The sequence below is a fragment of the Zunongwangia mangrovi genome, assembly GCF_900112105.1.
GTDB lineage: Bacteria > Bacteroidota > Bacteroidia > Flavobacteriales > Flavobacteriaceae > Zunongwangia > Zunongwangia mangrovi.
In genome coordinates this window covers 805,315-862,985 of the sequence record NZ_FOKV01000001.1, presented here as the reverse complement: position 1 = coordinate 862,985, position 57,671 = coordinate 805,315, and the positions used below count along the sequence as shown (strand labels likewise).

Here is a 57,671-nt window from a genome sequence, read left to right as displayed (position 1 = left end):
AAACTTTATTAATTAAAATAGAAACGGCATTACCGCCAAAACCAACAGCATTTATCAGAATTTTCTGTAATCGCGCAGGTTTTTTACTAATATCGGAAAAAGGAACTGAAATAAACTCCTGATGTTTCAGCATTAACAGAGCTAATTCCAGATTCAGGATTCCCGATGTTGCAAACGTATGTCCAATTTTCCACTTATTGGAAGTCATTGCCGGTAAATTTTCACCAAAAACGGCTTTTATCGCGTTCACTTCGCCAAGATCACCTTTTATCGTACCCGGTGCATGCATTACAACCGCATCAATTTCAGCAGGATCCAGATCTCCAATGGCCATTTTCATTGAATTTTGCATACATTTTCCGTCTTCAGAAATTGATACACTATGCTTTAATTTTTCTGCGGAATAACCGATTCCGGTAATTTTTGCTAATGCTTTTTCTGAAGCTGAAGTTTCTAAACACAACAATCCTGCACCTTCTCCTAAAACCATCGAATTTCGGGTTTTATCAAGATTCAATGCCTGGCAGGGATATTTTAGATCTTCTGAAGCATAGGTTTTAATCGCTTTCATCTGGGCGATCGTAAAGGGTGTAAGCGCTGCTTCACTTCCGCCGGCGATAAATTTATCGGCCAAACCAGACTGTAACCAGGCTACCGCATTTAAAACCGAATGCAAACCGGTAGAACAGGTCACGCTATGCGAAAAATGAACTCCGTTATTCTCTAGATCCTGCCCAACCCAGGAAGAAATATTGCCCAAAGTGGTTGAAGGAGAAGCCTGCGTGGATGCCTGCCGATTTTCGATAAATTCAGCATGAAATTTTTCAAACAATCCAGTGGCACCACGAGAACTCCCAATATTGATTCCTATATTTTTTTCATTTTCCCAACCAGGTCTTTTTATTGCCAGTCGAGAGGTGTAAATTGCAAATAACACCGAAAGATCGAGCCTGCGATAATTTGCAGATTCGCTTCTTAAATTGTCGATTTCTACACGTAATTTTTCTGGCAAAAAAGCAGCAAAAGCTTCTTCACCTTCAAAATCATGCTTTTGTATTAAATGATGATCGCTTTTATAAGCCTCCCAAATCGCCTTAGGATCTTCTCCCAAAGGAGAAACCGAAGCCATGGAAGTTATATAAATTGGATTTTTCATGTTTACGGTTTACGGTTTACGGTTTACGGTTTACGAATTTAAAAGGCAAAAGCTTGATGAAACTGATTGTAAGAAAAGTTTTTAATTTATTTTTTCATTAACACATCTTCAAATCATCAAATTAACTCATCAAGATATTTATTTTCTAAATTCTAGCAGCAAAGCGGTCTAGAGTCTAACTTCAATTTTAGAATTTATCAAACACGTCTTCGATCGTATTATAGATCTTCTGCATTTCTTCATCTGAAGTTATAAAAGGAGCGGTGATATAAATAGTATTTCCAAGCGGACGAAGATAGACGCCATTCTCCATAAAATAACTAAAAAGCTGATTCCGAATATTTCCGTAGCGCTCCATTTTCACATTTAGATCGAATGCAAAAATGATCCCTAAATGTCTAATATTGGTCACTTTTGGATGATCTTTTATTTTCTCTGCAAAAGCCTGATGTAAATTCTCGATTCGCTTAATATTGCTTTGCATCTCTTCTGAAACCAGCAATTCTACTCCGGCTAAAGCAGCAGCGCAGGCTAATGGATTCGCGCTATACGTGTGCCCGTGAAAAAGCCCTTTAGCAATCTCATCTGAATAAAAAGCATCGTAGATCTTTTGCGAACAACTGGTTAAGCCCATTGGCAACAATCCGGCAGTTAGTGCCTTCGACATGCAAACAATATCTGGTTTGGTTTCGATATAATCTGAAGCAAAATATTTTCCGGTTTTTCCAAAGCCCGTCATCACCTCGTCTGCCACGCAAACAATATCATGTTCTTTACAAACTTTCAAGATTTCATTTAGTCCATCGGCATCGTGCATTTTCATCGCAGCAGCCCCCTGAACTAAAGGTTCGTAAATAAATCCGGCGATATTATTCTCTTTGATCACTTGTTTTAGCTGCTCTAAAACTTCCTGATTATTATCGCCTTTTGGCACCGGAATTCGTTTAACGGCAATAAAATGATCCTCGAAAGCGCCATTATAAACTGATAACCCCGAAACAGACATCGCTCCAAAAGTATCGCCATGAAAACCTTCCTCAAAAGCCAGCATCACTTTGCGATCGTTCCTCAAATTGTGGTGATACTGCAAAGCCATTTTTATTCCGATCTCCGTAGCCGTAGAACCATTATCGTTAAAGAACATTTTTTGCTGCCCTTCAGGTAAGATCTTCATTAAAGCTTCAGAAAGTTCTACTGCAGGTTTGTGGGTAAATCCGCTGAAAACAACCTGATCTAAATTCTTCATTTGTGTGGCTACACGATCTGTAATAAACTCATTACAATGCCCGTAAACGCAAGTGTACCAGGAAGAAATTCCGTCGATATATTCCTTGCCGTTTTCGTCGTAAAGCTTTACGCCATTCGCTTTAACAATCCCCAGAGCATCGCTTGCAATTTTGTGTTGCGTAAGCGGGTGCCATAAATGTTTTTTATCTCTTTCAGCTAAACTTAAATTCTCTTGCATTCTTTACTTTTTCAGATTCTCACGAAATTTATCTGCGTATTTTTTAATCACTTCCACAGTAAATTCTTCCTCTTCTTCTACTCGACCAATCACCGGCACGCCACTCATTTTCTCGATAATATCTTCAGTGGTTTTTGTCTCATTTCCGCTGTAAATAATTCCGAAGCAATCTAAACCGCGACTACGCAAAGCTTCAATGCTTAATAATGTATGGTTAATGCTTCCCAGATAATGACGTGAAACCAGAATAACTTTATCGTTCGAATCAATTAAATCGGCAATAGTTTCAGAATCGCTTATTGGAACAAGCAAACCACCGGCACCTTCTACAACCAGATCATTATCGGTTTCTGGCCGAATTATAGTTTTTGAAGAAACTTGTACTCCATCAATTTCTGCAGCTGCATGCGGACTCATAGGCGTCTTCAAAGCAAAGGCATTTTTATGGAATTTGGTCTTTTTATTACTAATTAAACGCTCCACTTTATGCGTATCTGAATTATCCAGATCACCCGCCTGAATTGGCTTCCAGTAATCGGCTTCCAAAGCTTCGGTCACAATTGCCGAGATCATGGTTTTACCAACTTCAGTATCGATACCAGTGATAAAATAAGATTGTTTCATTTTAAATTAAATTTGTGTTAGGGCTACTTTTAAAATATTCACAAGCTCTTTTATTTCTTCTTCGGAATTAAAACTATGCAGGCAAAAACGAAGTCTTTCTTTTCCCTTGGGAACCGTGGGTGAAAGAATTGGTTTTACCAGATATTGATTTTGTTGAAATTTTGAAGCAATTTTTTTTACCACATTGTTTCCCGGAATTATCGCACATTGAATAGCCGACTCACTTTCGATAAAATAATGGTCGATTTTGGCCAATTTTAATTCCCTTTTAAAACATCGAATTTTGGCTTTTAGTAGCTCTAAAACTGAATTATCACGAGCTAATTGATTAAAAACCACTAATACTGTCGCAATTGCATGCGGCGGCAATCCCGTAGTATAAATAAAACTGCGCGCGAAGTTGAAAAGATAGGTTTTAAGTGCTGAGTTTCCCAAAATCACCGCTCCGTGTGCACCAATGGCCTTCCCAAATGTATGAATACGGGCAAAAACTTTGTTTTGTAGTTCAAGCTCACAAACTAAACCTTCTCCATGCTGGCCAAAAACGCCTGTGCTATGTGCTTCATCGACGATGAGAAAGAAATTATTTTCTTCGGAAAAATTAGCTAGTTCCTGCAAAGGAGCAAGATCACCATCCATCGAAAAGACAGCTTCTGTAACTATATAAACTGATGTATTTTCTAAAATTTCCTGTCTTGAAATTTTATGCTGTAAATCACCAATATCGTTATGCTGAAATTTATAAGCTTTGGCATTGCTCATTGAAATTCCGTCTCGAATACTGGCATGAATCAATTCATCATAAAAAATAAGATCGCCTTTTTGCGGCACTGAAGAAAAGAAACCAATATTGGCATCGTAACCCGAATTAAAAAGCAAAGCCGCTTCAGCCTGATGAAATTCGGCTAAAAAATCTTCAGTGATTTCGTATAATTTGTGATTTCCGGAGATGAGTCGGCTGCCGGTTGCGCCATTTTGCTTCAGCTTATACTGTTCGCAAAGCTTTTGAGCTTCAGTAAAAATCGGTTCAGAATTTGCAAATCCGAGGTAATCATTAGAGTAAAAATCGACACCTTCCGCAGCAATTTTTAATTCCCTTAAAGAATTATCCTGCGATCGTTTATCTAGGCTTTTTTGAAGCTTGGAAGGGAATCTATTCATGCAGGCAAAATTACAAGTTTACCTGAATATGCCCTTACAGATTGACGAAAATCGAGTTTTTAAGCGGAAAGTTATGATTATTCTAAAAGCACTAAACTCTAAATAAAAGAACTAAGAGCAAGCCAAAGAGACATTCTTTGGAAACAAATCTTTTATTTCGCGTCAAGCCTCGGGATATTACATCCATTGGTGGTGCCAATAAACGAATCACATTTTGGTGTGATCTACATTATCCTCTGGAGTATCGTCGATCTCACTTTTAAGTACGTGAGAGTTTCTTTGATATTTCCCTCTTAGATCGTCCATTTTAGATTGATCCCAAAGCTTATTCCCGATAAAATAAGAAGCTCTACCAATTAAATGAGCTCCCACCGGAGCAGTTAAGAACAAGAAAAGTACAATTACAAAAGTTCTGGAAGTCGTACTAAGATCGTAAAAATAAAATGCCACGCCCCCCAATAGCAAACCTACACCTAATGTTGCTGCTTTAGTGTTTACAGATATTCGTAAATAAGTATCTGGCATACGTATAAGACCAACTGCCGCCAGCAAAACGAATAAGGTTCCTAATGTGATTACAACTCCTATAAAAATGTTCATTTCTTCTTGCTTCTTCGTTCTAAATAATAACTAAGGGCTACGGTACTTAAAAATGCAATAAGTGCCAAAATCATCCCTGTATCTAACAATGTAGAGCTACCAGAAGTAATGGTATAAACACCAATAATCCCAATACCGGTAGTGATCAAAAGGTCTAATGCAACGATTCGATCTGCAATACTTGGCCCCTTAAAGAATCTTATTAGAATAAGAATTACAGAAAAGGCCAAAACTGGCAGGATTACTATTCTACAATATTCTACTAAAGTCATTATTTTAAAATCTCTAAAATTCGTTTTTCAAAACCGTTTTTGATTCCGGCAATGAATTTTTCTTTATCTTTTATATACATCGCGTGTACATAAAGCACCTTCTTATCGTTAGACACATCTAAACTTAATGTTCCAGGGGTTAACGTGATTAAATTTGCCAAAAGGGTAATCCCAACGTCACTTTGCACCGTTAATGGAACTTTTACGATTCCAGGTGTCATATTTAGTTTTGGCGTCATTACTTCCCAGGCCACCTCTAAATTTGCTTTTACCAGCTCTTTTACAAAATATAGTACAAAAAATATAAGTTTAGGAACAATAGTAAAATACTTTGCTTTTCTGGATCCTTTAGTGATCACCATTAAGATCACGTAACTTAGTACAAAGCCAAATAAATAGTTAGAGAAATGAAAATCTCCTGTGAGCACCACCCACACAAATGTTAGAAGAATATTAGATACAAACCTGTTTTTCATTTTCCCTCGCTTAACTATTGTTTAAAACTGTATCGATATACTGCTCACTATTCATCAACTCATTCGCGATCCTTGAAGACAACAATTGAATATGCTCGGCTCCAAAACCTATGTATAATGATATTAAACTTAAAAATACAATAGGAAGAATAAACTGTGTTTTCTTTGCTTTACTAATATCACTAAAATATTCGAATTTTGGTTTCTCAGGAATTTCTTTTGCGTCTTTCCAGAATACTTCTGCCCATAATTTTGCAATGATCACCAATGTGATAAAACTGGCAAAAACAATGGCCGCCACCGTCCAATAATTTTCGGTTGCAAAACCTTCACCGATCAAAGATATTTTTGGCCAGAAACCTGATAGGGGCGGAATTCCAACTAAAGAAAATAATGGGATAAAAATCAACAAACTCAGATTAGGATAGTTCGCGTAGAAACCTCCTAAAGCTCGCATACTGTTGGATGACTTTATTTTGAATATAATCCCGCTTACCATGAATAAATTGGTTTTTACCATGATATCATGAATCAGGTAAAAGATCACTCCGCTAATAGCAATTTCAGTAAACATTCCTAAACCGGCGATCATATAACCAATGTGACAGATAATTAAATAGGAAAAGACCTTTCGAACATTATTTTGAACCAATGCACCAACACCTCCACTAAAAATAGTTAGGATTGCCAGCACCATTAGTATCTCTCCCAGAAAAACATCTCCCACAAAAATTAACGTAAATACTCGAATTAAAGCGTAAACACCAACCTTTGTTAGTAATCCTCCAAAGATTGCAGAAACTGCTGCCGGAGGCGTATGATAGGATGCTGGAAGCCAGAAATACAATGGAAATATCGATGCCTTTGTACCAAATCCAATTAGGAATAAAATAGCCGCAACTTCTACTAATCCTCGATTTTCTACCGCAGCTACTTTACCTGCAAGATCGGCCATGTTCAAAGAACCCGTTAAACCGTACAATACTGCAATAGCGGTTAAGAAAATTGTTGAAGCTAAAATGTTCAGCGTAAAATATTTCACAGCTCCTTCTAACTGCGCCTTTTCACCACCAATAGTGATCAATACAAACGAACTAATAATGATGATCTCAAACCAAACATAAAGGTTGAATAAGTCTCCTGTCAAGAATGCCCCGGTTAAACCAAGCAGTAAAAAGTGAAATATCGGGAAATACCCAAAACGCAATCGATCTTTTATGACTGAACCGGCTGAAAATATCGAAACCGCCAGCCCAGAAAGCGCTGTTAAAAGCACCAAGGTAACCGCCAAGGTATCTGCTACAAAAACGATCCCAAAAGGCGCATCCCAACTACCGGCATTTACTTTTTGAGTTCCGTTTTCCCAAACGTAGTAGAACACATAGCTGGAAAGTAGTACAGCAATAATACTTCCGGTAATGCTTATCACTTTTTGAGCATTAATCTTATTCCAAAAAAACATCAACACGATGCTTAGGAATAGTTGAAATAATAATGGATATATGATTAATTGTTGCATCATGAATCTTCGTCGGTTGCGTTCATTTCGTCCAGATCGTCTGTTCTTACTACCTTATGCGCTCTTTTCACAAGAATGATGGCAAAAGATTGCAATCCAAAACTAATTACAATAGCAGTTAATATAAGCGCCTGCGGAACAGGATCTGCATATGCTTCTAAAAAAACTTTAGAATTTTCAGGAATAATAGGGGGTAGACCTTTTGTAATCCTTCCTAATAAAAAGATCAAAAGGTTAGCTCCGTTTCCTAATAAAATTATTCCGATAATGAGTTTTACCAAACTACGACGTAGAATCATATAGATCCCAGACGCATATAGTAAACCTACTAAAATAGCTAATAATATCTCCATAATTTAAGGCGCTTCAGAAATTGTAAAAATGATCGTTAGCGTTACCCCTACCACAACAAGATATACACCCATATCAAAAAATAATGCAGAACCAACACTGCCCAGTACAGGAACATGACCATGATACCATAATCCAGTCATAAAGGGATCGCCCGCAAAAATTATAGGTGATAAACCACTAAAGAACGATAAAGCCAATCCTGCAGGCATTAAAAAGCCCGGATGGAATCTCAAAAGTGATTTTGTGTTTTTTAATCCGTTTGCAAAAGAATGCAACACGAAAGCAATGGCAGCAATTAATCCACCAACAAACCCGCCTCCCGGAAGGTAGTGCCCTCTTAAAAGAATAAAAATGGAGAACAGTAATAATACCGGTAAAAGGTAATTAGATGCTGTTCTTAATATTATGGTTTTCATAAACTCTTTATTACTGAACTCTATCTGTTCTTTTTAATCTTAATTTCAATAATCCAAATACTCCAATAGCGGCAATGGTTAATACTGAAATCTCTATCATTGTATCTGCCCCTCTAAAATCTACTAATATCACATTCACCACATTTTTACCATGAGCCATGATATACGAATTTTCTGCGTAGAAATCACCAATCTCGGTATTTACAGGTTCAGAAAGCACTTCTAAGGCTAAAACAGCGATAAGTCCGCCGAACATTAAAGACAAAATACCATCTCGAATACGCATTTTATGATCCTGGATCTTAAGATATCTTGGTAAACGATATAACACCAATACAAATAAGATCACTGTTAAGGTATCGATAGAAAACTGCGTCATCGCCAGATCTGGCGCACTATAAAATACAAATACAAGACAGATCGTTAAACCTACCACACCCATTGCTACAACGGCAGACAAACGACTACTTGTAAATACCGTGAATAATATAGCAATACACATAATGATAAATACTACCAACTCGTAAAAACTCACATTAGATAGTATAGAAGGATCGATATTGAATTTCGTATTGCCAATCATCGTGTAACCAACCATCCCAATTAGGAAAAAGATGATAATAAACACATAATTTCTTAAATAACCATTCTGAAAAACTCGGGTCCAAAATGAAGAAAGATAAGTAAATCCAACATTAAATTTCTCCATTAAACTTTTAGGACTAGCAGATTCTAACTTTCCTACGGCGGTTTCTAATTTAGCTGAAGGTTTCAATAAGAAATAAAGTGTAGTCCCTACAGCTATAGTTACTAAACTTAAAATAAACACCGTATTAAATCCATGCCATAAGGCCAAATGAATTTCACCAGCTTCTCCGCCTAAAGCTGAAACTACGGGTTTTATCAAAGAGCCTTCTATGATAAAAGGCATTACCCCGAAAATCAAACTTAATACCGCTAAAAGTATTGGTGGCACCCACATGAATGGACCGGGCATTTTTGTATCTTTTAAATTCTCTGGTAAACTTCCCTGAAATGGTTTTATACCAGCCACGAATCCTGCCCAAAGCAATAATATTTTTGTGATCACAATCCCAACAACCAATATTGTCGCAATGATCGGTGCATGCATAGTTGCTTCATAAGTTAATTCTTTTCCTAAAAAACCTATGGTTGGCGGAATACCTGCACTAGAAATTGCAGCAATGATCGCTGCAATACCTACCGGCATTAAAACCTTACGCAAACCAGAAAGTGCAGTTACATCACGCGTTCCCGTTTGATGATCTATGATTCCTGTAGTTAAGAAAAGTGTTGCTTTATAAAGTGCGTGAACTATTATAAAAACAGCGGCTGCGGTAAATGACTCTGTAGTTCCCATACCAATTAGGAACATTAGAATCCCTAAAGCCGATATTGTTGAATACGCAAGCACTCCTTTAAGATCTGTCCTAAAAAGGGAATGAAATGCCGAATAAAGCATCGTAACCGCTCCAACAACAATTAGAGTTGTATTCCAGATTTCTTCGCCTCCAAGAACCGGGGTAAAACGCATTACCAAATAAATCCCGGCTTTTACCATGGTTGCAGAGTGCAAATAAGTAGAAACTGGTGTTGGCGCCTTCATCGCGCCCGGCAACCAAAAATGAAATGGAAACTGAGCAGATTTAGTAAAGGCCGCACCAAAAAGTAAGATCACTGCAACAGTATAATATTCGTGACCTTTTATTAATTCAGGAGACATATTTAGCATTTCAGCAATACTAAAAGTTCCTGTTATATTTCCTAAAACAATAACTCCTGCTAACAGGAACATTCCGCCTAAACCTGTAATTCCAAGCGCAGTTAAAGCAGATTTTCTCGAAGCTTCCTGGGTATTATTAAAACCGATCAAGAAGAACGAACTAATACTGGTTAATTCCCAAAATGTAAATAAACTTATCACATTATCAGAAAGCACCAATCCTAGCATCGCTGCCATAAACACACTTAAATAACCATAAAAACGATCTAAATATTTATGGTGGTGCAAATAAGCCGATGTGTAAGCAAAAACCAGGAAACCAATCCCGGTAATCATAAGGCAGAATAAAAGTGAAAGTCCGTCTAAAGTAAATCCAAGATTCACCCCAAAAGAAGGTACCCAGTTATAACTTTCTTTCACTATGTTTCCTTCCATGATTTCTGGAATGAACTGAAGAAAGTAAACGAACAGTCCCAAAGGGATCAGCGACGATAAAACAGCAAACTTCCCTTTAAAAAACTTTCCTGCGAAAACTAAGAGTATTGCAAATAAAAATCCTAAAAGTATTGCTGATATCATAATTGACTAAAAATCCGTTCCTCGCAAATATAATAGTTATTATTTAAGTTCTATGCGAATTATAAGCGTTAAATATAAGGAGTTCTGCGGACTTTGCAATTTCTTAATGTTTCTTAGTGAGATATAGTTGTTTAGAAGTCTTCTTAATAAGATAGTAAAAAATAATCTTTTCAAAAATTATCGAAAAACAATAATTTTAATTAATATTGTTATCGATAAACGATAATTATTTCTACTATGCGACCACCAATTCTTCTTAAAACCATTCTGGATATTTGCTTTATTTTTTCAGCCTTTTCCCTAGTTGTTTTTCTCATAAGTCTTATAATCACTTTCTCTACGGAAACAGATCTTTCATTTGTTTCTATTGAAAAACCACCCGAGGATCTTAATAATTTCGCCTTATGGGGATTAATACTAATTGAAGTAATAAAAACTTGTGCTTTCGTCTATGGTCTTTACGTGCTACGCAAATTAATTAGAAGTTTCTTCGGAAATAAACTTTACACAAAATTGCAAATAACTGCTTTAAACCTTAGCGGAAGATTGATCTGCCTATCTGTAATTCTTGGTGCTGTTTCTGAATTTTTAAAAAAAATGATCGTGGATAGTCGTATCGAATTAAACTTTGGTTTTGAGTTTTCCTTCAGCTCTTTTTGGATCATTCTTGCCTTCGGTATATTCCTAATCTTCCTAAGCAAAGTCTTTGCGAACGCACGCCAATTAAAACAAGAAAACGAACTAACCATATAAAATCGATCATTATGAAATGGCATCTTAGCATTCTTAAACTTATAAGCATAGTACTAATTATCGTATTAATCTTATCAGCTGCAATAAATATATTCGGCGCAATACAACAATTTGAATTTTTCAACGATCTAGCCAATTCCTTTTATTTTAAAAGCTACTTCCCAAAAAGGAGTTTCGAATATTCTTTAACCGGCCAAATTATTTTCTATGCCATAAATGCTTTACTATTTCTTTACCTCGCTTACGGCCTAAGAAGTGCTCCAAAATTAATTAGTGAGACATCAAAAGAGAATTTATTTTACCAGCATCAGGCAATAGAAATAAGAAAGATTTCTAGCGCTATCATTGTTTACGCAAAACTTAAATTTTTACTCATATTATGCGTTGGCGCATTCTTTCTAATTGCTCCATTTAATATTATAGGTTTTATTCCCTCATTTTTGATATTATACATTTTAGGTAAGGTTTTGATTCTTTTCAGTAAAATTGTAGAAAAGGGTGAATTGATCAAACAAGAAAACGAACTTACGATCTAAACGATGGGGATAATCATAAATTTAGATAAGATTCTGGAGCGTGAAGGCATGAAAAGCAATGAACTCGCCGAAAAAATTGGTATTACCACCGCCAACCTTTCTATTTTAAAAACCGGAAAAGCAAAAGCTATAAGATTCTCTACTTTAGAAGCGATTTGCGAAATTTTGAATTGCCAGCCAGGCGATATTCTTGAATATTTGGATGAAAAGTAAACGACCTCGGGTAATTTTACCCTTTGGCGGTGCCAATAAATAATTAACTTTAACACTAAAATATACCTCATGCGATTACTCCTAATTTTTCTTTTCGTTAGCACGATAAGTTTTGCTCAGCAAAATAAATACAGTATTTCATTCGAAAATGCGGTTCATCACGAAGCTAAGATCAACATTGAATTTCCAAAAATAGCAACCGATACGTTTACGGTAAGAATGAGCAGATCCTCTCCCGGTCGTTATGCCATCCACGAATTTGCTAAAAATGTTTACGGCTTTAGAGCTACCGACGGCAATGGAAAAGAATTAAAAGTTACACGACCAAATCCATATTCCTGGGCAGTCACTGGCCACAACGGAATTGTAAATATCGAGTACACGTTATTTGCGAATCGCGGCGATGGGACTTACGCACAGATCGATCCCACTCATGCGCATTTAAATATGCCGGCGACATTTATGTTTGCTGAAGATTTACAAGAAAGACCTATAGAAATCACTTACCAAACTGAAGCTATGCCCAACTGGAAAGTTGCAACCCAGTTAAAGCATATTGAAGGAAACACCTTTACGGCTCCAAATCTTCAGTACTTTATGGATAGCCCAACCGAGATTAGTGATTTCATAATGAAAAGTTTTGAAATTGATGGTAAGAATGTACGTTTCGTTTTACACGATCCAAGCAGCGACGAACTATTTAGTGAGTATTTCGAAAAAGTAAAAAAGATCGTAGAACAAGAAATGAAAGTTTATGGTGAATTACCCGATTTCGACTATGGCGAATACACCTTTTTAGCCTGCTATATCCCAAATGCATCTGGAGACGGAATGGAACATCGTAACAGTACAATTTTAACCGATATTGAAACACTGGCTAATGGTGGCATGAAAGGCAATATTGGAACTGTTTCACATGAATTTTTTCACGCCTGGAATGTAGAAAGAATACGCCCACAATCTTTAGAACCTTTCGACTTCACCAAAGCAAATATTAGTGGCGCCCTTTGGTTTGCTGAAGGTTTTACAAGTTATTATACCAATTTGATTTTATGCCGAGCAGGAATTATTTCAGCTGAAGATTATATAAACGGACTTAATGGAAGTTTCAACTATGTTTGGACATCGCCGGCGCTACAATATTTCAACCCAATTGAAATGAGCTACCAGGCACCTTTTGTAGATGCGGCAACTTCGTTAGATCCTGTAAATAGGGAAAACACATTCATTTCTTATTATTCCTACGGAAGTGTTCTTGGTTTAGCCTTAGATCTTGAATTACGAGATAAAGATCTTAATCTTGATGATTTTATGAAACTGGTTTGGGAAACCTACGGTAAACCTGAAAAGCCATACAAAGTTGAAGACATCGAAAAATTATTGAAACAATATGCCGGTGATGAGTTTGGAGAAGAATTCTTCAGTAAATATATCTACAATAGTAATATGCCAAACTATGAGCCGATATTAGCGAAAATGGGAGTACATTTTTCAAAAAAGGATCAGGAAGCATTTCTAGATATTTCTGTTGAAAACAGTGAAAACGGACTAGTAATGACCAATAATCCCAAAATAGGCACTTCAGCATATAAAATTGGTCTGGATAAAGGTGCAAAGATCATTTCAATCAATAATACACCGGTAAAAACTGCCGAAGAATTCGATAATATCACTTCAGCATTAAAACCGGGAGAAAAAATCAGTGTGAAATTCAGCAATTATGGTGAAGAAAAGACCTCAGAAGTAGCTGTAGGTAAAAATCCTTCCTACGAAATAAAAATCGACCCCGAAGCGAAGAAAAAAGCGCTTAAAAATCGCGAAAACTGGCTTTCAAGGAAGTAGAGTTTAAGACTTACAGTTTACGGTTAATAGTTCTCTGTAATCTTTAAAAATAGAAATAAAAAAAGCCTGTTGCGAAAACAACAGGCTTTTTTATATAATTTCAGAATTATGTTAGTCGGCTAAAATGATCGCTTTATTATCTTTCATTTCCAACACTCCACCTTTAATTGGGTAGAATAATTCTTTTCCTTCTTGTTTAAAATCTGAAGATAACTTTGAAGTTACATCAGTACTTGAAGCAGCAAGATTAATCTTTACCGTACCATCTGTTAAAGTAGAAACGATTGGCGCGTGATTATTAAGCATCTGAAACTCACCATCCATTCCAGGAACTTTAACCGCATCGATCTCGGCTTGAAAAACAACTGCTTCTGGAGTTACGATTTCTAAATACATAGTTTTTAGTATTGAGTACTGAGTAGTTAGTAGTTAGTTCTAGATCAACAACCACTAATAGCTCTATACTATTATGATTCAGCTAGCATTTTCTCTCCAGCTTCGATAGCTTCTTCGATGGTTCCTTTAAGGTTAAAAGCTGCTTCTGGAAGATGATCTAACTCACCATCCATAATCATATTAAATCCTTTAATTGTGTCTTTAATATCTACAAGCACACCTTTAAGACCCGTAAACTGCTCTGCTACGTGGAATGGCTGAGAAAGGAAACGTTGCACACGTCTTGCACGTGACACCGCAAGTTTATCTTCTTCAGAAAGTTCTTCCATACCAAGAATCGCAATAATATCCTGTAATTCTTTATAACGCTGTAATAACTCTTTTACTCGTTGTGCACAATTGTAATGATCTTTTCCTAAGATCTCTGGAGTAAGAATTCTTGAAGTAGAATCCAGAGGATCTACCGCAGGATAAATACCTAGCTCGGCAATCTTACGAGAAAGTACAGTTGTTGCATCTAAGTGAGCGAAAGTTGTCGCTGGTGCAGGGTCGGTAAGGTCATCCGCAGGAACGTAAACCGCCTGTACAGATGTAATCGAACCATTTTTAGTTGAAGTAATTCTTTCCTGCATCGCACCCATCTCTGTTGCAAGAGTTGGCTGATAACCTACCGCCGATGGCATACGACCAAGAAGTGCAGACACCTCTGAACCAGCCTGAGTAAAACGGAAAATGTTATCTACGAAGAAAAGAACATCTTTACCTTGTCCTTCTCCTGCACCATCACGGAAGTATTCTGCGATTGTAAGACCAGATAAGGCTACACGAGCACGCGCTCCTGGTGGCTCATTCATCTGTCCAAATACGAAAGTAGCTTTAGAATCTCTCATTACTTTCTTATCTACTTTTTGAAGATCCCATCCACCGTCTTCCATAGAGTGCATAAAATCATCACCGTATTTGATAATACCAGATTCAAGCATTTCTCTAAGAAGGTCATTACCTTCACGAGTACGCTCACCTACACCGGCAAATACAGAAAGACCACCATGACCTTTCGCGATATTGTTAATTAATTCCTGAATAAGTACAGTTTTACCAACACCAGCACCACCAAATAATCCAATCTTACCACCTTTTGCATAAGGCTCGATAAGATCGATTACTTTAATACCAGTAAATAAAACTTCGGTAGAAACAGATAAGTCTTCGAATTTTGGAGCTTCACGGTGAATTGGCAATCCAGCTTCACCAGCTTTTGGTAGATTTCCTAATCCATCGATAGCGTCTCCAACTACGTTGAATAGACGCCCGTAAATATCACTTCCAATTGGCATCTGGATAGGAGCTCCGGTAGCTACAACTTCTACACCACGGCTTAACCCATCTGTAGAATCCATAGAAATAGCTCTAACAGTATCTTCTCCAATATGAGTTTGTACCTCTAAAACTAAAATAGAACCATCTTCTCTTTTAATCTCCAAAGAATCGTAGATCTTTGGTAATTCGTTATCTGAGTCGAAGGAAACATCAACTACAGGGCCAATAACCTGGGCAACTTTACCTGTTACTTTAGACATTATTAATTTCTTTAATGTTTTTTATTTAAATCTACCTACAACCTACCTAACTGATTTATAAATCTATAAATGAAAATAGGCCACAAATTTGGCTGCAAAGATAGTTTTTTCTTTATAATTTCATACTTCCAAAGAAATAACTTTTTTTATAGCCTAAAAAGTTAAGTCTTACGCAGTAAAAGTACTTAAAAAATAAGAATTATTATCCTGTACTTACCTTATTCTACGGTTACTGATTTTGCAAGATTTCGGGGTTGATCTACATTTTTGCCTAACATGACTGCAATATGATAAGACAGTAATTGTAACGGAATCGTAGTTAACAAAGGTGTAAAAGACTCGATAGTTTCAGGAATTTCGATCACGTGATCTGCAAGTTCCTTAACCTCGGTATCACCTTCTGTTACTACGCTTATAATTTTTCCTTTTCTGGATTTTATTTCCTGAATATTACTTACCACTTTTTCGTAGTGTCCTTTTCGAACAGCGATAACCACAACCGGCATTTCTTCATCAATCAATGCTATCGGCCCGTGTTTCATCTCTGCTGCCGGATAACCTTCAGCATGAATATAAGAGATCTCTTTGAGTTTAAGTGCGCCTTCTAAAGCTACCGGAAAATTATAACCTCTTCCTAAATAGATACAATTTCTTGTGTTTTTATAGGTTTCGGCAATCTCTTTTATCACTTTATCTGATTGCAGTAGCTTTTCTACTTTCTGCGGAATGGCTTCCAGCGCCTGTAAATGCAATCTAAAATCTGAAGCAGAAATGGTTCCTTTATATTTACCAAGTTTTAAGGCCATTAAGGTTAAAACGGTGATCTGCGTAGTAAATGCTTTTGTTGAAGCCACACCAATTTCTGGCCCGGCATGTGTATAAGCACCAGCCATAGTTTCTCTAGAGATCGAAGATCCTACCACATTACAAACCCCAAAAACAAAAGCTCCTTTTTCTTTGGCTAATTTTATGGCAGCCATGGTATCTGCTGTTTCTCCACTCTGGGAGATAGCGATTACCACGTCGTTTTCTGTAATTACAGGATTTCGATATCTAAATTCTGAAGCATATTCCACCTCTACCGGAATACGCGCCATATCTTCAAAGATATATTCAGCTACCAAACCTGCATGCCATGACGTTCCACAACCCACAATAAGAATACGGTTGGCTTTTGATATTCTATCAAGATTATCGTCTACACCAGCCATTTTTATGATGCCTTTATCAGCAAGTAATCTACCTCTATAGGTATCGCGAATTGCATTAGGCTGCTCGTAAATTTCTTTGAGCATAAAGTGTTCGTAACCTCCTTTTTCGATCTGCTCTAAATTCAGTTGTAATTCCTGAACGTAGGCATCAACTTCAGAATCATTAAGGATCTTGCGAACTTTTACTTCTTTACCGTGTCTTACTACAGCCATTTCACCATCTTCAAGATAGATCGCATTATTGGTATAGGCGATAAAAGGGGAAGCATCTGAAGCTATAAAGTATTCATTATCACCAATACCTATTGCCAAAGGACTTCCTAATCTGGCAACAACAATTTCGTCTGGCTTCCTTTTATCAAAAACAGCAATAGCATAAGCTCCTACTGTTTGATTTAAAGCGATCTGTACTGCTTTACCAAGCTTCACACCTTCATTCTCAATTACATCTTCTATAAGATTTACAAGAACTTCAGTATCGGTATCACTTTGAAAGGTATATCCACGCTTTTTTAATTCTTTTCGCAACGAATCGTAATTCTCGATGATCCCATTATGAATGATCGCCAAATTACCAGAATTCGATAAATGTGGATGTGAATTTGTATCGTTTGGCTGACCGTGAGTTGCCCAACGGGTATGACCTATTCCTATAGAACCATTTGAAGTAATAGATTCCTGGACTTTCTTTTCTAGATCAACAACTTTTCCTTTAGTTTTGCAAACTTTTAAAGCTTCACCATCATAAAGTGCTATTCCTGCACTATCATAACCGCGATACTCCAAACGTTGTAAACCTTTAATAACAACATCGTAAGCATCTCTATGCCCAATGTATCCTACTATTCCGCACATATTAAGATTTGGGTTACAGGTCTGTATCTGTATAGTAGACCCTTAGCTTAAGTCGTCTATTCTCGTTTGAAGATTCAGAACCGTAAAACACCGCACCCTCTGGAGTGATTGTTGAGGCAGCAGGTGCTACTTCTACATCATCCTCTCCAGAAATTTCTGGCGTACTTTCTCTTACCGCAACAGTAGTAGTTTGTTGAATATTTGAAGTTACCGAAACACCCAATCTTACATCTGTAGAATCATTTTCTATAAGATTAATCACATGCTGAGTTAATCTTAACGTGTATTTGGTTTCTCCAGTTTCCTCATCTGTTTCCGGCAACGAAGAAAAAATTGTTCTAGAATTCAAAGGATCATTTTGATTATTACTAGGATCAAGACTATAATCGATCAAGACCGCATTATTACTAAGATCGTAAAGATAAAGACGTGAAGGAGCGTTCGCACCATTCATTAAATCTGTATTCAGATAAAGTTCAAGATTTGCTTCATTGATCAAAATATTTTGAGATCTAAGATCTGCAAGGTCTTCTTGATCAAATAATTCAACTACTCCAAGCGTACCTTCACCGCCATCAAGATAAAGGTTTTCTGAGCCATTGGCAATGTTTTGCTGAATTTGCTCTGGATATTCTCCTTCGAATGTATTTACGATGTTAGCTCCAAAATCGATTCCTAAACTATCTACGAAAGTTTCTTCTACCGTTTCTCCATCATCATCTGTAGTTTCCTGAAGATAAGAGTAATAAATATTTATACCGGCATCGGCTCCTGTAAAATTAAATAAAGCCATACTACCTTCGTTAGCAATAGGCTCTGCCTTAAACATTAAACCTCTAAAATAATCGTAGAAATTGCTGGCACTAGAAAGTTCTGCACTTCCTTCCATATCTACGATCTTTTGCTGAAAATAGTCTCTATTTAAATGAACTTTTAAAGCTGGAGCGCTGTAAGTTGTATCTGCTTCTCCTTCGTCGTTTTCACCTATAAAACGAATTCTATCTGCTGAAGGAACAAAATTCTCGTTCACATATATAGAATCTTCAGTAAGAAACTGTTCGAAAAGCGATTGCTGATCTGAATAATATCGCTGGGCTCTCTCAAAATCTTCTGAAGGATCCAGATCGTTAAGAAAATATCGAGATTCTCTAATACTCAATCGAAAACCACCATCACCATAAACAGAATCTAACTCGAATATTGGATCACCATTATCATCTACATCTTCTCTACTAAAATAAGGTAAGTTTAAAACCACACTATCCAAAATAGCCCCTTCTGGAAACTCTGGCGAGGTAGTTCCTAAACGCAACTGCGATAACACACTTGCAGACTTCTTTCCAAAAACCGGGTGATTATAAACTCCCAAAAGTTTTGGATTTGGTGTATTGGTTTGGATAGATTTTAAGTCTACGGTATATGCATTGATATCGTATTCTCTTAATTGCACCCCCGATGGATTCTCTATAATCTCTCCTCCAATATTGCTAAAATCATCATCACAAGATGCTAAAAGAAAAATAACAACAAATACTGTTGTTATTTTTAAAATCCCTCTGTATAAATTCATGTAAATAAGAATTACTATTCCGCTAATACTTTTGTAGTATAAAAATCTTGATATGCCTGTGAGAATTCTTCTCTTGTTTTATACGGAAGTAATGGTTTATTGATTTTCTTTAAATAATCCAGTAAACCTTCTGGTAGATTATCACTACCAACAATTACAGCGTCTGAATTATCTGCAGCCGTTTTGGCTAAATTCACAAAACTTGGTTCTTTAAGATGCTTAAGATCTCTTTTTTCCATTCCGTCAAACAAGACTTTATCTCTCATCTCTTCATTTAACGTCCCTTCAAAGTTTTCATTGTAAATAGAAGTCACAATTTTTGCATCTTTGAAAAGTGGCTCATTTCCGTAGAAATGTCTTAAATATAATGGCAGCATATAAGCCAACCAACCATGAACGTGAATTACATCTGGAGACCAGTTTAATTTTTTAACTGTTTCGATAACACCTTTTGCGAAAAAGATGGCTCGTTCGTCATTGTCATCAAAAAGATTACCATCCTCATCAGATAAAGTTGCCTTTCTTTTAAAGTAATCTTCATTATCAATAAAGTAAACCTGCATTCTTTCTTTTGGGATAGAAGCAACTTTTATGATTAATGGCATATCTAAATCATTAATCACCATATTCATCCCAGAAAGCCGAATAACCTCATGTAGTTGGTGGCGTCGTTCATTTATATTACCAAATCTTGGCATAAAAATTCGAATTTGCCCTCCAATGTTATTCACCATTTTTGCGGCTTCAAAAGATGTGGATGATATTTCGGTTTCAGGTAAGTAAGGTATAACTTCAGACGAGACGTACAATATCCTCTTATCTTTCATATAATTTTTCTTTAAAGTGCGGTTGCGAACAAAAAACACGCAAAATTACAAAATTTTATGCAGATTGCCAGAGATATATTAAGTTTGCACGCTGTTAATTTTAAATTACGATGCAGGTTTTTAAAGAAAAAGAACTTTTAGATCAACGCTTATCACAGGTAAAGCTTGCCGGTAAAACCATTGGTTTGGTTCCAACTATGGGCGCTTTACACGATGGGCATTTATACCTTGTAAAAGAAGCACTTAAATCCTGCGACCAGGTTGTTGTAAGTATATTTGTGAACCCAACACAATTTGATAATCCAGACGATCTGGAAAAGTATCCCAGGAATCTCGAAAAAGACATTAATTTAATTAAGAATATTTCTGAAGGAATTATTGTTTTTACTCCAAATGCTAATGAATTATACGGTGATTTGATCGCTTCAGAACATTTTGATTTCGACGGACTCGACATCGTAATGGAAGGAAAACACAGAACCGGACATTTTGACGGTGTAGGAACAGTAGTGAAACTATTATTTAAGGTTGTACAACCTAATAAAGCTTTCTTTGGTGAAAAAGATTACCAGCAATTACAAATTATAAGAAAGCTCACCGAAATAGAGAGTATTCCTGTTGAAATCGTTGGCTGCCCTATCCTAAGAGAAGAATCCGGTCTTGCAAGGAGTAGCCGTAACGAACGACTTAATGATTTGCAACGCGAAAAAGCAGCCTTTATCTTTGAAACGCTAAAAGAAACGAAAACGCTTTTTGGCACAAAAAGTGCAAATTATATTAATGAATGGGTAGAACAACAATTTAAGAATTATCCGTTCTTAGAACTGGAATATTTTGAAATATCCGATGCTAAAACTTTAAAGAAATTAACTGAAAAAAGAGAGGGAGAACAGTATCGTGCCTTTATCGCTGCTTATGCCGGTGACATTAGGCTTATCGACAACCTTGCTCTCAATAATTAAAAATCATGCAAGTTCACGTAGTAAAATCTAAAATTCATCGTGTTAAAGTAACTGGTGCCGATCTAAATTATATTGGTAGTATCACCATCGACGAAGATTTGATGGACGCCGCCAACATAATCGAAGGCGAAAAAGTACAGATCGTTAATAACAATAACGGCGAGCGCCTAGAAACTTACGCTATCCCTGGGCCAAGAAATTCTGGTGAGATCACTTTAAATGGTGCTGCCGCTAGAAAAGTAGCTAAGGGGGATGTTCTTATCTTAATTTGTTACGCCCTAATGGATTTCGAAGAAGCTAAAAGTTTTAAACCTGCAATCGTTTTTCCTAACGAAGAAAACAATTTGCTTAACTAAAATTTGCCTGTTTGAATCCTAAACTTAAAAAGATACTAAAAACTATAATCCCCCTTTTATTGGGGATTTTTTTAATCTGGTATAGTTATAACAGTGCAACTCCTGCTGAAAGAGCAGAACTTATTAGAAACATTAAAAAAGCTGATCCATTTTGGGTTGGCTTTTCTTTGATTTTAGGCACACTTTCTCACCTTTCCCGTGCTTATAGATGGAAATTCATGTTAGAACCTTTAGGTTACAGACCGAAGTTCAGAAACAGCTTTATGGCGGTAATGGCTGGATATTTGGCAAACTTGGGAATTCCAAGATCTGGTGAATTTCTTAGAGCAGCAACCTTAAAAACCTACGAAGATATTCCTATTGAAAAAGGCTTTGGAACCATAATTTCTGAAAGGTTAGCCGACCTAATTATCCTTTTAAGTATTATTTCACTAGCAGTTATACTTCAAACTGAAAATGTACTTACCTATTTTGCTGAAAATAACATCAATCCAGTTTTTACCATTGGTGCTTTTGTAATTTTAGTTATTTTAGGAACACTTACCTTAATTCTAATTAAAAAATCAAAAATTCCATTTCTTAAAAAGATCAAAGACTTTGCAAAAGGCTTGCTTGAAGGAATGCGAAGCATTTTGAAAATGCGACAAAAATGGGCATTTATCTTTCATACAATCTTCATTTGGGCAATGTATGTAATGATGTTCTACGTAGCCACCTTTGCTATTCCCGAAACCAGTGATGTAGGTTTTGGCGCAATTTTAGCCGCATTCGTGGTAGGCTCCTTTGCCATCTCTGTTACCAATGGCGGTATTGGTGTTTATCCTATTGCAATTGGCGGCGTCTTAACACTTTTTAGTATTTCAAGGCAAGGAGGCGAAGCTTTTGGCTGGGTAGTTTGGGCTTCACAAACGCTCTTAAACCTCGCTCTTGGCGGACTTTCATTTATTTTCCTTCCAATCCTTAACAGAAGGAAATAATTATCTATATTGATCGTCGCTAAATAAACACCTATGATTAAAAAACTACTTTTAGCGGTGGTATTTATCTGTCCATGGATAATTTCTGCCCAAACCACCTATGAGACGATCTCATCTGAAAAGTTAGGTACTAGCAGGGAAATAAAAATTCAGCTACCAAGAAATTACGAAAAAAACACAGAAAAGCTTTACCCCGTAATGCTCGTATTAGACGGTGATTATCTATTTGAACCTGTTGCAGGAATGGTAGATTATTACTCGTACTGGGAAGACGCTCCAGAAATGATCGTTGTTGGGGTGAACCAGAACCGTAGCCGTGAAGCCGACTCACACTACGACGAGAACCGTTATTTACCTAGCGAAGAAGGTGCTGATTTTTTTGAATTCTTAGGGATGGAATTAATGCAGAGCATCGCTAATAAATATCGCGTAGCTCCATTTCATGTAATTGTTGGTCATGACCTTACCGCCAACTTTATGAACTTTTATCTTTTAAAAGACAATCCAATTTTTGATGCTTATATTAATCTAAGTCCAGATTATTCACCAAAAATGAACGTTCGACTGGGTGAAGTTTTTGAAAGAACAGAAAAAAAACTATGGTATTACCTTGCTACAGCTTCTGATGATATCCCGCAGTTGCAAGAATCTATAAATGCATTCGATGCCCAGATCAAAGATTTAAACAACACGCAATTAAACTATAAGTTTGATAATTTTGAAAACGCCACGCATTACTCACTGGTAGGAAAAGCAATTCCTTCAGCCATCGATAATATTTTTGAAATTTATCGTCCAATCTCGCAAAAAGAATATCAAACTAAATTGCTTCAAACCAGTATAAGCCTTTCAGAATATTTAGAGGATAAATACAACACCATCGACGAACTTTTTGGTCTTCAGAAACAAATAAGATTAAACGACTTTCTCGCCATCAACCAGGCAATCGAAAAAACAAGACGTTGGGAAGACTTTTTAGGCCTAAGTGACTTGGCAGCAAAACATTATCCAAACACTATGCTGGCCACGTACTTTGAAGCCAGATGGGCAGAGGAGACTGGTAGCCCCGAAAAAGCGATTAAAACTTATAAAAAAGCCTACGGGCAAGAGGCAATTTCGTTTTTAGATATCGATTTTATGCTCGAAAGAGCTAACGAAATTAAGAAAGAACACGGCCTTTAATTATCTTTGCGGCTATGGCGAAGGTAAAAACAGCATATTATTGCCAAAATTGTGGCGCGCAGTATTCTAAATGGCAGGGACGTTGTAATGCCTGCGGAGACTGGAATACAATAGTTGAAGAAATTGTTGAAAAACCAGACAAAAAAGACTGGAAATCTTCAGCAAAAACCGAAGCAAAACGTGCTGCTAAACCTTTGCGCTTAAATGAAATTGAAACCGCTCCACAATACCGCTGGAAGACCGGAAATAACGAATTAGATCGTGTTTTAGGAGGCGGACTCGTGCCCGGCTCCTTAACACTTCTTGGCGGTGAACCGGGTATTGGAAAAAGTACACTTCTACTTCAAATTTCGTTAAGTTTCCCTTACAAAGTTTTATACGTTTCAGGAGAGGAAAGCCAGCAGCAGATAAAAATGCGCGCAGAGCGTATAGACCCAAATTCGACAAACTGTTATATCCTTACGGAAACCAAAACGCAAAATATCTTTAGGCAAATTGAAGAAGTTTCTCCGGAAGTTGTCATTATCGATTCTATTCAAACGCTGCATAGCGATTATATTGAAAGCGCTCCCGGAAGTATTTCTCAAATTCGTGAAACTACATCTGAATTAATAAAGTTCGCTAAGGAAAGTAATGTTCCTGTAATTTTAATTGGTCACATCACCAAAGAAGGAAGTATTGCCGGGCCTAAGGTTTTAGAGCATATGGTAGATACCGTGCTTCAATTCGAAGGTGATCGCAATCATGTATACCGAATTCTTCGTTCCCACAAAAACCGTTTTGGTAGCACTCACGAACTGGGGATTTACGAAATGCAGGGCAGCGGTTTGCGCGAAGTAAGCAATCCTTCAGAAATATTAATTAGCAAAAACGACGAAGATCTAAGTGGTACCGCGATCGCCAGTACTTTAGAAGGCATGCGCCCGTTAATGATCGAAATTCAGGCGCTAGTAAGCACCGCCGTTTATGGTACTCCGCAGCGATCTGCAACCGGTTATAATGTAAAGCGACTCAATATGCTTTTAGCAGTTCTAGAGAAGCGAGCAGGCTTTAAATTGGGCGCAAAAGATGTTTTTTTAAATATTACCGGCGGAATTAGCGTAGACGATACCGCCATCGATCTTGCCGTTGTTGCCGCAATTTTATCGTCTAACGAAGATATAGCGATCGAGAAAGATATTTGTTTTGCTGCTGAAGTTGGTTTGGCCGGAGAAATTAGACCGGTAACCAGAGTAGATCAAAGAATTTTAGAAGGCGAAAAACTTGGTTTCGCAAAGATCGTGATCTCTAAACAAAGTAAACTTCCAAAAACTTCTTATTCTATTGAAGTGATCAAAGTTTCTAAGATCGAAGATGTTGTGAGTCAACTTTTCGCATAAGTATGGCATAGTTACTGCTTCTATTCAACTAAAAATTGAAAAACTTGAAGCAGTACTTATTTTATATATTTCTAGCCCTAATTTTTGCGTCCTGTTCTCGCTTAAATAAAGCAACAGATTTTATTACAAATCCAACTGCAAAGGAGGTTTATAAGCGCGATTTTAATATTTCAGACGAGTTATATTCACTTTGGGAACAACAGCACGAAACAGGACTTCAGGATAGTTTAAAAATAGAACTTCCTTTTGCCGAAAATGGGCATTTTTTGCCCAAATCTTTTCCCATCTACGCTTACGAAATGAATTTGAATATCGGAGAGATCTTTAATTTTGAAATCTTTACCGATTCTATAAACGACCTCGTTTTTATCGATTTTTACCGAATAACGGGCGATAGCATTAAAAGTTTCGACAAAATCGAAAGTGCTGAAATCGATCAAAAAATATTTCAATATGAAATTAAAGAATCTGGGGATTATAAAATTGTAATTCAGCCGGCGATAGAAACGCAAACTGACTTTGTGTTGAAATTCGATAAAAAACCGGCTTATTTTTTTCCGGTAGCCGGAGGACAAAACAGCAACATCCAAAGTTATTGGGGAGCTACCAGAGATGGCGGTGCTCGTAGCCACGAAGGCATCGATATTTTTGCCAAGCGCGGTACACCCGTACTCGCCGCAACTAATGGTCGCATTGGTTTTACCGGCGAAAAAGGTCTTGGCGGAAAACAGGTTTGGTTACGCGACACCAAAAGAGGTCAATCTTTATATTACGCGCATTTAGATAGCATTGCTAAAACTTCTGGGAGTGTAAAAACAGGAGATACTTTAGGTTTTGTAGGCAATACCGGGAATGCAAGAACTACCCCGCCTCACTTACATTTTGGGATCTATAAACACGGCGCTATAAATCCGCTTCACTTTGTAAAACAAGCTGAAGAATTTAAACCGGAAATCTCAAAATTCGATAAAAAATCGACTAATTTGATCACTAAAAGCAGTATTGCAAATCTTCGGGACAAACCAACAACTTCAAGATCACAGATCTTAGGACAGGCAAAAAACAAAGATACGCTTCAGCTTTTAGGGAAAACCGGTGATTGGTACCACGTTCGACCTAAAAACAAAAGCGCATCGTTTATTCATGAAAGTTTGGTGGCTCCGATGTAAATTAACTTGTAGCTGTTAGCAATCAGCCTTCAGCCAATTACTAATTTAAGGTGCCGGATTTGGATATTTTTCGTGTACTTTTTCGATATCTTCTAAAACCTCATCAGAAAGTTCAAGATCGATACTCGCAATATTTTCTTTTAGCTGTTCCATTTTTGTAGCACCAATAATATTACTGGTTACAAAAGGCTGCTGGTTTACAAAAGCCAGTGCCATTTGCGTCATCGATAATTCATGCTTTACCGCAACTTCTTTATACGCTTTGGTAGCTTCTACTGCGATTTCTCCGGAATATCTTTTATACTGCGGAAATAAACTTAGGCGCGTATTATCTACAATTCCGTTTAAGTGCTTTCCTGAAAGCGTTCCCATTCCTAGCGGAGAATAAGGCAATAAACCAACATTTTGGCGATGAAGAACTTCAGTAATTCCTATTTCATCTTTTCGATTCAACAAACTATATGGATTTTGAACCGTGATCATTTTTGGCAGATCATGAAGCCTGCTTTCTTCCAAAAACCTGCTTAAGCCATAAGCCGTTTCATTCGATAATCCAACGTGACGAACCTTCCCGGATTTCACTAACTCCTGGAGATTTTCTAAAACGCTTTTAAAATTATCCTGCCACTCTTCATCTTCCTGATGTTTGTAACCACGTTTTCCAAAGAAATTAGTATTTCGATCTGGCCAATGGAGCTGATAGAGATCCAAATAATCTGTATTTAATCGCTTCAAACTTTTATCGATCGCATCGTTAATTGCTTCTTTACCAAAGCCCATATTTTCCCGAACATGAGAAACCATTTCTGCCGGGCCGGCAACTTTAGATGCCAAAACGATATCTTCTCGCTTCTTTGATTTCTTTAACCAGCTTCCGATAATTTTCTCTGTGCTTCCCTGCGTTTCCGGTCGTGCCGGCACCGAATACATTTCAGCTGTGTCCAGAAAATTCACTCCCTGATCTAGCGCATATTCAATTTGCTCGTGAGCTTCAGCTTCAGTATTTTGTTCTCCCCAGGTCATTGTGCCCAGGCAGATCTTACTCACTTTAATATCGGTATTTGGTAAAGTAGTGTACTTCATAGATTTTATTTCAGAAAAAATGATCGTCAAAAACGACGAATTTCGAACAAATATTAAAAAAGAAATGCCCTTCTGAAAACTTCAAAAGGACATTTGAATATTATTAACTTTACTTAGAAAATTTTCTTCCGTAGAAAAAATTAGTCGACTTCGTTTAAAAGCTTGGTCACCTCATCTAATTTTGGTGTTAGGATCACTTCGATTCTTCGGTTCTTAGCTTTTCCTTCCGCAGTATCATTGCTAGCGACAGGCGCATATTCTCCACGACCGGCAGCGGTTAAGTTTTGCGGATCGATATTGTTGTTATTTCTAAGAATCTGCACGATAGCAGTGGCTCTTTTGGTTGAAAGATCCCAGTTATCTTTTAGCGGCCCGTTGCCGCCATAAGGAACATTATCTGTATGACCTTCAATCAATACGCTAATATCTGGATTTTGCGCCAGTACATTTCCCAATTGATTTACCGCCTGGCGACCATCTGCATTTACTGCCCAGCTACCAGAGTTGAAAAGCAATTTATTTTCCATAGAAACATATACTTTTCCATCACGTTGTTCTACGGTAAGCCCTTTACCTTCAAAATCTGTTAAAGCTTTTGAGATAGCGTCTTTTAAGGCATTCATTTTGGCGTCTTTGGCCGCAATTAAACCTTCTAACTCGTTCACACGTTTAGAGCGAGCTGCAAGATCTTTCTCTAGTTTTTCTAATCGCGCCTGCTCGGCTGCAAGGGCTTTCTCTTTTTCCTCAAGCTGCGCTAACAAGTCACGATTTTGGCGAGAATTCTCTGCAATTGCTGCGGAAGAATTTTTCTCTAACGCATCGTACGAACTTTTTAAATTGTCGTAATTAGATTGCAAACTGGCAAGATCACTTTTAAGCTTATCCCTTTCAGCAGTAAGACTTTCGTGCTCAGATTTCAACTCTGCAAGTTCTTCATCTACACCTTTTAATCTTTCTAATTCTGAATTTAGCTCACGATTTTCTCGCTTTAGATCGGCGTGCCGACTTTCAAGATCTTTATACACTTTTGAAGAAACACAGGAAGTAAGCATTAAAACACTTCCAGAAATAGCTAATATGGTTTTTCTCATTTTTTTAAAATTAATTTATTCAAGCTCTACTAATATAGGACAATGGTCGCTATGATGGGCTTCTGGTAATATAACGGCACGTTTTAATTTTTCTTGTAATGGCGAAGCAACTAAATTATAATCGATTCTCCATCCCTTATTATTTGCTCTGGCATTTGCCCTATAACTCCACCACGAATATTGATCTGGCTCATCGTTAAAATATCTAAAGCTGTCTATAAAACCGCTTTTCATAAAATTATCGATCCATTCGCGCTCTACCGGTAAAAATCCTGAAACATTTTTTAGTCTCACAGGATCGTGAATATCTATGGCTTCGTGACAAATATTATAATCGCCGCAAATCACGAGATTCGGAACAACATTTTTCAGTTTATCGATGTACTCCTGAAAATCTGCCATATACTTCAGCTTAAACTCTAACCGATCGATATTTGTTCCTGAAGGCAAATACAAACTCATTACTGAAACTCCGTCAAAATCGGCACGGATATTTCGGCCTTCAAAATCCATATAATCGATTCCGGTGCCATATTCGATATGATTTGGCTCGGTTTTACTTAAGATTGCAACTCCGCTATAACCTTTCTTTTGCGCCGGATACCAGTATTGGTAAGGATAACCAGCTTCGGTAAATTCATCTAAATTCAATTGATCTGGATTTGCTTTTATCTCCTGAATACAAATCACATCTGGATTCGCCTGTTGTATCCAATCTAAAAAGCCTTTTCTTACTGCTGCTCGTATTCCGTTTACGTTATAGGAAATTATCTTCATTTTTATCGATTTTGGGCAAAAATAAGGTGTTTAATTTTTAAAGCAAGATCCTATGATCTAACATCTCTATTTAACAATAAAACGTTTCACTTTTCCTACCTGCCTTGTACCGATCCTTACCAGATAAACACCACATGCTGCGTAAGACATATCTAGATCGTAGATATAAGCATCACCACTGTTTTCAACTTTATTTTCCAGCATTTTTTGTCCTAATACATTGTGTACGGTGATTCGTAATGTTTCGTCAAAACTAGTTTCCAGCACCACTCGGTAATGCCCATTAAATTCGTCCAAAACCTTCAATTCGGCTTCATTCAGAATAAAATCTTCAATATCCAGCTCGCTATCAATAATATTTACTGAATAATCGTGCGTAGTTCCATAAGCCATCACATCGCACGGACTATTTAGATCGCCCTCATATCGCACATCCCCAGCCCTAATTCTTAGCAAATGTTGCCCTAATGGAGCATTTTCTGGCAAGGTAAAATCGAAAGGAAAAGCTGTATTCGCCTGCGTTAAAGACTGTGAAGTAATTAATCGCTCGTCATCATCAAATTCACCATCATCATCCAGGTCGATCCACATCGAAAATCGCTCTTCATCACCTTCTGCCTGAAAAAAGGTTTCTACGGTTAACGTATAATTTTCTTCAGCTCGATCTAAATTGGTAGCATAACTTATAAAATCGGCATAACCATCTGTACAAGGAATGCGTTCATTTAAAATATCACCAAGTTCAAAATAAGAAATCCCATCCCCAAAGTCACAATCTGAACCTTCGGGAATACAATTAAGGTTTGCTACGGAAGCTTCTTGGGAATCATTAGACGGATCGAAATCATCCTGAAGTTGTGTTCCTGCAGTTAGCATATATCGACCATCTACAGAAAGATTTGCAGTTTGCTGAAAGTTGTAAACTGCATCTGCCCCAACCGCAATTGTTCCCGGATAGGTTTCTTCTACCCGATTGTTACTTCCTACCTGGTACCAAACCGGAATATCACTTTGTGGTTCTCCTCCAAAATTTTCTATTGTGATCGAAACTTCTTCATTTCTCCCAAGATTTTCTGAAGTTACCGGGGCATTTACAGCGGTAACACCAACATCTCTTGGCGGTAAGTTTCTTATAATTCTAGAAATCGTATCATTAGCCGAATTTTGGTCGCCATCTAAATTTGTTTGAACCGCAATCTCATAAAACTCCCCTGTTTCAGAAAGATCTGCTGTTTCAGAAAAAGTGAAATCTACTGAAGAAGCGCCTTCAATTCTGTCTGTATACACATCATTAACCGTTTCTCCGTTAAGGCGATAACTCACCGGAATATTAGATTGTGCGCTAACACCAAAGTTTCTAATCGTTACAGTAATTTGCTCATTTGCACCTAAACTTGCATCGATTGGAGATACGATCTCTGTAATACCAACATCTCTAGTTAGATCTGAAGCTAACCTAAAAACGCCTACATGATTAAGCCTATTCTCTCCCTGAAAATATTCGGCATTATGCCAAAAAGTGATCCCATCTGAAGGATCTACCGTTAGATGCGCATAATCACCATATCGTGAACTTGGGTTCGGGCTTTGTCCTTCAACCAGGCTTTGCTCTTCTAGCGTCATTATACCTATTTCGTCACCTTCGTATCTACCGGTATACCGAATAGATGGAAAAATAGGATCACCAGGACTATCGTCTAAAACCGTAAATCCCAAACCAATATTTCCTTGGTCGTCTATTCCTATACTTCCGCTAAATCGGTCACTTTTATCAGGTGCATAAGTTCCCTCTTGGTGAACGATCCAATCGCTGTCATCTCCATATTGACGCAATTCATACCATCGAATCCCGGCATGCTCGGCCTGGGTAGGATCTACATCGACCACAAAATTCAGCACTACCGAATTATGATCTAAAAATCTTCGATACTGCGTCATGTACATCATTGTTGCTTGCAATGCATCCAAATCTGGAGCATTACCAGGTTGCGCAAGATTGCTAAAAGCCCCTCCGTCAAAAGTGGCAGTAAATGGTGAAACTCCGCTTGCAGATCCTAACTGTTGCGATTCCTCTATAGTAGAATTATTTAAATTATCCCAGTCTACATTTATAAGCCAAATCTTTAAATGATCTTCTGGCACTCCCGCCCAGGCATCATCTTGAAGATAAATTATTGGTGCATTACCTCTTGGCGGCATATTATTTCCCATAGCATTAAATCCTGCCGGACTATAAAAACCATTGGTTTCGATACCCGGCAAAGGGAAAGAAACAACTTGAGCAGTTTCTCCCTGTAACATTTGGTCGCGCTCAATAACATAGATCACCTGGCTTTGATCTGCCGTATTCGAATTTTTATTTGTGGTGATATAATAACCATCGCTCCACACTGAAATTTTTGGATAATCTGGCAGTACTCTATTTGTAGAAAAGCGGTAAGTGTACCAGCCATCGTTTACCGGATCTGGTCCTCGAGAAACAGCGATCAAAAAACTCTCTGGTGTATCACTAAATTGACTTATTAAATAGCGATCTGCAAATTGATCGTAAACTACGATAGGATCACCTAAAGTTTCATCTTCAAACTCTCCACCAATACTGGCTAAAGATGCCGGGGGCATTAAAATATTCCCCTCTTTATCATAAATTGAAAAAGCCGAATTCCAGGCATTTAAATAATGATTTAATCCAGCAACCCCTGTAGGATCTGATGGTGTAGATCTTGTCGTAACCGCATCAAAGTTTAAAATTGGCGCTCTGGAGGGGATTTTTCCTTTTTTACTTTGCAATGCTGCATCAACTCCTTTTGGATATCCTTTACCGGGAACTACTTTATTGATCCCACGATTTCTAGGATTGTATATTTTATGCTCATCTTTTGGAGGAACCAAACTACTTTCTGAAATAGCTTCAGAAAAAATAGCCTGAGCAGAATCTCTAAAAACGGGTTTGGCTATATCTTTTTGCGCATAAAAATTAAGTGTAAAAAAAGAGAATATCAGCAGAAAATAAAGTAGTTTACTATTCATCAGAGCATTTTAGATCATCGCACATTATTCAAAATTAAAGAATAATGAAGTATATCACCTAAAATTATTCAGCAATTAGCATTCTTATAGGTAAATTACATCGAGGCAAGCATAGAAGGCATTCGTTAGAAAGAAACTTTTAAATTCGAGGCAAGCCTGGGATATTGTACGCTTTGGCGGTGCCAATAAAAAAGCAGGTGACTGATCACCTGCTTTTCGATATTTTGTATTTCTGATTAAACCTAATCACGAGATCCCATAAAGATCCCAATAAAATAAAGCAAGGTAGCAAGAGAGCCCAAAGCTGCCACAACATAAGTTCTTGCAGCCCATTTTAAAGAATCTTTTGCTGCATCATGCTCTTGCCTTGTTAGCATATTTTCGGTTTCTAGCCAGGCTAATGCACGGTTACTTGCATCGTATTCTACTGGAAGCGTGATAAAACTAAATAGGGTTCCCATCCCAAAAAGTATAATCCCGATAAAGAATATCGTAGGTCCTAAAGTGCTGGTATAAAGTAAAACTAAACCTGCTAATATTACCCATTGCGATAAATTAGAAGCCACGCTAACCACTGGCACCAAAGCACTTCTCATCTTTAACCAACCATAGGACTTTGCATGCTGTACAGCGTGCCCACATTCGTGCGCAGCTACGGCAGCCGCAGCAGCATTCCTTTGGGAGTAAACACCTTCACTTAAATTTACAGTTCTTTTGCTTGGATTATAATGGTCTGAAAGCATTCCCGGTGTAGAAATCACTTTTACATCGTGAATACCGTTGTCTCGCAACATTTTTTCAGCGATCTCTTTACCGCTCATTCCATTTTGCAAATGCATTTTGGAATATTTCTTAAACTTACTCTTAAGCTTATTACTTACGTACAGGCTCACGATAAACATGATTCCTGCTATCAAATAATATCCAATCATTTTTATTTCTTTTTCAACAATTATTAAAATGAAAATAACAAAAATCCAGCCATTTTGAATACTACAGACAGTTTGACAACTAATTTAAATACTAAATTATTCTTAAGATTTAGAATTTTAATTGATAAGATTTTTCAAATTAAGATATTAGCTATATTTGCAGCACTCATCTTTAAAACTAGCCATGCAATACAAAAGAGTACTTTTAAAATTATCTGGAGAAGCATTAATGGGAAACCGCCAATATGGTATAGATCCCGATAGACTGGCAGAGTATGCCGAAGAAGTTAAATCTGTAATCGACCAGGGTGTAGAAGTTGCGATTGTGATTGGTGGTGGCAACATTTTTAGAGGAGTTGCAGGTGCAAGTCGCGGAATGGATCGTGTACAGGGAGACCACATGGGAATGCTTGCTACCGTAATCAATGGATTAGCGCTGCAGAGCGCATTAGAAGATGCCGGCATCCAAACAAGATTACAATCTGCAATTAAGATCAATGAAGTTGCAGAACCTTTTATTAGAAGGAAAGCAATTAGACATCTTGAAAAAGGCAGAGTAGTAATTTTTGGAGGAGGAACAGGAAATCCATATTTTACAACAGATTCTGCTGCGGTGCTTAGAGCTATCGAAATTAAAGCAGATGTTATCTTAAAAGGAACACGGGTAGATGGAATTTACACTGCAGATCCAGAAAAAGATAAAAAAGCAACGAAATTCGATTTTATATCGTTTGACGATGTGATTAGAAAAGGCCTTAAAGTAATGGATACAACCGCCTTTACATTAAGCCAGGAAAACGAATTACCAATTATTGTTTTCGACATGAACACTCCAGGAAACCTAATAAAAGTAGTTACCGGAGAAAATGTGGGAACAAAAGTAAATTTATAAAAACCAGAAGATACAGTTTAAATAACACATCATGGAAGAGGAAATTGAATTAATCATAGATTCTGCTGAAGAAGGGATGCAAAAAGCCATTTCGCACTTAAACAAGCAATTACTAAATATTAGAGCCGGTAAAGCCAGCCCAAGTATGCTAGGAAGTGTAATGGTAGAATACTACGGTTCTTTAACCCCTTTAAATCAGGTTGCGAACGTAAACGCTCCAGATGCCCGAACAATTTCTGTACAACCTTTTGAAAAAGGAAGTATTCCTAATATCGAAAAAGGAATTTTACAGGCAAACCTTGGTTTTAATCCAATGAATAATGGTGATAGCGTAATTATTAGCGTACCGCCATTAACTGAAGAGCGCCGTAAACAATTGGTAAAACAAGCAAAAGCTGAAGCTGAAGATGCTAAAGTTGGTGTAAGAAACGATCGTAAAACAGCAAACAACGAGCTTAAGAAAACAGATGTTTCTGAAGATCTACAAAAGAATGCCGAAGCAGACATTCAAGAACTTACCGATAAATACATTGCTAAAATAGATAGTATTTTAGAAAATAAAGAGAAAGAAATTATGACCATTTAATGATGGAAATAATTTCTGAAAAACATAGTCAAATTGGGATTGCTTTTTACTGTTTGTAGCGGTCCTAATTTGGCTTTTTTTGTGCATCTTTTTATCTGAAATTTCCCAGGAATAATATATGCGATTAGTTTGTACCTTTCTTCTTATTCTTACAGGATTTCTTGCCAATGCACAACAAATCCCGGGAAAAGTGATCAATGCGATCACCGGCGAAGCTTTGGCTTATGCTAAAATAAGTATTAAAGAAAGTAGCCCGATATTATCGAAAATCGACGGTAGTTTTCAGCTTGATCTAGAAGGAAAAAAGGCTGTAAAAATCTCAGTTTCTTATCTTGGCTTTTATACGCGAGATTTTAAAATTTCCGAAGAAAGTAAACCAGTTTTACTTCAGCTTTATCCAGATTATGAGAAATTAAACACTGTTTATATTTCCTCTTATCGCAATCCTGCAAACAAACTTATCGAAAAAGCGATCGAAAACAGGGAAATTAATGATCCCAGAGAAGCTTTAGATGGTTTTGAGTATCGATCGTACTCAAAATTCCTTATAGACAACGAGAAAAATCCTATCCAGCTTACTACAGATAGTACAAACAGTGAAATTGCTACTATCGTAAATGTTGCCAGGGCTTATCTTTCAGAAAAAGTTACAAAACATACCTACAACCAAAAACACGGAGGCAAAGAAGAGGTTTTAGGTTTAAAAACCGCAGGATTTAAAAAACCTATCTATGATGTTTTAAGTTTGGATATTTACCCCACCTCTTTTTATGAAAATAATTATTCGATTTTTCAAACCGAATATGCCGGGCCACTTGCAAAAAATGCCTTCAGAAATTACGAATATCGCATCCTGGACACTTTAAATGCAGAGCGACCAGCCTATTTGATCTACTTTAAACCAAAAAGAGAAGAAGTAATTGCCGGGTTAGAAGGTGTGATTCATCTGGATACTTTAAACTACGGAATACAAAAAACAGAAACCCGATTAATTGGTGAGATCGATCTTGAAATTCATGAAGATTATGATTTCGATACTGATAAAGAAGTTTGGCTTCTTAAAAAACGAGACATTAAAATTAGGCCTGGCACAGGAGGTAAAGATATTTCGGTTTTTGGCGGAAATATTTCACTGGGCACCATTCAGCGTCGTTTATCTATTTCAAGCATATTTAACAACGACCCGATCGATACCGATCTTTATCTGGATGCCACGACGATAAATTACGACTATCAGCTAAATACTATTCCGAAGATCGAAAAAGCTTCCGCAGCAATCTCGGTTATTCCTGAAGCAAACCAACAACAGGAAGATTTTTGGAACTCAAATCGAAAAGAACCTTATACCGCAAAAGATGAAGCTACTTCTATATATGTGGACAGCATCATTAAAACCCGAAATATCGAAAGAAAGATCGAAGTTAAAAAAGCAATGGCTAACGGTTATTATCCATTAGCTTTTTGGGATTTACAATTAAGTAAACTTTTTAAGTACAATAATTTTGAAGGTGTTCGACTTGGAATTGGCGGAAAAACTAACGATCGATTATCGAAAAAGTTCAATGTAGGCGGTTATTTTGTATATGGTTTTGGCGACGAGAAAGCAAAATACAACCTAAACACCAATATTTATCTTAATCGCTCTACCGGAACTAATTTAAAGTTGGGCTATACCCGAGATATAAAGGAAGTGGCAAGTTTTAATTATTTAAAAGCACCGCCAAAATTTTATCTAATCGAGCCAAGATTCGTAAATATTAACTTCTTTTATAATTACGAACAATATTACGCTGGTTTAGAACATCGTATAAATCCGCAATTATCTTCTGAAATTCGCTTTAGTCAAACCGAAGTTTTTAACGCCAGGGAGTATGCTTTTTTATACAATGGCGAACTTTATCATGAATACACGGTAAGCACAGCGGGAATTTCTTTTAGCTGGGAGCCTTTTAGTGAATATCTTGAGACTCCAGAAAACTCTATTTTGGTTGAGCGCCACTACCCAAGGATCACCGCTCAGATCGATAAAGGTTTTGCTGATGTTGCTAATGGCGACTTCAACTTTTTAAGAACAGGCTTAAAATTAGAATACACGATTAGCAGGTTAGATCTTTCCAGAACCGAGTTTATTTTGGAAGGAAATTATGCCACGGGAACTTTACCGCTAACGCATACATTTCATGCCTATCCAAACTCATCGAGGCAGGAAGCGGTTTTAAAACGATTCTCTGTTGCCGGAAAAACCAGTTTCGAAACCATGTATTATAACGAATTTTATAGCGACCGACTTGCGATGTTGCACATGAGACATCAATTGCGACCAATAAAATTCTCTAATTTCTTTCAGCCTGAAATTGTATTAATAAGCAGGCATGCCATTGGTGATATTGGTCATATGGATCGTCACCAAAATATCGACTTTAAAAGTTTAAACCAGGGCTACTCTGAAGTTGGTCTAGAAATTAACAAGATCATCTCTGGGTTTGGACTTTCAACCGCTTATCGTTACGGCTCTTATCACCTACCTGGCTTTAGCCAGAACTTTGCTTTTAAATTCACCTTGAACATCAGGTTTTAAAATAAGCGAGTTTAATGCTCAAAAACCTGATTTTTAGGCTGTCTTTTGTTACCTTTGCGCGCGCTTAAAAATTACGCATGTCTAAGATTTTCACCTTTGGCTTTTGGAATTCTGTTGCCCGACTTATTTTACGTAACAGGATTGTTATTATTTTACTCATTTTGGCCACTACCGCATTCTTCGCATCGCAGTGGAAAAACATGAGATTTTCGTTTACCGAAGCCAATTTATTACCCGACGATCACGAAGTAAACCAGGAATATAATGCCTTTTTGGACAAGTTTGGTGAAGAAGGGAACCTGATCGTGATGGGAGTTAAAGACTCAACTCTTTTTACTGAAAAAAATTACCAGGCCTGGAAATCACTTAACGATAGTTTACAAAGTTTTCCTGAAGTAGATTATGCTATTTCTATAGGCAATCTAAACAAGCTTAAAAAGTTTGAAGATCCTAAGCGCTTCGAGATGGTGCCTTTTATTACTGAAACTAATCCAGATAGTCTACAATTAGCCACCTACGAAGATGAACTTTTTACTAAGCTTCCATTCTACGAAAACCTGGTGTATAGTGCACATTCAAATACGATCCAATCTGCTTTATATCTTAATAAAGAGATCGTAAATTCTAAAGCAAGAAAGGATTTTGTGATCGAAAATCTGGATCCTATGATCAAAGATTTTGAGTCTAAAACAGGTATCGATGTTCGTGTTTCTGGAATGCCTTATATCCGTACGCTAAACTCACAGAACATTATTGACGAAATTGGTCTTTTTATAGGTGCTGCTTTAGCAGTAACCTCTTTGATCTTTTTCTTCTTTTTTAGATCGATAAGAGCCACAGTAATTTCGATGGTTACGGTTTGTATTGGTGTAATGTGGGCCTTTGGAACTATTGGTTTAATGCATTATGAAATTACCGTCTTAACCGCTTTAATTCCGCCGCTAATTATTGTTATCGGGATTCCTAACTGTATTTTCCTTATCAATAAATATCAGCAGGAAATACAAAAACATGGTAACCAGGCAAAATCTTTACAAAGGGTTATCGCCAAAGTAGGAAATGCTACTTTAATGACCAACATTACAACGGCTTCAGGATTTGCCACATTCATCTTAACTGAAAGTAAGTTACTGAAGGAATTTGGTATCGTTGCTTCTATAAATATTGTAGCGATATTTATCCTTTCATTATTGATCATTCCAGTGATCTACAGTTATATGAAAATTCCGAAGTCAAAACACCTAAAACACCTTAACAGGCAATGGATTGGCAGTTTTGTAGGCTGGATGGAAAAAATGGTTCGGCATCACCGAATTGCAGTCTATTTTTCTGCAGTAGGCCTTTTGGCTCTAAGCATCATTGGGATCTATAATATTAAAATTTCAGGAAGTCTTTTAGAAGACATGCCGCAGCAAGCCGACTTCTTTAAAGATGTAAAATTCTTTGAAGAAGAGTTCGACGGAATTATGCCACTAGAGATCTTAGTAGATACTAAAAGACCGCGTGGCGTTTTAAAATCTTCAAGCTTAAAAAGATTAGAAAGACTTGAAGATCTAATCGCTGAAGAACCAGAACTTTCACAACCATTATCGATTACACGCTTAGTGAAATACAGTAAGCAGGCGTATTATAATGGCAATCCAAAATATTACCAACTACCTTCATCACAGGAACAAAATTTCATTTTGCCCTATACTAAGAACATGGAAGGCAATGATGATCTTGTAAACACCTATGTAGATTCTACCGGGCAATTTGCAAGGATCACCACCTTTATGAAAGATATTGGAACCGATAAGATGGAAAAGATCGAAGATAATCTTTGGCCAAAAATTCATAAGATTTTTCCAGAAGATCGCTATGAAGTAAGCATGACAGGGAAAGCATTAGTTTTCCAAAAAGGAACCACATATCTGGTTCATAATCTTGTACTTTCTTTATCGCTAGCTATCGTTCTAATCGCATTATTAATGGCGTGGATGTTTAGATCGTTTAGAATGATCTTAATTTCTTTGGTGCCCAACTTATTACCGTTACTGATTACCGCCGGAATGATGGGCTTTTTGGGAGTGCCTATAAAACCTTCAACCATATTAGTTTTTAGTATCGCCTTTGGAATTTCTGTAGACGACACTATTCACTTTTTGGCGAAATACAGGCAGGAACTTAAAGCCAATGACTGGAAAATTAAACGTTCGGTATATGCGGCATTAAGAGAAACCGGTGTAAGTATGTTCTACACATCGATCGTTCTATTTTTTGGATTCTCTGTTTTTATGATTAGTAGTTTTGGTGGCACGGTGGCACTTGGAGGATTAGTTTCGGCTACTTTACTTTTTGCTATGCTTTCTAACCTGCTGTTATTACCTTCTTTATTATTGTCTTTAGAGCGAAGTATCGCTAATAAAGAAACCCTTAAAGAACCTGCAATGCGCATTATTGCCACACCAGAAGATGAGGAAGAAATCTCGAAAGACGACGAGAATCACAAAAACCAGAAAATCGAAAACTAAAGCTTAGCCCCTTACAGGGAAAATTTTATCTTTGTTTCTTTTCTAAATCTAAAATAATGATACAGGCTAAAGTTGCTGAAATATTAGAAAGTGACCAGTTTTTACAGGAATTTAAAGTTAGCGGATGGGTACGTTCGTTTAGAAGTAATCGCTTTATTGCGCTAAACGATGGATCGACTATAAATAACATTCAGTGTGTTATAGATTTTGAAAAATTTAATCCTGAAACTTTAAAAAGAATCACCGTTGGTGCAGCTATAAGCGTAAAAGGTATTCTTAAGGAAAGTGAAGGAAAACAACAGCGTGTAGAGATCGAAGCTAAGGAAGTTAACATTCTTGGGGACGCAAATCCAGAAGAAGTAAAACTTACCATTCTTTCTCCTAAACGACACAGCTTAGAAAAATTACGTGAGCAGGCACATTTAAGAGTGCGTACCAATACTTTTGGAGCGATTATGCGTGTGCGTTCTAAACTGTCTTTCGCGGTACATAGTTATTTTCAGCAAAATAATTTCTATTACGTAAACACACCAATTATTACTGGTAGTGATGCTGAAGGTGCTGGGGAAATGTTTAAAGTAACGAACTTTGACCTTAAAAATCCGCCTAAAAATGAAGACGGAAGCATCGATTACAAAAAAGATTTCTTCGGAAAAGAGACTAATCTTACCGTTTCTGGACAGTTAGAAGGAGAAACTTATGCACTTGGTTTGGGCCAGATCTATACTTTTGGACCAACATTTAGAGCAGAAAATTCAAATACTTCTCGTCACCTTGCAGAATTCTGGATGATCGAACCAGAGATGGCATTTTGCGATCTTGATGGTAATATGGATCTTGCTGAAGACTTTATTAAATATGTAGTAAAATACGTTTTAGATAATTGCCAGGACGATCTTGCATTCTTAGAACAACGTCTTGCCAACGAGGATAAAGCAAAACCTGCTGCAGAACGTAGCGATATGGGACTTATCGAAAAACTGAACTTCGTTCTAGAAAACAACTTTAAGCGTGTAAGCTATACTGAAGCGATCGAAATCTTAAAGAATTCGAAGCCCAATAAAAAGAAAAAATTCAAATATATCATTGAAGAATGGGGTGCAGATCTACAAAGTGAGCACGAACGTTATTTGGTAGAAAAACACTTTAAATGTCCGGTAATTTTATTTGATTACCCAGCAAAGATAAAGGCATTTTACATGCGTTTAAACGAAGACGGAAAAACCGTTAGAGCGATGGATATTCTTTTCCCCGGAATTGGAGAAATCGTTGGTGGTTCTCAAAGAGAAGAACGTTTAGAAGTACTTCAGGAAAAAATGGCCGAGCTTGGTATCGAGGAAAAAGAATTATGGTGGTATTTAGACACCAGAAAATTTGGAACTTGTGTGCATAGTGGCTTCGGACTTGGTTTTGAGCGTCTAGTACAATTTGTTACCGGAATGGGTAATATTAGAGACGTAATCCCTTTCCCAAGAACACCACAAAGTGCCGAATTTTAAAGCATTGCTTTTTTGAGTAAAATACTTGAGACAAGACAACGAGGTACTCGTTAGAGACAAATCAATAAGAGGAAAGGCCTCATATTATTTAAGTCTTTGGCGGCACCAATAAAATCGAACCTCACAGCTTAGTAAAACTGTGAGGTTTTTTGATTTAAGATACTTATGCTTAATTTACCGACATGAAAAGATCTAAATCGTTCCTAAAGACAATAAAAGCTTTTAACTTTATGCATGTTATTGGTTTAGTGGCTTCAGCATTTATACTTTTAAAATTTATCATATTCACCGTCAACGCCGCTTTACAAGGCTGGTTTAATCCTATGTAGCCTAATCCTTGAAAATTAGAGAAACTCATATTGTTCCAAAGCTTACTGAAGAAATTAGATTGCAGGAATATGCTGCAAACATCTTTGAATCGATTACTACTAGAAGTGCGGTTAAAAAAGCGATCAAAAAACAGCGAATTTTAATTAATGGCGAGATTGGGCAAACTGGCGACTGGATTTTAGAAGGGCAAAAGATCGACTTGGTACAAAGCGAAAATCAACAAAAGAGCTTTGAATTAAAGCTGGAAGTTGTTTATGAAGACGAGCATATTGCGGTAATCAATAAACCTGCAGGTTATCCAACAAGCGGAAATTACTTTAAAACTATAAAAAATGCGCTCCCTTTTAATTTAAAATCGTCTAAAGAAACAGATCGATTAGAAAATCCGCAGCCGGCGCATCGTTTAGACAATCCTACAAGCGGAATTTTACTCTGCGCCAAAACAAACAAGGCTTTAATTGAACTCAATAGACAATTTCAGCAGAAAGAGATTCAAAAAACCTATATCGCGATCGTAGAGGGGAATTTTCCGGATACTACGCAGGTTTTTGAAAATGAAATTGAAGGAAAATCAGCTCGAACTTCAGTAAACCTTTTAAAAAAATTAGTGTTTAAAACCACCAATCTTAGCTTAGTAGAGGCTAAACCTTTAACAGGAAGAACGCATCAAATAAGAATTCATCTAGCCAAAAATGGGTTTCCTATTTTAGGTGAAAAACTTTATGGCTCTCCTAAACTCAATTTTGGTAAAGGTTTATTTCTAGCTTCTATATCCGTAGGTTTTATACATCCTGCTGCATCGACAGAAATGCATTTTGAGATCGATTTTCCGAAGAAATTCAAAAGAATAACAGAAAATCTTTAGTATACTTAACAAAATTTTACCACAATCATCTACTGTGCCAAACTGCATTGAGCGAACATTTCCGTATTTTTGTGGGTAGAAGAAATTATTTTATATGCTAAAACAGCAATTAAATTTTAAGTTATCACAGAAGCTATCGCCGCAACAAATCCAGTTGATGAAGCTTATACAATTGCCTACACAGGCTTTTGAACAGCGCATTAAACAGGAAATTGAGGAAAATCCTGCACTCGAAACCGGGAAGGATGAACAGCGTGATGAATATGATTATGAAGATGAATACGATAACCGAGATTCTGAAGCTGAATTTGATGATAACAACGAGATCGATGCAGAAGATATAAATGTTGATGAATATCTAAGTGACGACGAGATACCTAGCTATCGTCTACAGGCTAATAATTACAGTGCCGACGACGAGGAAAAGCGAGTTCCTTATGCTGCAGGAACTTCGTTCACTCAGCATTTAAGAAATCAATTGAACACGTTTCGATTTAATGAAAATGAGTTTGAGATCGCTGAATTTTTAGTAGGAAGCATTGATGAAAGCGGTTATATACGTCGAAATATTCCGGATATCGTAGACGATCTTGCTTTTACTCAAAATGTTTATACCGATGAAGAAACGGTTGAAAAGGTGCTAAAGAAGGTTCAGGAATTAGATCCTGCTGGTGTTGGTGGGCGTTCGCTTCAGGAATGTTTACTTATCCAATTAAAGCGAAAAGAAGCAACCAGAGCAGTAACGCTGGCTTCAGAAATTATAGAAGAATCTTTCGATCAATTCAGCAAAAAGCACTACACAAAATTACTTTCTAAGCATGATATTTCTGAAGATGATCTTAGAGACGCGATAGAAGTAATTAGTCATTTAAATCCTAAACCAGGAGGTGCTTATTCTGGAAACACCAGAATGGTAGAGCATGTTATTCCAGATTTTACCATTAAGATCGTGGATGGCGACCTTGAGCTTAGCTTAAACGGTAGAAATGCACCAGAAATGCATGTTTCCCGCGATTACAGCAACATGCTAAAAGGTTATAAAGAAAGTAAGAAAAAGACCAAAGAGCAGAAAGATGCGGTAATGTTTATTAAACAAAAACTGGATGCTGCGAAATGGTTTATTGAGGCGATCAAACAACGCCAGCAAACATTAATGGTAACAATGAGTGCCATTATGCATTATCAAAAAGAATATTTCTTAACCGGTGACGAGCGAAATCTTAGGCCAATGATCCTAAAAGATATCGCAGATGAGATCGAAATGGATGTCTCTACAGTTTCTCGTGTTGCCAACAGTAAATATGTTGATACGCCATACGGAACAAAATTGATCAAAGAATTCTTCTCTGAATCGATGAAAAACGACCAGGGAGAAGATGTTTCTACCAGAGAGATCAAAAAGATTCTTGAAATGTCGATCGAAGAAGAAGATAAGAAGAAACCGCTCACAGACGAGAAGCTGGCAAAAGTGCTGAAAGATAAAGGTTATCCTATCGCACGAAGAACCGTAGCTAAATATAGAGAGCAATTAGATATTCCTGTGGCCCGTTTACGTAAAGAGATTTAATGAAAGGAATTCTAAAGATTGCTTCTTACCTGTTTCACCCCATTTGGATGCCATTTGCGGGGAGTTTACTATATTTTCAACTTACTCCGCGTTTCTTTCCAGAAGAGGTTATACAGGCCAAATTATTAGCCATTTCTATCATCACAGTTTTTATCCCGATCGTTTTCTTTTTTCTTCTGAAAAACCTGGGAAAAGTAACCAATATGAACTTAAGTGAAGTGAACGAAAGAAGGTGGCCACTTTTTTTCTTCGGAATGCTTACGCTAATGGTTTTAAACCAGATCTTAGATCGTTATAATTATCCTGAAATTTATTTTTACTTTTTGGGTATTCTATCCGCCACAACTATCGCTTATGTTTTTACTTTTCTTAAAATCAAGATTAGTTTACACATGATGGGATTAGCGGGTTTCACCATGTTTCTAATAGCCTTTAGTCGCTATTTTCATATGAATTTGATTTTAGCTACTTCTGGCTTATTAATCGCTCTGGGTTTAACAGCAAGCTCCAGATTATATTATAAAGCGCACACTAATTCTGAATTGATTTTAGGCAGCTTAGTGGGTGTGGTACCACAATTCCTATTATTCTATTACTGGCTATAAAATATAGAACATTAGGCCTACACGAATCGTTGACAGTTCTAGGGTTTCACCATCTACATTAGTATTCTCAAAGAACGAATTAAGCCCGTAGTAGATCTGAAAATTAAAGGTGCTATAACCAAATGTAAAACTTGTACCTAATCTAAACCTATTCAATTCTGGCACATCACTTTGCTTAACTACATTACCATCCTGCTTAAAAACAGATCTAAAATGGTAAATATAACCTAGTTTAAGACCTGCATAAATACGCCAGAATTTATAAGATGAAAATGTAGATGTTCGCCATCTAACCTGAATTGGCGCTTCTACAAGAAAGGTATGAAAACGATTAGTATCATAGTCTATATTATCCTGACTAAGATTTCTAAAAACTGTCTCACCATTTTCATTTTCTCCAATAAATAAATTTTGTCCAAAACTATCGAAAGCTAGACCTAAACCTACTCCCATTCCAAAATTACGATCTTTATTGAAAGGAATATCACGAATAAAACCTCCACTCAATCCGGCTGAAAATCCGTTTTGATCGATAAAGCCCGGTTGATCTGTAATAAAATTAAAGCTAAGGCCAAAGTAAAATTGATCTTCTCTATACGAACTATCGATAACTGTAGGAATACTATCGGCATAAGCAGGATTAGTTTCTTGTGCTCTAGTAATAAAGCAAAATAGCAACAGTAGAAGAGGTGAGTATTTCATCTAAAAGATAAACTTTCAATTAAACTATGTCAGAGCAAGTTGGTTCGGCATTATTCCAAAAAATCAGTATTCATACCAGGCCGAAAAAGTATAATTGCGATTATAAAGTAAATATAAAAAAACATCCCATCCTTGATTAAAGGATGGGATGTTTTTTTATATTTAAACTAAACTAGATACTATTGGTTTGCAGTAGTAGCATCACCTTGTACAGTGGTATAGTTTATTTTTAAAGCTTCAGCTTTTCTAAGTTCTTGTTTAATATCTGAAACAAGACCCATATTCGTTTCTTTATCAACTTTTAAAGCTGTAGTTAAGTATGGAATAAGCTCTTCTCTTTTACTATCTCTTTCAGAATAAATAAAAGATTGTACTTCACTAACATCAGCAAACTTATCGTTTAACTGAATTCTAGCCTCGGTTCCAAATTTCTGTTGATATCTCTGGCTTGGTTTCCCTGCATAGATATACATTACCAAATCTTTTTTATCAAGCTTCTCAACTTGATCTGCAGTAGGTAATGAATTCTGCACCATTAACGTAGTTTCACGCATCGTTGTCGCTACCATAAAGAAAAACAGTAACATAAATACAATATCAGGTAACGACGCCGTACTGATCGCAGGCAACTCTCCAGACTTTTTCTTTTTAAATTTAGACATAATATATGCTCTATTAATTTAGTAAAAAGGCTGTTAACCTCTATTTAGGCTCGGCTTCAGAAAGCTTTTGAGGAATCATATCTTTAATTGTTTCGATCTTTTCCTTTAAAGATTCTTTTCTTCCTTCACCTGTTTTAGGATCGTTATACTCGGTTTCCAGTTCTACAAAAGTTGAACCATATAAACGCTTAGCCTCACGATTTCTTAATTCGTTATATGCAGCTACCAATTCGTTTTGTACTGCGATATAAGTACCATATTCTGTACCACGGTTATTCACTAAAGAAATAACTGCTTTCTTTGGGTTTACAGAAAGGTCTGGGTCTGCAGATCCCTGGCAAAAGCTACATGCTTCACTTCCAGTTCCACCTCCATTATCAAGAAAGGCAACAGCGGCTTGTCTTAGATCCTTCAATTCCATTTCCTCGTCCTCTACCAACAAATCGTTATTAGAGTTCACCACTACTTCAAATACATTACGCATTTTTAGTGTTGGTGGTTCAACATCTTCGGGCTGCCATGGCGGTAGCTTTCTACTAATCCCCTTATCTGTCTCGATGGTAGTAGTTACCAGGAAGAAGATAAGAAGTAAGAAAGCGATGTCTGCCATAGATCCCGCATTTACTTCTGGTGATGATCTTCTAGCCATAGGTTCTTAACTTATTAGTTTTTTAACTCCGGAAAATACCATTGCTAATATTGCAAGTGCAGCAAGAATGTAAAAACAAACTAAACCAGCTCCTACCCAATGTACTGTACCAGCAGTAATAATATCTCCGTCTCTTGTAGTTACTTCTGTACCTGTTGTTACCAAATATGATACCAAAACAACCACGGCGAAAGATACTATCCCAATTATTGTATTTTTAATGTTACCACGGAACAATCCAGCAATAACAAAGATCACGACAAGAGCAACCACAACTGCTAGTACTAGATATGAAATCCACATCATTGGTTCCAGCACGCTGCCTTGAACATCTGCCGATGCCTCGATTGCATCGTCACCAGCAGCCAGGATTCTTCCTAAGAAGATAAGCCCTAGCACACCTATAACTAATGCAACATATTTTAAAATTTTATGTAAAGTCATAACTTTTATTAGTCAGGTCTTATTATACTCTTTTTTTGTTTTTGTAATCTACAAGCATATCGATAAGTAAGATAGAAGCATCTTCCATATCATTTACAATACTATCGATCTTAGCGATGATGTAGTTGTAGAAAATCTGAAGGATAATTGCAACAATAAGTCCAAATACCGTAGTAAGAAGTGCTACTTTAATACCTCCAGCAACAAGAGATGGTTGCATATCACCAGCAGCCTCAATTTTATCGAAAGCTTCGATCATACCAATTACCGTACCCATGAAACCAAGCATAGGAGCAAGAGCGATAAATAAAGATACCCAAGAAACGTTTTTCTCAAGTTGTCCCATTTGCACACCACCATAAGCAACAACTGCTTTCTCTGCAGATTCGATGCTTTCGTCAGCACGGTCAAGACCTTGATAATAGATAGAAGCAACAGGACCTCTAGTATTTCTACATACTTCTTTAGCAGCTTCGATACCACCACTGTTTAAAGCTTCCTCTACGTTACGAGCTAATTTTTTAGTGTTTGTAGTTGCAAGGTTTAAATAGATAATTCTCTCTATGGCAATTGCCAAACCAAGAATAAGACATAAAAGTACGATACCCATAAATCCGGCACCACCTTCTATAAAACGTCTTTTTAATTCCTGATGAAAACCAACTTCTTCATCTCCATCAGCCGTTGCAGTAGCTTCCTCATCGTCCTGAACGAAAGTTGCTATCGTACCTGGCAATGTGTTAACCATGTTTGCCGCTTTAAGATTACCGGCACCTAACACCATAATCGCAGCGATTACCAAAATAGAAAATAATCTTTTCATTACTGTTTGTCTTAATTTAATTAGTTAAAGGGTTAAAGATATAAAAATAATTTTTTAATAAAAACACCAGCAGAGAGGAAGGGATTCGAACCCTCGATACGCTTTTGGCGTATACACACTTTCCAGGCGTGCGCCTTCGACCACTCGGCCACCTCTCTAGTTTAATGTTTAAAACGGTGCGCCAAATAACAAAAAAAAATGCTCTCGGTCAAGTATGATTCGTTAATTTTACGACATTTCGCCTCTCAGCGAGGTTTCATATATAGTTTTAAAGACTTTATGTGTTAAATTTTTATCTAATAGGTACATTAATTTAGCTATTGCTGCTTCAGTAGTAATGTCTTTACCAGAAACCACGCCTATCTTTTTCATCGCCACACTGGTTTCATAACTTCCCATTGCTACACTTCCTCCTGCGCATTGTGTCACGTTCACCACCTTAAGACCTGCCTTAATTTTTTCTTCTAATAATTCCAAAAACCAGGATTGTGTTGGTGCATTCCCACTTCCATAAGTTTCCAAAACTACTCCTTTTAACCCCTGCAAGCTTAAAATGTGAGTGACCACCTCTTTCGTGATTCCCGGAAACATTTTTAAAATCACCACGTTCGTATCGAAATGAGGATGTAATTTCAATTGCTGCTTCCTGCTCTGCTTCCAAAGAATTTTAGAATTTACAGATAAATGCACACCAGATTCTGCTAACGGAGCATAATTTAAAGAAGCAAATGCCTGAAAATGTTCAGCATTTATTTTCGTGGTTCGATTTGCTCGATATAATTTATATTCAAAGTACAACCCAACTTCAGCAATAACGGGTTTACCATTTTTTTGCAAGCTGGCGATTTGAATACTTGTAATTAAATTTTCCTTGGCATCTGTTCGAAGATCTCCAATAGGTAATTGCGAGCCCGTAAATATCACTGGCTTACTTAAATTCTCGAACATAAAACTTAAGGCAGACGCAGTATACGACATCGTATCACTTCCGTGAAGCACTACAAAACCATCATAATCTTCATATCGATCGTAAATAATACTTGCTATTTTTCGCCATTCTTCAGGATTCATATCTGAAGAATCTATTGGATGCTCAAAACTCAAGGTCTCGATCTCATTTTCGAGAATATTTAATTCCGGAATATTTTGCAGAAGATCGTCAAAATTGAATGGCTTTAAAGCACCTGTTTGATAATCTTTAACCATACCAATAGTACCACCGGTATATATTAAAAGTATCTTAGTTTTGTTGCCCATACAATCCTTCTTTATTGATCACAGGATTTGCATACATTAAAAGGTAACTATTAAGCTCTAAAGAATTTTTAAAATCAACTCTTCGCTTCAAGCGTCTTTCAAAGCGTCTTTTATCTTTAAAAGTATATTTAGAAGCATATTGATCTGTATTATTCAGCATATCATGTGCTATATAATTAGCAGGCCAAAGCTTATAGTTTTTATGGATTTCACGATCTACCTTATTGGCTATAGCTTTTAATTGCTCGTTTGGTGAAGTAAAATCCTGTCCTATTTCAGAAAATAAACTGGCATCCATTAGATCACCGGCACTCACATGAATTCTTCCTTTTATACCTAAAATCCCCTGGATGATCGATTTAAAATCTTCATCTGGTGCCTTCACATATTTCTCTTTCATCCGTTTTGAAAGAATTTCAGGCATTTTTAAAACATCTGTGGGATCAAATTCGTAAGAAATCGAAATAGGCACGATCTTTAACTTTCCAAAATATTCGGTAAGACTTTGGTCGCCTTTGGCCATTCCTATCATTTTAAGCACCCCTTGCTGCGTATAATCGCTACCATCTTTGGTTCGCCCTTCACGTTGTGCCATCCAGACAGAGCGTTTATCTTTCATCAACATTTTGCGTATGAACGTTGAAAGCTCTAGTGAACTTTTAAACATTTCACGCGGACTCAATTTTCTGCGGACTAAAAAGTTTCGGTTTAGCTTTGATAAAGCCATCAAAAACGTTTTCTGAACCAAATTATCGCCAATAGCCGAGGCCGTCATCACCAAATCGTGATTATACAAGGTATAATTAAGCAAAGAAGTATCCAGAATAATATCGCGATGTGTAGATAAAAAGAAGTAGGATTCGCCGGGTTTGAGTTTTTCAAAACCACTATCGGTTACCCCATCGGTACTTTTCTCTATGATCTTCCCTACAGAATGGTAAATAATCTTGGTTTGAAAATCACGAATACTTTTACAGCTAAAAACGATCTCTTTTATTTCTTCGGAAGTTTTCTCCGGAAATGTAAAATGAAGGAGCGCCTTCATCATAGGATGTTTTATGTAATGCTGAAGGGATTCCTGAACCTCCTTTTCATTATAAAATCTTATCTCTTCAAAGTCTTGCACGTGTCTGGCTTATTATAGCAAATGAACAAAAAATTAACTAATTAAGGTTTAAATACCGAATATATCTTTTGAATTCTGCGTTGTAATTTCAGCTATTTCAGCCAAAGACATATTATAGATATCGGCCAATTTTTCAACAACATTAATAATGTAAGAAGATTCATTTCTCTTTCCTCTAAATGGCGTTGGGGCAAGATAGGGAGCATCGGTCTCTAAAACGATATGCTTTAAAGGAACTTCAGCTAAAAACTTATCGATCTTACCATTTTTAAAGGTTACCACACCACCAATACCTAATTTTAGATTATACGAGATTGCTTTTTTTGCATGCTCCAAAGTCCCCGTGAAACAATGAAAAATCCCGAACAGACCTTCTCCTTTTTCTTCCTCCAAAATTTCAAAAACCTCATCGAAAGCCTCTCGGCAATGAATTACGATAGGCAATTTATATTTTTTAGCCAATTGGATTTGATACCTAAAGGCTTCTTGCTGAATTTGCAGAGTACTTTTATCCCAATATAGATCGATCCCAATTTCGCCAACAGCAATAAAATCTCTCTGCTGAAATTGATTTTCGATAAATTGAAGCTCACTTTTATAATTCTCCTGAACATGGGTTGGATGCAATCCCATCATTAAGTGAACATGATCTGGAAATGATTTCTCAAGATCATACATTCTATCTGCATAAGTAGAGTCGATCGCGGGGATAAAAAAGCGCTCTACATTTGCATCTATTGCTCTTTGGATCATCTCATCACGATCTTCATCAAAAGATTCGCTATATAAATGTGTATGCGTGTCTGTTATTATCATATCTGCAAAAATAATTTATTTTGAAAACCTATCTTTGTCCAAAACCGGAAAAGAATGGCGAGTCTCAAGAAAATCCTGAAAGAAAAGGGGTATAAAAGCATCAAATTTACTTTTACTAAAACAAATCACCTCGAAATAAAGGCCAAAATCAATACTATTGAAGGGAATTTTATTTTAGACACAGGAGCATCCAGCACTTGCGTAGGGGCAGATAGCATAGAACATTTCGACCTATTACCAGAAGATAGCGATGTAAAAGCGGCTGGTGCCGGTGCATCTAATATGATCACTCAGATTTCACAAAAAAACCGAATAGAAATTAATGGTTGGAAGAAAAAGAAAATAGACCTTGTTGTTTTTGATCTTCGCCATGTTAACGAAGCTCTTTTACAGCACGATGCAGAAAAAGTACACGGTATAATTGGCGCAGATATTTTAAAGAAGGGAAAAGCAATTATCGATTATAAATCAAAAACATTATTCTTAAAATAGTAAAAAACCTCAGGCAAGCCCCTGAGGCTTTTTTTGAAAATCACCTTTGTATCGAGGCAAGCCTCGGAACATTTAATTTCGATTACCGAGTAAAATAGGGTATTTCTCCCCTTTTATACAATTCTAATATCATTTAACTTTGAAGAAACCAATGTTAGATTTTATGTTTTTCCCAAAGAAGGAATATTTAAAACCTCATCCTGCATCGTATATCCTAATTTTTGCGGTTATAGGCATCATTTTTTTAAATATCCTGAATTTGGTTTATTCTTAACTTATTTTTTATCCAACCAACCAAAACTTAAAAAGGGAAGCTTGCGCTTCCCTTTTCTATTTTGAACATGGGTAAGAGAACTTTAAAGTTCTAAAGCTCTCTTTATATCATTATCCATAAGTAATTCTTCTGGGTTTTCTACAGCTTCTTTTATCGCAACTAAGAAACCAACAGATTCTTTACCATCTACAATTCTGTGATCATAAGATAATGCAACATACATCATTGGTCTAATTTCTACATGACCATCGATCGCTACTGGACGATCTACGATGTTATGCATTCCTAAGATTCCACTTTGTGGAGGGTTAATTATCGGTGTAGACATCATCGATCCAAATACCCCACCGTTAGTAATCGTAAACGTACCTCCTGTCATCTCATCTACAGTGATCTGACCATCACGCGCTTTTAGTGCCAAACGTTTTACTTCTTCTTCTACTCCTCTAAAGCTTAAGTTTTCTGCATTTCTTACAACTGGCACCATTAAACCTCTAGGTCCAGAAACAGCAATACTAATATCTTTATAGTCGTATTTCACCTGAAAATCTCCGTCGATCATAGAGTTGACATCTGGATACATTTCTAAAGCTCTCACTACAGCTAAAGTAAAGAATGACATAAATCCTAGACTTACACCGTGCTTATCTTTAAACTCTTCTTTATATTTTTTTCTTAAGGCATAAATTGCAGACATATCTACTTCGTTAAAAGTAGTAAGCATAGCAGTTTCACTTTTTGCTGCTACTAAACGTTCTGCAACTTTACGTCTTAGCATAGACATTTTCTTACGAGATTCTCCGCGTTTTCCTGTACCTGGAGTTCCCATAGAAGCCTTTGCCTGAACTGCATCTTCCTTTGTAATTCTTCCATCTTTACCGCTACCACTAACAGATTTAGGATCTACTCCTTTTTCGTCTAGGATCTTTTTAGCTGCTGGCGAAGGACTTCCTGTAGCGTAAGTATCGTCCTGCTTTTGCGAAGGTGTTGAAGATTTAGATGGCTCTTCAGTCTTAGCAGGTGCTTTATCGCTATCTTCCTTAGATTCTTTTTTCTCTTGTTCTTCTTTTACATCTTCTTCAGCAGAATCTCCACCTCCTGGCTTTTCTGCTTCAGTATCGATTAAGCATACCACTTCACCAACTGCAACTGTATCACCTTCTTCTGCTTTAAGAGTAATAATACCGCTTGCTTCAGCTGGTAATTCTAACGTAGCTTTATCACTATCGACTTCGGCAATTGCCTGATCTTTTTCAACGTAGTCCCCGTCTTCTACCAACCATTCTGCGATTTCTACTTCGGTTATAGATTCACCGGGGGATGGAACTTTCATTTCTAAGGCCATGTTCTTCTTTTTTATTTTTGATTCTGGCTAACCAGAAAATTATTCAAATTTAATTATTCTTCAGTTAATGATTTATCAAAAACGCTATCGATAACGCGTTGATGTCTTTTCTTAAAGCGCACTGAACTACCAGCTGCTGGAGAGCCATAGAATTTACGGCTACAACATCTAAATTTCTTCGCTTCGTCGATATGCATTAGCATGTGACCGTAAGCACCCATATTTTTAGGTTCTTCCTGTGCCCATACAATATCATCTGCGTTCTTGTATTTGCTAATTGCTTCTCTCATTTTCTCTACCGGAAGTGGGAACAACTGCTCTACTCTTACCAAAGCAACATCTTCACGCTCATTTTCTTCCTTATACTCTAATAGATCATAGTAGAATTTACCGGTACAGAACACTAAGGTTTTCACCTTATCTGCTTTTGCTTCTGGATCGTCGATCACCATTTGGAAAGATCCTTCAGCAAATTCTTCTTTTGTTGAATTTACTCTAGAGTGTCTTAATAAACTCTTTGGAGTAAAGATAATAAGCGGCTTACGGAAACCAAATTTCATCTGTCTTCTTAACAAGTGGAACATGTTAGCCGGAGTTGTAACATCGGCAACGAACATATTATCTTTAGCACATAGCTGAAGAAAACGCTCCATTCTTGCTGAAGAGTGTTCTGCTCCCTGACCTTCATATCCATGAGGAAGGAACATTACTAATCCGTTTTGTAATTTCCATTTATCTTCTGCGGCAGAGATGTATTGATCGATCATGATCTGAGCACCGTTCACAAAATCTCCAAACTGCGCTTCCCAAATGGTTAGCGTATTAGGACTTGCCATAGCGTAACCATAATCAAATCCTACAACTCCATATTCTGATAATGGTGAATTGTAAATAAAGAAATCCCCTTCTCTACCTTCTATATTATTATGAAGAATAATTTCTTCTTCACTATCCTCTACTTTTAATACAGCATGACGGTGAGAGAATGTACCACGCTCACTATCCTGACCGCTAATTCTAACATTAAAACCTTCAGCCATTAATGTACCGTAAGCTAAATGCTCTCCCATAGACCAGTCGAGCTTATTATCTTCAAAGTACATTTTCTCACGTAAATTGATGATCTTATCGATTTTACGTAAGAATTTTTTATCCTCTGGTAATTTAGAAATTGCCTTTGCAACTTTATCCAGCTGATCCATACTTACGGTCGTATCAACATCCTCGATCATACGATCTTCCTGCACACTTTCGTAACCACCCCATTCATCTTCCATAAATGGTGTAATTCTGGTCGTATCTTCTTTTCTGGAATCCTCTAAATCTTCTTCAAGCTTTTTCTTATAATCATCTTCAAGCTTTTCGATATAAGATTCTTCGATCACTCCAGCTTTTACCAGTTTTTCCGCATAAATATCTCTTGCATTTTTATGCTTAGCAATAGCTTTATAAAGTTTAGGCTGCGTAAATCTTGGCTCGTCACCTTCGTTATGACCATATTTTCTATACCCTAAAAGATCGATGAATACGTCTCGCTTAAATTGCATTCTAAAATCTAATGCAAAAAGTACCGCATGCACCACGGCTTCTGCATCATCTGCATTAACGTGAAGCACCGGTGAAAGAGTTACTTTAGCAACATCTGTACAATAAGTAGAGGATCTTCCATCTAAATAGTTAGTAGTAAAACCTATCTGGTTATTTACTACAATATGTATCGTACCAGCATTCTCGTAACCTTCGAGCTTGGCCATTTGCACTACTTCGTACACAACACCCTGCCCTGCAACGGCAGCATCACCGTGCACAAGAATAGGTAATACTTTTGAAGGATCTCCGCTATATCTGCGATCTCTTTTAGCTCTTGCTATACCTTCTACAACAGGGCCAACGGTCTCTAAATGTGATGGGTTTGGAGCAATATTGATATTGATCTCTTTACCACTATTTGTCTGACGGCAAGACGTCCAACCCAGGTGATATTTTACGTCACCATCAAAAATATCCTGCTCGTAATCTTTACCATCAAATTCGCTAAATATATCTTTAGCAGATTTACCAAAAATGTTGGTTAAGGTATTTAGACGACCACGGTGAGCCATCCCCATTACAAAGTCTTTAACTCCTTTTTCTGCAGCACCTTCAATTAAAGCATCTAAGGCAGGAATCAAAGTTTCACCTCCTTCTAGGGAGAATCGCTTTTGGCCAACGTATTTTCTATGTAAAAATCCTTCAAATGAAACCGCTTCGTTAAGCTTTCTTAATATTTGCTTTTTTCTATCGGTATCAAATTCAGGATGGTTTTCGTTTACATTCAGTTTTTTCTGAATCCAATCGATCTCTTCAGGCTTTCTTATAAACATATACTCTACTCCAATAGAGTCGCAGTATATATTTTCTAAGTGCTTAATGATATCTTTTAATTTCTTGGGTCCTAGACCTAAAATATCACCAGCACCAAAAGTGGTCTCTAAATCATCCTTACTTAAACCGAAATTTTCGATATCAAGTGAAGGTTCGTAATGTCTTCTTTCCCTAACAGGGTTTGTTTTTGTGAATAAATGCCCGCGTGTACGGTATCCATCGATCAATCTAATAACCTGGAATTCCTTGTAAACATGCTCTGGCATTTCGCCTTCCTCAAACGTTACCGGAGCTTCTCCTAAAACTTCAGAAGAAACGCCGTTTTGCTCCATTCCGAAGTCAAAACCCTGAAAAAAAGCCCTCCAACTGGGCTCTACGCTATCTGGGTATTGTAAGTATTGGTCGTATAATTCAGCAAAATATGCAGTATGCGCGGCATTTAGAAATGAAAATCTGTCCATAAGTGGAAACTAATGTTTCTTTAAAGTGTAAAACACAGCAAAAGTACAATTTTTACAAAAAACTGCTTGCAGCATTCAATAGTTTTATTTTATACATTAAAAGAATTTTAACATAGCAACAAGGCAACATGAGCGCCAAATCGCACTAATTCTTACGAATATGATAATTTAAAATGAAAAGTGAATTAGAAAGAGATTAAAATTTAAGCAAAATTAGATAATATAAGATTGATTTAACTTTCTTCCGCTTTAAGACTAAAATTATCTAAAAAACTGAATATCAATCTAAATACCTAACTTAAACGGTACGATTCATCAGCATATTTCCAAAATCACGCAAAGGTTTTTTCTTCTCCTCGCTTATCGAAATACTATCCAGGACTTCAAAAGCCATTTTTGTATACTTTTGGATCTCTTCTTTGGTAGATTTTGCTGCACCGCTTTTTTGAAAGATCGACTTTACAGTTTCGATTTTACCAGAATTATCTTCGGGATTGATAGAATACAAATACTCTAACTGTTTTGCTTCATCTTCGTTAGAAGCTTCCAAAGATTTTAAATATAAAAATGTCTTCTTATTTTCTATAATATCGCCTCCAACCTGTTTACCAAAAGTTTTTGGATCTCCAAAGGCGTCTAAATAATCGTCCTGAAGCTGAAAAGCAATACCTAAAAGTCTTCCAAATTGATAAATGGCTTTTTTACAGTCTTCATCCACACCAGCTACAATTGCTCCCATTTGTAAGGATGCACCAACTAACACGGCGGTTTTATACTCGATCATCTTAAGATAATCTTCTATACTTACATCGTCCCTGGTTTCAAAATCGATATCATACTGCTGCCCTTCACAAACTTCCATAGCGGTTTTAGTAAAAAGCTGTGCTAATTCTTTAAAAATATCGCCCTGGTAATTCTCAAAAAGCTGGTAAGCGTTAATAAGCATAGCGTCTCCAGAAAGAATCCCGGTATTGATATCCCATTTTTCGTGAACAGTAGCTTTTCCTCTTCGTAAAGGAGCATCATCCATAATATCATCATGAACCAAAGAAAAATTATGGAAGATTTCGATAGCCAAAGAAGCATCCAGAGCTTCTTTATAATCTTTTTCAAAAATTTCTGTAGCCATTAAAACCAGTACCGGTCGTAATCGTTTCCCGCCCAAACCAAGAATATAAACCATTGGTTCATAAAGATTAGCAGGTTCTTTAATTGTTATTTTCTCTTCAAGATATTTTAAAAAAACCTCCCGATACTCTGTAATAGCCAGCATTAAAATAATTTTTTCTGCTAAAATACCATAATTGCAATAATTTCAAATTCAATGCGATTATTAAATAATCGTAAACCTTGGAAACTTTATTTGTTTTAAAAGTTTCCGTGACATACATTTGCCGAAAATTTGAAGTTTGAAAGAGACTATTTTAAACATGGCGACAGAAATGTTTTTGGAGTATGGCTTCAAAAGCGTCACCATGGATGATATTGCAGCAAAATTGGGTATTTCTAAAAAAACGATTTACGCCAATTATTCAACCAAAACACTTTTGGTTAAGGATGTTGCTTTTAATATCCTGGAAACTATTCAAAAAAGTATTGCTGAAATAAAGAAAAAAGACATTAACGCTATAGAAGAACTTTTTGAAGTAAAAAAGCAGATAAGCATTTTTTTAAAAGATGAAAAAACGTCTCCGCAATTTCAGTTGCAAAAATATTACCCTAAGATTTTTGAGA

53 protein-coding genes and 1 tRNA gene (2 of these 54 only partly in view) are annotated in these 57,671 nt (G+C 36.8%); 21 read left to right on the top strand and 33 right to left on the bottom strand.

The features are described 5' to 3' along the window. The 11 genes from BM201_RS03945 to BM201_RS03895 form a co-directional block, all read right to left on the bottom strand. Window positions 1-1,156 carry the 5' portion of a beta-ketoacyl synthase N-terminal-like domain-containing protein gene (locus tag BM201_RS03945; protein WP_092540064.1) on the bottom strand. Its footprint begins 2 nt before the window's first position, so 1,156 of the gene's 1,158 nt are visible here — the first part of the coding sequence; it begins with the start codon at window positions 1,154-1,156; only part of the stop codon is in view: it crosses the left edge, with 1 base visible at window position 1. Window positions 1,157-1,343: 187 nt separating this feature from the next. Then, window positions 1,344-2,621, bottom strand: coding sequence for an adenosylmethionine--8-amino-7-oxononanoate transaminase (bioA, locus tag BM201_RS03940; protein ID WP_092540063.1), 1,278 nt, complete (start codon window positions 2,619-2,621; stop codon window positions 1,344-1,346). Window positions 2,622-2,624: 3 nt separating this feature from the next. After that, window positions 2,625-3,245 (bottom strand): dethiobiotin synthase, encoded by a 621-nt coding sequence (bioD, locus tag BM201_RS03935; RefSeq protein WP_092540062.1) that lies wholly within the window; start codon window positions 3,243-3,245, stop codon window positions 2,625-2,627. A 6-nt stretch (window positions 3,246-3,251) separates the two neighbouring features. Further along, the gene (locus BM201_RS03930) at window positions 3,252-4,406 is read right to left on the bottom strand and encodes an aminotransferase class I/II-fold pyridoxal phosphate-dependent enzyme (protein ID WP_092540061.1); all 1,155 of its coding nucleotides are present in this window, start codon (window positions 4,404-4,406) and stop codon (window positions 3,252-3,254) included. 207 nt (window positions 4,407-4,613) lie between these two features. Next, the gene (mnhG, locus tag BM201_RS03925; protein ID WP_092540060.1) at window positions 4,614-5,006 is read right to left on the bottom strand and encodes a monovalent cation/H(+) antiporter subunit G; all 393 of its coding nucleotides are present in this window, start codon (window positions 5,004-5,006) and stop codon (window positions 4,614-4,616) included. Then, window positions 5,003-5,278, bottom strand: a complete 276-nt coding sequence (locus BM201_RS03920) for a cation:proton antiporter (protein WP_092540059.1) — start codon at window positions 5,276-5,278, stop codon at window positions 5,003-5,005. The genes mnhG and BM201_RS03920 overlap by 4 nt, the downstream gene beginning before the upstream one ends. Next, entirely contained in the window at window positions 5,278-5,754 is a 477-nt protein-coding gene (locus tag BM201_RS03915; RefSeq protein ID WP_092540058.1) for a Na+/H+ antiporter subunit E, read from the bottom strand. The genes BM201_RS03920 and BM201_RS03915 overlap by 1 nt, the downstream gene beginning before the upstream one ends. A 10-nt stretch (window positions 5,755-5,764) precedes the next feature. Next, window positions 5,765-7,276 carry a proton-conducting transporter transmembrane domain-containing protein gene (locus BM201_RS03910; RefSeq protein WP_092540057.1) on the bottom strand — a complete coding sequence of 504 codons (1,512 nt, stop codon included), beginning with the start codon at window positions 7,274-7,276 and terminating at the stop codon, window positions 5,765-5,767. Continuing rightward, window positions 7,273-7,626, bottom strand: a complete 354-nt coding sequence (locus BM201_RS03905; protein WP_084841169.1) for a Na+/H+ antiporter subunit C — start codon at window positions 7,624-7,626, stop codon at window positions 7,273-7,275. The genes BM201_RS03910 and BM201_RS03905 overlap by 4 nt, the downstream gene beginning before the upstream one ends. Before the next feature lie 3 nt (window positions 7,627-7,629). After that, on the bottom strand, window positions 7,630-8,043 hold the full coding sequence (locus BM201_RS03900) for a Na+/H+ antiporter subunit B (protein WP_092540056.1): 414 nt from the start codon (window positions 8,041-8,043) through the stop codon (window positions 7,630-7,632). Between the two features lie 10 nt (window positions 8,044-8,053). After that, window positions 8,054-10,366 carry a putative monovalent cation/H+ antiporter subunit A gene (locus BM201_RS03895; RefSeq protein ID WP_092540055.1) on the bottom strand — a complete coding sequence of 771 codons (2,313 nt, stop codon included), beginning with the start codon at window positions 10,364-10,366 and terminating at the stop codon, window positions 8,054-8,056. 237 nt (window positions 10,367-10,603) lie between these two features. On the opposite strand from BM201_RS03895, the gene BM201_RS03890 reads away from it, so the two are divergent. From BM201_RS03890 to BM201_RS03875, 4 genes are all read left to right on the top strand, one after another. Then, a complete protein-coding gene (locus BM201_RS03890) occupies window positions 10,604-11,119 on the top strand; it encodes a DUF2975 domain-containing protein (protein ID WP_092540054.1) in 516 nt (171 codons plus the stop codon). Between the two features lie 11 nt (window positions 11,120-11,130). After that, complete coding sequence (locus BM201_RS03885) at window positions 11,131-11,655, top strand: DUF2975 domain-containing protein (protein ID WP_092540053.1); 525 nt, start codon at window positions 11,131-11,133, stop codon at window positions 11,653-11,655. 3 nt (window positions 11,656-11,658) lie between these two features. Further along, window positions 11,659-11,868 carry a helix-turn-helix domain-containing protein gene (locus BM201_RS03880; protein WP_092540052.1) on the top strand — a complete coding sequence of 70 codons (210 nt, stop codon included), beginning with the start codon at window positions 11,659-11,661 and terminating at the stop codon, window positions 11,866-11,868. Window positions 11,869-11,937: 69 nt separating this feature from the next. Continuing rightward, window positions 11,938-13,710 carry a M61 family metallopeptidase gene (locus tag BM201_RS03875; RefSeq protein WP_092540051.1) on the top strand — a complete coding sequence of 591 codons (1,773 nt, stop codon included), beginning with the start codon at window positions 11,938-11,940 and terminating at the stop codon, window positions 13,708-13,710. Window positions 13,711-13,821: 111 nt separating this feature from the next. On the opposite strand, the gene BM201_RS03870 is transcribed toward BM201_RS03875, so the two are convergent. The 5 genes from BM201_RS03870 to BM201_RS03850 form a co-directional block, all read right to left on the bottom strand. Further along, window positions 13,822-14,106, bottom strand: coding sequence for a F0F1 ATP synthase subunit delta/epsilon (locus BM201_RS03870; RefSeq protein WP_092540050.1), 285 nt, complete (start codon window positions 14,104-14,106; stop codon window positions 13,822-13,824). Between the two features lie 71 nt (window positions 14,107-14,177). Continuing rightward, the gene (gene atpD / locus BM201_RS03865) at window positions 14,178-15,686 is read right to left on the bottom strand and encodes a F0F1 ATP synthase subunit beta (protein WP_092540049.1); all 1,509 of its coding nucleotides are present in this window, start codon (window positions 15,684-15,686) and stop codon (window positions 14,178-14,180) included. A gap of 218 nt (window positions 15,687-15,904) precedes the next feature. Then, on the bottom strand, window positions 15,905-17,752 hold the full coding sequence (gene glmS / locus BM201_RS03860; protein ID WP_092540048.1) for a glutamine--fructose-6-phosphate transaminase (isomerizing): 1,848 nt from the start codon (window positions 17,750-17,752) through the stop codon (window positions 15,905-15,907). 13 nt (window positions 17,753-17,765) lie between these two features. Then, window positions 17,766-19,322 carry a BamH family beta-barrel-assembly machinery protein gene (locus BM201_RS03855; protein ID WP_092540047.1) on the bottom strand — a complete coding sequence of 519 codons (1,557 nt, stop codon included), beginning with the start codon at window positions 19,320-19,322 and terminating at the stop codon, window positions 17,766-17,768. Between the two features lie 14 nt (window positions 19,323-19,336). Next, window positions 19,337-20,149 carry a glycogen/starch synthase gene (locus tag BM201_RS03850; protein ID WP_092540046.1) on the bottom strand — a complete coding sequence of 271 codons (813 nt, stop codon included), beginning with the start codon at window positions 20,147-20,149 and terminating at the stop codon, window positions 19,337-19,339. Window positions 20,150-20,259: 110 nt separating this feature from the next. Between BM201_RS03850 and panC the strand changes: the two genes are divergently transcribed. From panC to BM201_RS03820, 6 genes are read left to right on the top strand one after another with little or no spacing between them, the layout of a single operon-like run. Further along, entirely contained in the window at window positions 20,260-21,111 is an 852-nt protein-coding gene (gene panC / locus BM201_RS03845; RefSeq protein ID WP_092540045.1) for a pantoate--beta-alanine ligase, read from the top strand. 5 nt (window positions 21,112-21,116) lie between these two features. Then, window positions 21,117-21,467 carry an aspartate 1-decarboxylase gene (gene panD, locus BM201_RS03840; RefSeq protein ID WP_092540044.1) on the top strand — a complete coding sequence of 117 codons (351 nt, stop codon included), beginning with the start codon at window positions 21,117-21,119 and terminating at the stop codon, window positions 21,465-21,467. 11 nt (window positions 21,468-21,478) lie between these two features. Beyond that, window positions 21,479-22,444, top strand: coding sequence for a lysylphosphatidylglycerol synthase transmembrane domain-containing protein (locus BM201_RS03835; RefSeq protein ID WP_092540043.1), 966 nt, complete (start codon window positions 21,479-21,481; stop codon window positions 22,442-22,444). 33 nt (window positions 22,445-22,477) lie between these two features. After that, the gene (locus BM201_RS03830) at window positions 22,478-23,626 is read left to right on the top strand and encodes an alpha/beta hydrolase (protein ID WP_092540042.1); all 1,149 of its coding nucleotides are present in this window, start codon (window positions 22,478-22,480) and stop codon (window positions 23,624-23,626) included. Between the two features lie 14 nt (window positions 23,627-23,640). After that, window positions 23,641-25,005, top strand: a complete 1,365-nt coding sequence (gene radA, locus BM201_RS03825) for a DNA repair protein RadA (protein WP_092540041.1) — start codon at window positions 23,641-23,643, stop codon at window positions 25,003-25,005. Window positions 25,006-25,049: 44 nt separating this feature from the next. Further along, window positions 25,050-26,174 (top strand): M23 family metallopeptidase, encoded by a 1,125-nt coding sequence (locus BM201_RS03820; protein ID WP_245758566.1) that lies wholly within the window; start codon window positions 25,050-25,052, stop codon window positions 26,172-26,174. 45 nt (window positions 26,175-26,219) lie between these two features. On the opposite strand, the gene BM201_RS03815 is transcribed toward BM201_RS03820, so the two are convergent. The 5 genes from BM201_RS03815 to BM201_RS03795 all read right to left on the bottom strand — a co-directional run bounded on the left by BM201_RS03815 (window position 26,220) and on the right by BM201_RS03795 (window position 33,087). After that, window positions 26,220-27,257: an NADP(H)-dependent aldo-keto reductase gene (locus tag BM201_RS03815; protein ID WP_092540039.1), complete on the bottom strand. Its 1,038-nt coding sequence runs from the start codon at window positions 27,255-27,257 to the stop codon at window positions 26,220-26,222. A gap of 140 nt (window positions 27,258-27,397) precedes the next feature. Beyond that, the gene (locus BM201_RS03810) at window positions 27,398-28,348 is read right to left on the bottom strand and encodes an OmpA family protein (RefSeq protein WP_092540038.1); all 951 of its coding nucleotides are present in this window, start codon (window positions 28,346-28,348) and stop codon (window positions 27,398-27,400) included. Between the two features lie 15 nt (window positions 28,349-28,363). Further along, entirely contained in the window at window positions 28,364-29,125 is a 762-nt protein-coding gene (locus BM201_RS03805) for an exodeoxyribonuclease III (RefSeq protein ID WP_092540037.1), read from the bottom strand. Between the two features lie 66 nt (window positions 29,126-29,191). Next, the gene (locus BM201_RS03800) at window positions 29,192-32,155 is read right to left on the bottom strand and encodes a GEVED domain-containing protein (RefSeq protein ID WP_092540036.1); all 2,964 of its coding nucleotides are present in this window, start codon (window positions 32,153-32,155) and stop codon (window positions 29,192-29,194) included. Between the two features lie 242 nt (window positions 32,156-32,397). Continuing rightward, window positions 32,398-33,087: a zinc metallopeptidase gene (locus BM201_RS03795; protein WP_092540035.1), complete on the bottom strand. Its 690-nt coding sequence runs from the start codon at window positions 33,085-33,087 to the stop codon at window positions 32,398-32,400. A 184-nt stretch (window positions 33,088-33,271) separates the two neighbouring features. Between BM201_RS03795 and pyrH the strand changes: the two genes are divergently transcribed. From pyrH to BM201_RS03755, 9 genes are all read left to right on the top strand, one after another. Continuing rightward, window positions 33,272-33,979 carry a UMP kinase gene (gene pyrH / locus BM201_RS03790; RefSeq protein WP_092540034.1) on the top strand — a complete coding sequence of 236 codons (708 nt, stop codon included), beginning with the start codon at window positions 33,272-33,274 and terminating at the stop codon, window positions 33,977-33,979. Window positions 33,980-34,010: 31 nt separating this feature from the next. Next, window positions 34,011-34,565 carry a ribosome recycling factor gene (gene frr / locus BM201_RS03785; protein ID WP_084841145.1) on the top strand — a complete coding sequence of 185 codons (555 nt, stop codon included), beginning with the start codon at window positions 34,011-34,013 and terminating at the stop codon, window positions 34,563-34,565. A 118-nt stretch (window positions 34,566-34,683) separates the two neighbouring features. Continuing rightward, window positions 34,684-37,143: a DUF5686 family protein gene (locus BM201_RS03780; protein WP_092540033.1), complete on the top strand. Its 2,460-nt coding sequence runs from the start codon at window positions 34,684-34,686 to the stop codon at window positions 37,141-37,143. 77 nt (window positions 37,144-37,220) lie between these two features. Further along, window positions 37,221-39,656: an efflux RND transporter permease subunit gene (locus tag BM201_RS03775; RefSeq protein ID WP_092540032.1), complete on the top strand. Its 2,436-nt coding sequence runs from the start codon at window positions 37,221-37,223 to the stop codon at window positions 39,654-39,656. Between the two features lie 56 nt (window positions 39,657-39,712). Continuing rightward, window positions 39,713-41,155, top strand: a complete 1,443-nt coding sequence (asnS, locus tag BM201_RS03770) for an asparagine--tRNA ligase (protein WP_092540031.1) — start codon at window positions 39,713-39,715, stop codon at window positions 41,153-41,155. A 182-nt stretch (window positions 41,156-41,337) separates the two neighbouring features. Further along, the gene (locus BM201_RS18080) at window positions 41,338-41,484 is read left to right on the top strand and encodes a hypothetical protein (RefSeq protein ID WP_175486971.1); all 147 of its coding nucleotides are present in this window, start codon (window positions 41,338-41,340) and stop codon (window positions 41,482-41,484) included. Between the two features lie 8 nt (window positions 41,485-41,492). Continuing rightward, window positions 41,493-42,350 (top strand): RluA family pseudouridine synthase, encoded by an 858-nt coding sequence (locus tag BM201_RS03765; protein ID WP_092540030.1) that lies wholly within the window; start codon window positions 41,493-41,495, stop codon window positions 42,348-42,350. Window positions 42,351-42,444: 94 nt separating this feature from the next. Beyond that, window positions 42,445-43,917 (top strand): RNA polymerase factor sigma-54, encoded by a 1,473-nt coding sequence (gene rpoN, locus BM201_RS03760; protein WP_092540029.1) that lies wholly within the window; start codon window positions 42,445-42,447, stop codon window positions 43,915-43,917. Continuing rightward, window positions 43,917-44,522: a hypothetical protein gene (locus BM201_RS03755; protein ID WP_245758565.1), complete on the top strand. Its 606-nt coding sequence runs from the start codon at window positions 43,917-43,919 to the stop codon at window positions 44,520-44,522. The genes rpoN and BM201_RS03755 overlap by 1 nt, the downstream gene beginning before the upstream one ends. Here BM201_RS03755 and BM201_RS03750 read toward each other — a convergent pair. From BM201_RS03750 to BM201_RS03710, 9 genes are all read right to left on the bottom strand, one after another. After that, entirely contained in the window at window positions 44,517-45,224 is a 708-nt protein-coding gene (locus BM201_RS03750) for a porin family protein (protein WP_092540028.1), read from the bottom strand. The genes BM201_RS03755 and BM201_RS03750 overlap by 6 nt on opposite strands. A 179-nt stretch (window positions 45,225-45,403) precedes the next feature. Next, a complete protein-coding gene (locus tag BM201_RS03745; protein WP_092540027.1) occupies window positions 45,404-45,886 on the bottom strand; it encodes an ExbD/TolR family protein in 483 nt (160 codons plus the stop codon). A gap of 40 nt (window positions 45,887-45,926) precedes the next feature. Then, window positions 45,927-46,535, bottom strand: coding sequence for an ExbD/TolR family protein (locus BM201_RS03740; protein ID WP_092540026.1), 609 nt, complete (start codon window positions 46,533-46,535; stop codon window positions 45,927-45,929). A 6-nt stretch (window positions 46,536-46,541) separates the two neighbouring features. Further along, a complete protein-coding gene (locus tag BM201_RS03735) occupies window positions 46,542-46,979 on the bottom strand; it encodes a hypothetical protein (RefSeq protein WP_092540025.1) in 438 nt (145 codons plus the stop codon). 22 nt (window positions 46,980-47,001) lie between these two features. After that, on the bottom strand, window positions 47,002-47,802 hold the full coding sequence (locus BM201_RS03730; RefSeq protein WP_092540024.1) for a MotA/TolQ/ExbB proton channel family protein: 801 nt from the start codon (window positions 47,800-47,802) through the stop codon (window positions 47,002-47,004). Between the two features lie 70 nt (window positions 47,803-47,872). Next, a tRNA-Ser gene (locus BM201_RS03725) sits at window positions 47,873-47,960 on the bottom strand. 70 nt (window positions 47,961-48,030) lie between these two features. Further along, window positions 48,031-49,059: an asparaginase gene (locus tag BM201_RS03720; RefSeq protein ID WP_092540023.1), complete on the bottom strand. Its 1,029-nt coding sequence runs from the start codon at window positions 49,057-49,059 to the stop codon at window positions 48,031-48,033. Further along, the gene (locus tag BM201_RS03715) at window positions 49,043-50,185 is read right to left on the bottom strand and encodes a lysophospholipid acyltransferase family protein (RefSeq protein WP_092540022.1); all 1,143 of its coding nucleotides are present in this window, start codon (window positions 50,183-50,185) and stop codon (window positions 49,043-49,045) included. The genes BM201_RS03720 and BM201_RS03715 overlap by 17 nt, the downstream gene beginning before the upstream one ends. A 48-nt stretch (window positions 50,186-50,233) precedes the next feature. Beyond that, on the bottom strand, window positions 50,234-51,001 hold the full coding sequence (locus BM201_RS03710; protein ID WP_092540021.1) for a TatD family hydrolase: 768 nt from the start codon (window positions 50,999-51,001) through the stop codon (window positions 50,234-50,236). 54 nt (window positions 51,002-51,055) lie between these two features. Here BM201_RS03710 and BM201_RS03705 point away from each other — a divergent pair, with 54 nt between their 5' ends. Then, the gene (locus tag BM201_RS03705) at window positions 51,056-51,493 is read left to right on the top strand and encodes a retropepsin-like aspartic protease (RefSeq protein ID WP_092540020.1); all 438 of its coding nucleotides are present in this window, start codon (window positions 51,056-51,058) and stop codon (window positions 51,491-51,493) included. A 356-nt stretch (window positions 51,494-51,849) separates the two neighbouring features. On the opposite strand, the gene odhB is transcribed toward BM201_RS03705, so the two are convergent. The 3 genes from odhB to BM201_RS03690 form a co-directional block, all read right to left on the bottom strand. Then, window positions 51,850-53,112, bottom strand: coding sequence for a 2-oxoglutarate dehydrogenase complex dihydrolipoyllysine-residue succinyltransferase (odhB, locus tag BM201_RS03700; RefSeq protein WP_092540019.1), 1,263 nt, complete (start codon window positions 53,110-53,112; stop codon window positions 51,850-51,852). Window positions 53,113-53,165: 53 nt separating this feature from the next. Further along, entirely contained in the window at window positions 53,166-55,937 is a 2,772-nt protein-coding gene (locus BM201_RS03695) for a 2-oxoglutarate dehydrogenase E1 component (RefSeq protein WP_092540018.1), read from the bottom strand. 298 nt (window positions 55,938-56,235) lie between these two features. Continuing rightward, window positions 56,236-57,210, bottom strand: a complete 975-nt coding sequence (locus BM201_RS03690; RefSeq protein ID WP_092540017.1) for a polyprenyl synthetase family protein — start codon at window positions 57,208-57,210, stop codon at window positions 56,236-56,238. 136 nt (window positions 57,211-57,346) lie between these two features. On the opposite strand from BM201_RS03690, the gene BM201_RS03685 reads away from it, so the two are divergent. Further along, window positions 57,347-57,671 carry the 5' portion of a TetR/AcrR family transcriptional regulator gene (locus BM201_RS03685; RefSeq protein WP_245758564.1) on the top strand. The gene runs 290 nt beyond the window's last position, so the window shows 325 of its 615 coding nt (coding positions 1-325); it begins with the start codon at window positions 57,347-57,349; the stop codon falls past the right edge of the window.

Excerpts from the sequence above, each read along its gene's own strand:
- bioA (WP_092540063.1), bottom strand. The coding sequence starts at position 2,621 with ATGCAAGAGAATTTAAGTTTAGCTGAAAGAGATAAAAAACATTTATGG.
- bioD (WP_092540062.1), bottom strand. The coding sequence starts at position 3,245 with ATGAAACAATCTTATTTTATCACTGGTATCGATACTGAAGTTGGTAAA.
- BM201_RS03930 (WP_092540061.1), bottom strand. The coding sequence starts at position 4,406 with ATGAATAGATTCCCTTCCAAGCTTCAAAAAAGCCTAGATAAACGATCG.
- mnhG (WP_092540060.1), bottom strand. The coding sequence starts at position 5,006 with ATGAACATTTTTATAGGAGTTGTAATCACATTAGGAACCTTATTCGTT.
- BM201_RS03920 (WP_092540059.1), bottom strand. The coding sequence starts at position 5,278 with ATGACTTTAGTAGAATATTGTAGAATAGTAATCCTGCCAGTTTTGGCC.
- BM201_RS03915 (WP_092540058.1), bottom strand. The coding sequence starts at position 5,754 with ATGAAAAACAGGTTTGTATCTAATATTCTTCTAACATTTGTGTGGGTG.
- BM201_RS03910 (WP_092540057.1), bottom strand. The coding sequence starts at position 7,276 with ATGATGCAACAATTAATCATATATCCATTATTATTTCAACTATTCCTA.
- BM201_RS03905 (WP_084841169.1), bottom strand. The coding sequence starts at position 7,626 with ATGGAGATATTATTAGCTATTTTAGTAGGTTTACTATATGCGTCTGGG.
- BM201_RS03900 (WP_092540056.1), bottom strand. The coding sequence starts at position 8,043 with ATGAAAACCATAATATTAAGAACAGCATCTAATTACCTTTTACCGGTA.
- BM201_RS03895 (WP_092540055.1), bottom strand. The coding sequence starts at position 10,366 with ATGATATCAGCAATACTTTTAGGATTTTTATTTGCAATACTCTTAGTT.
- BM201_RS03890 (WP_092540054.1), top strand. The coding sequence starts at position 10,604 with ATGCGACCACCAATTCTTCTTAAAACCATTCTGGATATTTGCTTTATT.
- BM201_RS03885 (WP_092540053.1), top strand. The coding sequence starts at position 11,131 with ATGAAATGGCATCTTAGCATTCTTAAACTTATAAGCATAGTACTAATT.
- BM201_RS03880 (WP_092540052.1), top strand. The coding sequence starts at position 11,659 with ATGGGGATAATCATAAATTTAGATAAGATTCTGGAGCGTGAAGGCATG.
- BM201_RS03875 (WP_092540051.1), top strand. The coding sequence starts at position 11,938 with ATGCGATTACTCCTAATTTTTCTTTTCGTTAGCACGATAAGTTTTGCT.
- BM201_RS03870 (WP_092540050.1), bottom strand. The coding sequence starts at position 14,106 with ATGTATTTAGAAATCGTAACTCCAGAAGCAGTTGTTTTTCAAGCCGAG.
- atpD (WP_092540049.1), bottom strand. The coding sequence starts at position 15,686 with ATGTCTAAAGTAACAGGTAAAGTTGCCCAGGTTATTGGCCCTGTAGTT.
- glmS (WP_092540048.1), bottom strand. The coding sequence starts at position 17,752 with ATGTGCGGAATAGTAGGATACATTGGGCATAGAGATGCTTACGATGTT.
- BM201_RS03855 (WP_092540047.1), bottom strand. The coding sequence starts at position 19,322 with ATGAATTTATACAGAGGGATTTTAAAAATAACAACAGTATTTGTTGTT.
- BM201_RS03850 (WP_092540046.1), bottom strand. The coding sequence starts at position 20,149 with ATGAAAGATAAGAGGATATTGTACGTCTCGTCTGAAGTTATACCTTAC.
- panC (WP_092540045.1), top strand. The coding sequence starts at position 20,260 with ATGCAGGTTTTTAAAGAAAAAGAACTTTTAGATCAACGCTTATCACAG.
- panD (WP_092540044.1), top strand. The coding sequence starts at position 21,117 with ATGCAAGTTCACGTAGTAAAATCTAAAATTCATCGTGTTAAAGTAACT.
- BM201_RS03830 (WP_092540042.1), top strand. The coding sequence starts at position 22,478 with ATGATTAAAAAACTACTTTTAGCGGTGGTATTTATCTGTCCATGGATA.
- radA (WP_092540041.1), top strand. The coding sequence starts at position 23,641 with ATGGCGAAGGTAAAAACAGCATATTATTGCCAAAATTGTGGCGCGCAG.
- BM201_RS03815 (WP_092540039.1), bottom strand. The coding sequence starts at position 27,257 with ATGAAGTACACTACTTTACCAAATACCGATATTAAAGTGAGTAAGATC.
- BM201_RS03810 (WP_092540038.1), bottom strand. The coding sequence starts at position 28,348 with ATGAGAAAAACCATATTAGCTATTTCTGGAAGTGTTTTAATGCTTACT.
- BM201_RS03805 (WP_092540037.1), bottom strand. The coding sequence starts at position 29,125 with ATGAAGATAATTTCCTATAACGTAAACGGAATACGAGCAGCAGTAAGA.
- BM201_RS03800 (WP_092540036.1), bottom strand. The coding sequence starts at position 32,155 with ATGAATAGTAAACTACTTTATTTTCTGCTGATATTCTCTTTTTTTACA.
- BM201_RS03795 (WP_092540035.1), bottom strand. The coding sequence starts at position 33,087 with ATGATTGGATATTATTTGATAGCAGGAATCATGTTTATCGTGAGCCTG.
- pyrH (WP_092540034.1), top strand. The coding sequence starts at position 33,272 with ATGCAATACAAAAGAGTACTTTTAAAATTATCTGGAGAAGCATTAATG.
- frr (WP_084841145.1), top strand. The coding sequence starts at position 34,011 with ATGGAAGAGGAAATTGAATTAATCATAGATTCTGCTGAAGAAGGGATG.
- BM201_RS03780 (WP_092540033.1), top strand. The coding sequence starts at position 34,684 with ATGCGATTAGTTTGTACCTTTCTTCTTATTCTTACAGGATTTCTTGCC.
- BM201_RS03775 (WP_092540032.1), top strand. The coding sequence starts at position 37,221 with ATGTCTAAGATTTTCACCTTTGGCTTTTGGAATTCTGTTGCCCGACTT.
- asnS (WP_092540031.1), top strand. The coding sequence starts at position 39,713 with ATGATACAGGCTAAAGTTGCTGAAATATTAGAAAGTGACCAGTTTTTA.
- BM201_RS18080 (WP_175486971.1), top strand. The coding sequence starts at position 41,338 with ATGAAAAGATCTAAATCGTTCCTAAAGACAATAAAAGCTTTTAACTTT.
- rpoN (WP_092540029.1), top strand. The coding sequence starts at position 42,445 with ATGCTAAAACAGCAATTAAATTTTAAGTTATCACAGAAGCTATCGCCG.
- BM201_RS03755 (WP_245758565.1), top strand. The coding sequence starts at position 43,917 with ATGAAAGGAATTCTAAAGATTGCTTCTTACCTGTTTCACCCCATTTGG.
- BM201_RS03750 (WP_092540028.1), bottom strand. The coding sequence starts at position 45,224 with ATGAAATACTCACCTCTTCTACTGTTGCTATTTTGCTTTATTACTAGA.
- BM201_RS03745 (WP_092540027.1), bottom strand. The coding sequence starts at position 45,886 with ATGTCTAAATTTAAAAAGAAAAAGTCTGGAGAGTTGCCTGCGATCAGT.
- BM201_RS03740 (WP_092540026.1), bottom strand. The coding sequence starts at position 46,535 with ATGGCTAGAAGATCATCACCAGAAGTAAATGCGGGATCTATGGCAGAC.
- BM201_RS03735 (WP_092540025.1), bottom strand. The coding sequence starts at position 46,979 with ATGACTTTACATAAAATTTTAAAATATGTTGCATTAGTTATAGGTGTG.
- BM201_RS03730 (WP_092540024.1), bottom strand. The coding sequence starts at position 47,802 with ATGAAAAGATTATTTTCTATTTTGGTAATCGCTGCGATTATGGTGTTA.
- BM201_RS03720 (WP_092540023.1), bottom strand. The coding sequence starts at position 49,059 with ATGGGCAACAAAACTAAGATACTTTTAATATATACCGGTGGTACTATT.
- BM201_RS03710 (WP_092540021.1), bottom strand. The coding sequence starts at position 51,001 with ATGATAATAACAGACACGCATACACATTTATATAGCGAATCTTTTGAT.
- BM201_RS03705 (WP_092540020.1), top strand. The coding sequence starts at position 51,056 with ATGGCGAGTCTCAAGAAAATCCTGAAAGAAAAGGGGTATAAAAGCATC.
- odhB (WP_092540019.1), bottom strand. The coding sequence starts at position 53,112 with ATGGCCTTAGAAATGAAAGTTCCATCCCCCGGTGAATCTATAACCGAA.
- BM201_RS03695 (WP_092540018.1), bottom strand. The coding sequence starts at position 55,937 with ATGGACAGATTTTCATTTCTAAATGCCGCGCATACTGCATATTTTGCT.
- BM201_RS03690 (WP_092540017.1), bottom strand. The coding sequence starts at position 57,210 with ATGCTGGCTATTACAGAGTATCGGGAGGTTTTTTTAAAATATCTTGAA.